At 24.6% G+C, this 50,787-nt stretch carries 39 protein-coding genes, 6 tRNA genes, 1 rRNA gene and 1 other RNA gene (2 of these 47 running past the window's edge); 29 read left to right on the plus strand and 18 right to left on the minus strand.

The features are described 5' to 3' along the window. Both corC and AUT07_RS02350 read left to right on the plus strand, forming a co-directional pair. Nucleotides 1–516, plus strand: the 3' portion of a protein-coding gene (gene corC, locus AUT07_RS02345) for a CNNM family magnesium/cobalt transport protein CorC (RefSeq protein WP_066283671.1). It extends 381 nt beyond the left edge of the window; only the last 516 of its 897 coding nucleotides appear in the window; the start codon falls outside the window, past its left edge; its stop codon occupies nt 514–516. Nucleotides 517–2,193: 1,677 nt separating this feature from the next. Further along, nucleotides 2,194–2,919: an amino acid ABC transporter ATP-binding protein gene (locus AUT07_RS02350; RefSeq protein WP_066283673.1), complete on the plus strand. Its 726-nt coding sequence runs from the start codon at nt 2,194–2,196 to the stop codon at nt 2,917–2,919. 183 nt (nt 2,920–3,102) lie between these two features. On the opposite strand, the gene lipA is transcribed toward AUT07_RS02350, so the two are convergent. From lipA to def, 6 genes are all read right to left on the minus strand, one after another. After that, entirely contained in the window at nt 3,103–4,068 is a 966-nt protein-coding gene (gene lipA / locus AUT07_RS02355) for a lipoyl synthase (protein WP_066283674.1), read from the minus strand. A 53-nt stretch (nt 4,069–4,121) separates the two neighbouring features. Further along, entirely contained in the window at nt 4,122–4,754 is a 633-nt protein-coding gene (lipB, locus tag AUT07_RS02360) for a lipoyl(octanoyl) transferase LipB (RefSeq protein ID WP_066283675.1), read from the minus strand. A 67-nt stretch (nt 4,755–4,821) separates the two neighbouring features. Further along, nucleotides 4,822–5,085: a DUF493 family protein YbeD gene (gene ybeD / locus AUT07_RS02365; protein WP_066283682.1), complete on the minus strand. Its 264-nt coding sequence runs from the start codon at nt 5,083–5,085 to the stop codon at nt 4,822–4,824. A 608-nt stretch (nt 5,086–5,693) separates the two neighbouring features. Next, a complete protein-coding gene (trkA, locus tag AUT07_RS02370) occupies nt 5,694–7,076 on the minus strand; it encodes a Trk system potassium transporter TrkA (RefSeq protein ID WP_066283688.1) in 1,383 nt (460 codons plus the stop codon). Nucleotides 7,077–7,522: 446 nt separating this feature from the next. Next, nucleotides 7,523–8,476 (minus strand): methionyl-tRNA formyltransferase, encoded by a 954-nt coding sequence (gene fmt, locus AUT07_RS02375; RefSeq protein ID WP_066283691.1) that lies wholly within the window; start codon nt 8,474–8,476, stop codon nt 7,523–7,525. A gap of 55 nt (nt 8,477–8,531) precedes the next feature. Then, the gene (def, locus tag AUT07_RS02380) at nt 8,532–9,041 is read right to left on the minus strand and encodes a peptide deformylase (protein ID WP_066283693.1); all 510 of its coding nucleotides are present in this window, start codon (nt 9,039–9,041) and stop codon (nt 8,532–8,534) included. Nucleotides 9,042–9,518: 477 nt separating this feature from the next. On the opposite strand from def, the gene tsaC reads away from it, so the two are divergent. From tsaC to ung, 5 genes are all read left to right on the plus strand, one after another. Beyond that, nucleotides 9,519–10,088 carry an L-threonylcarbamoyladenylate synthase type 1 TsaC gene (gene tsaC / locus AUT07_RS02385; RefSeq protein ID WP_066283697.1) on the plus strand — a complete coding sequence of 190 codons (570 nt, stop codon included), beginning with the start codon at nt 9,519–9,521 and terminating at the stop codon, nt 10,086–10,088. A 5-nt stretch (nt 10,089–10,093) separates the two neighbouring features. Then, a complete protein-coding gene (gene aroE, locus AUT07_RS02390) occupies nt 10,094–10,921 on the plus strand; it encodes a shikimate dehydrogenase (protein WP_066283699.1) in 828 nt (275 codons plus the stop codon). Nucleotides 10,922–11,655: 734 nt separating this feature from the next. Continuing rightward, nucleotides 11,656–11,728, plus strand: a tRNA-Glu gene (locus tag AUT07_RS02395). Between the two features lie 704 nt (nt 11,729–12,432). Continuing rightward, nucleotides 12,433–15,348 (plus strand): 23S ribosomal RNA (locus tag AUT07_RS02400). Between the two features lie 728 nt (nt 15,349–16,076). Next, nucleotides 16,077–16,754: a uracil-DNA glycosylase gene (gene ung, locus AUT07_RS02405; RefSeq protein WP_066283701.1), complete on the plus strand. Its 678-nt coding sequence runs from the start codon at nt 16,077–16,079 to the stop codon at nt 16,752–16,754. Between the two features lie 35 nt (nt 16,755–16,789). On the opposite strand, the gene grpE is transcribed toward ung, so the two are convergent. Beyond that, complete coding sequence (gene grpE, locus AUT07_RS02410) at nt 16,790–17,392, minus strand: nucleotide exchange factor GrpE (protein WP_066284182.1); 603 nt, start codon at nt 17,390–17,392, stop codon at nt 16,790–16,792. Nucleotides 17,393–17,674: 282 nt separating this feature from the next. Here grpE and nadK point away from each other — a divergent pair, with 282 nt between their 5' ends. Together nadK and bamE are read left to right on the plus strand one after the other, a co-directional pair. Next, a complete protein-coding gene (nadK, locus tag AUT07_RS02415) occupies nt 17,675–18,574 on the plus strand; it encodes an NAD(+) kinase (protein ID WP_066283703.1) in 900 nt (299 codons plus the stop codon). Between the two features lie 263 nt (nt 18,575–18,837). Further along, nucleotides 18,838–19,179, plus strand: coding sequence for an outer membrane protein assembly factor BamE (gene bamE / locus AUT07_RS02420; RefSeq protein ID WP_066283706.1), 342 nt, complete (start codon nt 18,838–18,840; stop codon nt 19,177–19,179). A 36-nt stretch (nt 19,180–19,215) separates the two neighbouring features. Here bamE and AUT07_RS02425 read toward each other — a convergent pair whose 3' ends face one another. After that, the gene (locus tag AUT07_RS02425; protein ID WP_066283711.1) at nt 19,216–19,512 is read right to left on the minus strand and encodes an RnfH family protein; all 297 of its coding nucleotides are present in this window, start codon (nt 19,510–19,512) and stop codon (nt 19,216–19,218) included. A gap of 366 nt (nt 19,513–19,878) precedes the next feature. Here AUT07_RS02425 and smpB point away from each other — a divergent pair, with 366 nt between their 5' ends. The 4 genes from smpB (at nt 19,879) to AUT07_RS02445 (ending at nt 22,548) form a co-directional block, all read left to right on the plus strand. Beyond that, nucleotides 19,879–20,364: an SsrA-binding protein SmpB gene (gene smpB, locus AUT07_RS02430; RefSeq protein WP_066283712.1), complete on the plus strand. Its 486-nt coding sequence runs from the start codon at nt 19,879–19,881 to the stop codon at nt 20,362–20,364. Nucleotides 20,365–20,411: 47 nt separating this feature from the next. Further along, nucleotides 20,412–20,787: a transfer-messenger RNA gene (gene ssrA, locus AUT07_RS02435) on the plus strand. A gap of 582 nt (nt 20,788–21,369) precedes the next feature. Next, nucleotides 21,370–22,278 carry an SPFH domain-containing protein gene (locus AUT07_RS02440; protein ID WP_066283716.1) on the plus strand — a complete coding sequence of 303 codons (909 nt, stop codon included), beginning with the start codon at nt 21,370–21,372 and terminating at the stop codon, nt 22,276–22,278. 198 nt (nt 22,279–22,476) lie between these two features. Continuing rightward, nucleotides 22,477–22,548, plus strand: a tRNA-Arg gene (locus AUT07_RS02445). Nucleotides 22,549–22,677: 129 nt separating this feature from the next. On the opposite strand, the gene AUT07_RS02450 is transcribed toward AUT07_RS02445, so the two are convergent. From AUT07_RS02450 to AUT07_RS02490, 9 genes are all read right to left on the minus strand, one after another. Next, nucleotides 22,678–23,730 (minus strand): extracellular solute-binding protein, encoded by a 1,053-nt coding sequence (locus tag AUT07_RS02450; RefSeq protein WP_395496599.1) that lies wholly within the window; start codon nt 23,728–23,730, stop codon nt 22,678–22,680. A gap of 178 nt (nt 23,731–23,908) precedes the next feature. After that, nucleotides 23,909–24,676, minus strand: a complete 768-nt coding sequence (gene potC, locus AUT07_RS02455) for a spermidine/putrescine ABC transporter permease PotC (protein ID WP_066283720.1) — start codon at nt 24,674–24,676, stop codon at nt 23,909–23,911. Nucleotides 24,677–24,684: 8 nt separating this feature from the next. Beyond that, on the minus strand, nt 24,685–25,533 hold the full coding sequence (gene potB / locus AUT07_RS02460; RefSeq protein WP_066283722.1) for a spermidine/putrescine ABC transporter permease PotB: 849 nt from the start codon (nt 25,531–25,533) through the stop codon (nt 24,685–24,687). Beyond that, nucleotides 25,523–26,632, minus strand: a complete 1,110-nt coding sequence (potA, locus tag AUT07_RS02465) for a spermidine/putrescine ABC transporter ATP-binding protein PotA (RefSeq protein WP_066283725.1) — start codon at nt 26,630–26,632, stop codon at nt 25,523–25,525. Before potA ends, potB begins: the two co-directional genes overlap by 11 nt. Before the next feature lie 967 nt (nt 26,633–27,599). Then, on the minus strand, nt 27,600–28,856 hold the full coding sequence (gene glyA / locus AUT07_RS02470; protein WP_066283727.1) for a serine hydroxymethyltransferase: 1,257 nt from the start codon (nt 28,854–28,856) through the stop codon (nt 27,600–27,602). Between the two features lie 317 nt (nt 28,857–29,173). Further along, complete coding sequence (locus AUT07_RS02475; protein WP_066283733.1) at nt 29,174–30,799, minus strand: NAD+ synthase; 1,626 nt, start codon at nt 30,797–30,799, stop codon at nt 29,174–29,176. A gap of 937 nt (nt 30,800–31,736) precedes the next feature. Continuing rightward, entirely contained in the window at nt 31,737–32,255 is a 519-nt protein-coding gene (fabA, locus tag AUT07_RS02480; protein WP_066283735.1) for a bifunctional 3-hydroxydecanoyl-ACP dehydratase/trans-2-decenoyl-ACP isomerase, read from the minus strand. A 979-nt stretch (nt 32,256–33,234) separates the two neighbouring features. Next, nucleotides 33,235–33,555 carry a heat shock protein HspQ gene (gene hspQ, locus AUT07_RS02485; protein ID WP_204200679.1) on the minus strand — a complete coding sequence of 107 codons (321 nt, stop codon included), beginning with the start codon at nt 33,553–33,555 and terminating at the stop codon, nt 33,235–33,237. A 348-nt stretch (nt 33,556–33,903) separates the two neighbouring features. Then, complete coding sequence (locus tag AUT07_RS02490) at nt 33,904–34,233, minus strand: TusE/DsrC/DsvC family sulfur relay protein (RefSeq protein ID WP_066283737.1); 330 nt, start codon at nt 34,231–34,233, stop codon at nt 33,904–33,906. Nucleotides 34,234–34,405: 172 nt separating this feature from the next. Between AUT07_RS02490 and AUT07_RS02495 the strand changes: the two genes are divergently transcribed. Beyond that, nucleotides 34,406–34,491: transfer RNA gene (locus tag AUT07_RS02495), tRNA-Ser, on the plus strand. Nucleotides 34,492–34,960: 469 nt separating this feature from the next. On the opposite strand, the gene AUT07_RS02500 is transcribed toward AUT07_RS02495, so the two are convergent. Further along, a complete protein-coding gene (locus AUT07_RS02500) occupies nt 34,961–35,905 on the minus strand; it encodes a Kdo(2)-lipid IV(A) acyltransferase (protein ID WP_066283739.1) in 945 nt (314 codons plus the stop codon). Nucleotides 35,906–36,493: 588 nt separating this feature from the next. Between AUT07_RS02500 and AUT07_RS02505 the strand changes: the two genes are divergently transcribed. From AUT07_RS02505 to ftsB, 15 genes are all read left to right on the plus strand, one after another. After that, nucleotides 36,494–36,570: transfer RNA gene (locus AUT07_RS02505), tRNA-Asn, on the plus strand. Nucleotides 36,571–36,726: 156 nt separating this feature from the next. After that, the gene (gene pyrC, locus AUT07_RS02510; protein WP_066283740.1) at nt 36,727–37,779 is read left to right on the plus strand and encodes a dihydroorotase; all 1,053 of its coding nucleotides are present in this window, start codon (nt 36,727–36,729) and stop codon (nt 37,777–37,779) included. Between the two features lie 561 nt (nt 37,780–38,340). Continuing rightward, on the plus strand, nt 38,341–38,553 hold the full coding sequence (gene cspE / locus AUT07_RS02515; protein ID WP_066283742.1) for a transcription antiterminator/RNA stability regulator CspE: 213 nt from the start codon (nt 38,341–38,343) through the stop codon (nt 38,551–38,553). Nucleotides 38,554–39,027: 474 nt separating this feature from the next. Next, complete coding sequence (gene rmuC, locus AUT07_RS02520) at nt 39,028–40,368, plus strand: DNA recombination protein RmuC (RefSeq protein ID WP_066283745.1); 1,341 nt, start codon at nt 39,028–39,030, stop codon at nt 40,366–40,368. A gap of 87 nt (nt 40,369–40,455) precedes the next feature. After that, entirely contained in the window at nt 40,456–41,211 is a 756-nt protein-coding gene (gene ubiE, locus AUT07_RS02525; RefSeq protein WP_066283747.1) for a bifunctional demethylmenaquinone methyltransferase/2-methoxy-6-polyprenyl-1,4-benzoquinol methylase UbiE, read from the plus strand. Nucleotide 41,212: 1 nt separating this feature from the next. Next, the gene (locus AUT07_RS02530) at nt 41,213–41,872 is read left to right on the plus strand and encodes a ubiquinone biosynthesis accessory factor UbiJ (protein ID WP_066283749.1); all 660 of its coding nucleotides are present in this window, start codon (nt 41,213–41,215) and stop codon (nt 41,870–41,872) included. Next, complete coding sequence (gene ubiB / locus AUT07_RS02535; RefSeq protein WP_066283751.1) at nt 41,853–43,490, plus strand: ubiquinone biosynthesis regulatory protein kinase UbiB; 1,638 nt, start codon at nt 41,853–41,855, stop codon at nt 43,488–43,490. Before AUT07_RS02530 ends, ubiB begins: the two co-directional genes overlap by 20 nt. A gap of 861 nt (nt 43,491–44,351) precedes the next feature. After that, nucleotides 44,352–45,827: a 4-hydroxy-3-polyprenylbenzoate decarboxylase gene (gene ubiD / locus AUT07_RS02540; protein ID WP_066283753.1), complete on the plus strand. Its 1,476-nt coding sequence runs from the start codon at nt 44,352–44,354 to the stop codon at nt 45,825–45,827. A 10-nt stretch (nt 45,828–45,837) separates the two neighbouring features. After that, the gene (gene fre / locus AUT07_RS02545) at nt 45,838–46,536 is read left to right on the plus strand and encodes an NAD(P)H-flavin reductase (protein WP_066283756.1); all 699 of its coding nucleotides are present in this window, start codon (nt 45,838–45,840) and stop codon (nt 46,534–46,536) included. A gap of 384 nt (nt 46,537–46,920) precedes the next feature. Beyond that, a complete protein-coding gene (gene trkH / locus AUT07_RS02550; RefSeq protein WP_066283760.1) occupies nt 46,921–48,372 on the plus strand; it encodes a Trk system potassium transporter TrkH in 1,452 nt (483 codons plus the stop codon). A 29-nt stretch (nt 48,373–48,401) separates the two neighbouring features. Continuing rightward, nucleotides 48,402–48,893 carry a menaquinone-dependent protoporphyrinogen IX dehydrogenase gene (gene hemG, locus AUT07_RS02555; RefSeq protein ID WP_335338714.1) on the plus strand — a complete coding sequence of 164 codons (492 nt, stop codon included), beginning with the start codon at nt 48,402–48,404 and terminating at the stop codon, nt 48,891–48,893. 439 nt (nt 48,894–49,332) lie between these two features. Further along, a tRNA-Ile gene (locus AUT07_RS02560) sits at nt 49,333–49,406 on the plus strand. Nucleotides 49,407–49,457: 51 nt separating this feature from the next. Then, a tRNA-Ala gene (locus tag AUT07_RS02565) sits at nt 49,458–49,530 on the plus strand. Nucleotides 49,531–49,663: 133 nt separating this feature from the next. Then, the gene (locus tag AUT07_RS02570; RefSeq protein WP_066283762.1) at nt 49,664–50,446 is read left to right on the plus strand and encodes an endonuclease/exonuclease/phosphatase family protein; all 783 of its coding nucleotides are present in this window, start codon (nt 49,664–49,666) and stop codon (nt 50,444–50,446) included. A gap of 116 nt (nt 50,447–50,562) precedes the next feature. Continuing rightward, nucleotides 50,563–50,787, plus strand: the 5' portion of a protein-coding gene (gene ftsB / locus AUT07_RS02575) for a cell division protein FtsB (RefSeq protein WP_066283764.1). 69 nt of this gene lie beyond the right edge of the window; only the first 225 of its 294 coding nucleotides appear in the window; its start codon is at nt 50,563–50,565; the stop codon falls past the right edge of the window.

Consider the following 50,787-nt stretch of genomic DNA (forward strand, 5'->3'; position numbering starts at 1 on the left):
GATGCTGAGCCTTTTAATATTGAAAAAATTTTGCGTCCTGTCGTTGTTGTACCTGAAAGTAAACGTGTTGATTTATTATTAAAAGAATTCCGTTCACAACGCTACCATATGGCAATTGTTATTGATGAATTTGGTAATGTTTCAGGATTAGTTACTATAGAAGATATTTTAGAGTTAATAGTTGGTGAAATTGAGGATGAATATGATGATGAGGAAGATAATTATATTCAACAGCTAAGTAAACATACGTTTTCTATACATGGATTAACTCATATCAATACTTTTAATAAAGTATTCAGTACTTCTTTTAAAGATGAAGAAGTAGATACTATTGGTGGTTTAGTGATGCAGGCATTCGGACATTTGCCTGTTAGAGGAGAAGTTATTGCCATTAATGGATATATTTTTAAAATTACTATTGCTGATAGTCGTAAAATTATTCAAGTTCAAGTAACAGTCTCTAATAAAGCACCAATACCTAATATTTTAGAAGAATATAATAATGAAAGTAATTAAATTTCATAAACATGAATAGTTGCAAATTTGCATTGTATTAATTTTTGAAACTTTTAAGATATTATCTTTTTTATCTTTTAATATGTGAATAATAGCTATTTTTTCTTTATTTATTTTGCATTCTGCAATTGCTTATTTTTAATTATTCAAGTGAAAAGTATTTTTGTTAGATTTTTATTAGGAGATAGGTTTATTTAGTAGTTATATTAATTAGATTTATGTGGGTATTACTAATTTTAATAATATGTCATTAATTGTTAATATTTTTAATAGTTTTGTTGATGGTTTATTTATTCTTTTATCCAGGTCTATTTGCTTATTTATTAAATCGATTATTCTTGAAATTAAACATTAAGTATTTTATTTTTGTAACTCCATCAATATGATAATAGTTATGCGTTAAATTTATAATTATAAGATCCTTGGATGAGATTTTATTGTAATCAAACTTGATGTCCAACTCAGAGATATTGCGCTAATATGGTGTTAATATAATAACATTATTATTAGTAGTAAATTAGTAGTTATTTGGTTTTTGCTTATGTGAAGCATTGAATTATTTCTTTAATTACGTTAATAAATTTATTATAATTGCTAATTATAATAAAAAATTATCAATGGTTTACTATTATTAAAGAAAAAAGTACAATTAATCTCTTAGTTTAAGTAGATACTCCATAAAGTTTAAAATAGTACTCAGAATTTTTAGAACAAATAATTACAACTTATTTTAATTTGTCTATTCCTTATTTTAGTAAGGTAAATCTTATTATTTATCTTGAATTGGCAATTATATCAATTAAATTAGATAATAATAATTGGTTAACTAAATTAGATAAATTATTACGATTTAAAAATAATTATTTCATGTATTATTGATACATAATTAAATTAAAAAAGGGTCATTAAATTTTTTAACGGTATTATTGTATTAGGAGATAATATACACCTTATTACTATTCAGATAATAACCGTTATCAAAAGCACCATTTGGTGCCTTTTAGTAAATTTTTATCACTAGATACTATACTTATACCTATTAATACATTATTTAATTTATTAATGCAAACTTTAGTAATGGTGATTATAAGTAAAACAGTTAACTATTAGAAATAGTTAATATAACTGCTACCGTATTTTATGAAATTCTTTTCGGTATTTAAGTGAGAGATGCTTTTAAAGCAAATACTGATTTTTATTAACTATTTCAAATGATGCACGGTTTGGATATTCTATCAGATCATGGCAACTAACTTTAAATATGGCTAGGATATGAGTTCACTTTTGAGCTTGGTAGGCTATTTTGCTTTCTGCTAAAGAAAAAAATAGTATTACAGCAGTGGTTACAGCAAATGGATAAATTAAGTCAAAATTTTCTTAATTTACTCGTTCGATACTAAATACTGAAGTTACAAAAACATCTGGAATTACTCCTTACGCATATTAGAATAATCTATATTATATAGGTATTAATTATATCTTTTATAGTATTAGCATATTTTGTTAAGTCTAATTAGTATTAATTAATATAATATAATTTTTTGAATATTAATATGTTTAATAATGATAAGATTTTATCTTATTTTATTTATATTGAATAAAAATGAAATAAATATTTTTTACTATTAAATATTTTTGATAAAATTAATATTTTATATTTTAAAAGGTTATTTATTAATGATTTCTTTAAAAAATGTTTCTAAATGGTATGGTAAATTTCAAGTACTAGATAATTGTTCAATGGATGTCAGAAAAGGAGAAGTTGTCGTTATTTGTGGTCCATCAGGTTCTGGTAAATCAACATTAATAAAAACAATCAATGGGTTAGAATCTATTCAAAAAGGATCAATACATATTGATAATATACATGTTAATGATAAAAAAATAAATCTAGCTACTTTAAGATCAAAAGTAGGTATGGTATTTCAACATTTTGAATTATTCCCTCATTTATCAATTATTGAAAACTTAACATTAGCACAAATAAAAGTTTTAAATAGAGATAAAAAAACAGCAAATATTACTGCCTTGAAATTGTTAAAAAGAATTGGATTAATTAAACATGCTTATAAATTTCCAGTGCAATTATCTGGTGGGCAACAACAACGCGTTGCTATTATTAGAGCATTATGTATGAATCCTATTGTGATGCTATTTGATGAACCAACTTCCGCATTAGATCCAGAAATGATTAGTGAAGTACTTGATTTTATGATTCAGCTTGCTGATGAAGGAATGACTATGATAGTAGTCACTCATGAAATGGGATTTGCTAAAAAAGTAGCTAATCGTATGATTTTTATCAATGAAGGAAAAATTATTGAAGATAGCAATAAAGATGATTTTTTTATTAAACCAAAATCAGAAAGAGCTAAAGAATTTATTGATAAAATTATACGTTAATTTTTATTAATTTTTTTATTTTAGATTTAGATAGCATCGATTTTTTATTTAAGTTATTGTTTTTTAATATAAAAAATATTTTCAATTAAATAATAAAGCCATTCTAACTGCTATTATTAGTTAGTTAACTGTAATACAATTTAATAGAATTAGTATTCTAAATCTTATAAAAATAAAAAAATATTATTTAATTTCTATTCCTCTAGATTGTAAATCTGCATGATAAGATGAACGAACTAAAGGACCACAAGCTACGTGTGTAAAACCCATTGATATTGCTATTTCTTTTATTTTGTCAAATTCTTGAGGACTTACATAACGTTGTACTGGTAAATGATGTATGCTAGGCTGAAGATATTGTCCTATTGTTATCATACTAACATTATGTTGACGTAAATGACGCATTACTTCTATTATTTCTTCATTAGTTTCTCCCAATCCAACCATTAATCCTGATTTTGTTGGTATTTGAGGATTAATATTTTTGAATTTTGCTAATAGTTGTAATGACCAATTATAATTAGCCCCAGGACGTACTTTATTATACATACGAGAAACATTTTCAATATTATGATTAAAAATATTAGGAGGTGTAGTTGATAAAATTTTTAATGCCAAATCCATACGTCCACGAAAATCAGGCACTAATATTTCTATTTTTATATTTGGATTTTTTTCCCTAATAGCAACAATACTATTAACAAAATGTTGAGCTCCTCCATCACGTAGATCATCACGATCAACTGAGGTAATGACAACGTAATTTAATCCCATATCTTTGATAGTTTTTGCTAATTTTTCTGGTTCATTTTTATCTGGCGGATTAGGTCTTCCGTGAGCAATATCACAGAATGGACAATGACGAGTACAGATAGCACCTAAAATCATGAATGTAGCAGTACCACGATTAAAACATTCTGTGATATTAGGACAAGATGCTTCTTCACAGACTGTATGTAGTCCATTCTTATGTATTGCTGTTTTTATTTTTTTTATTTGCTGAAAATTAGTAGGAAGTTTTATTTTTATCCAATCAGGTTTTGATAAAACTTTAGTATTATCATTAATTATTGTTTTTATAGGAATTCGTTTTATTTTATTAGTATCATTATATTTAATATTATTAGATATTTGAATTAATTTATTCATAATTATACCATTTCATTAGATTTAAGAGATATTATATATTTTATTTTTAAAAATTATTTTTTTATTTTTAAATTTAATAGATTACAAAAATGTTTTATTAATAAATATGCAACATCTTTTTTTTGGATGCCATGAATGAAATCATTTAATTGAGTCATTTGCATACCTGGCAAACCACAAGGATTAATACGCTGAAATGGTGAAAGATCCATATTAATATTTAATGCTAATCCGTGTAATGAGCAACCTTTATGAATGCGTAATCCTAATGAACATATTTTTTTTTGTTTAACATAAACACCTGGGATCTTATTCTGTGAATAAGATATTATGCCAAATTCAAATAAAGTATTAATTACAGTATTTTCTAGTATATTAATTAGTTCTCTTACATTAATTTTATTACGTTTTAAATCTAATAAAATATACATTAATTGCTGACCTGGACCATGATATGTTATTTGTCCACCTCGATCAGATTGTATTACAGGAATATCTCCTGGATTAATTAGATGTTCTTTTTTTCCATTTTGACCTTGTGTAAAAACAGGATAATGTTCTACTAACCAAAGCTCATCAAGTGTATTTGTGTTACGGATTTTAGTAAACTTATGCATTGCATCATAAATAGATTGGTAAATACATATTCCAAACTGTCGTAATATAATATTATTTTTGACAATCATTATTTACCTCTAAATTTATTATATATAAGTACACTTATTATAGTATTATTTTTAATAATAAATTATTTTATAACACAATACGAACTAATTCTAGCTTAGCAAATTCTTCATATAAAATTTCTATTTGTTGAATATTGATTGCTGTTATAGTAATTGAAACTGAATAAAAATTATTTTTTTTGCTACTTTTAATAGATGATGTATATTCATTAGAAATATATGTTTGAATGATTTGAATAATTTGTTCATGTAATTTAATATTAGCAATTCCAATAATTTTATAAGTAAATAGACAAGGAAATTGTAATAATTCATGTAGTTTTGTTTTCATAATTTATTCTTTAATATTAATTAACATTAATCTGCTAAAGTTTTTATAAAGTTAAATATTGTTTTATAATTTGCTATAATTTATACTAAGAATAGTTTTATTATTAAACCGTAGTTTTTAATATTTAATTCAGTTTTAACGTTATTTTGTTAATCAATGGGTTTATTTTTTTTAATTAACTAAATTAGTTATTAAAGTAATAATGATTAATAAATATTATAAATGATATCCAGATCTAATTTATTTTTTTATTTTTCATTTTTATGAAAAATAATTTATTTTAGAAAAATTATTTTAAATTAATTTTATATTTTATAACAATAAATAATTTTTAATTTATTATTTATAATATCATCATATATATAACATATATAAATATTATTTATAAATTTTATTTCAATGGCAAGTATATTAAAGATATATTTATAGAAAAATTATTAATTATAAATATTTATATAATTAAAAATAAAAAATATAAAGAGCAAAGTTAAGATTTATAATTTTGTATTCTAATTCAGAACTAATATTGTTAAGTTACATGTCAATTTATTAAATATAAAAAATAAAATCGTTAAGTAAGATCATATGTAATTAGTTATGTCATTTTTTTATAAAAAAAATGGACTAGGTTGAAAAATTTTTTCTACCTCAGGAACATATTTTTTATCAGTTATAAACATAATAATGTGATCGTTTTGTTCTATAATATGGTTATTATTTGCGATGATAACTTTATCTTTACGAACAATAGCCCCAATAATTGTACCTGGAGGTAGTTTTATATCTGAAATTTTTTTACCAACAACTTTAGATGTATTTTTATCGCCATGAACAATAGCCTCTATTGCTTCAGCTACCCCATTACGTAAACGTAATGATGAAACATTTATTATATCCGCTTTACGAACATGTCCTAGTAAAGCAGAAATTGTTGCTTGCTGAGGTGATATAGCAATATCAATAACTCCACCTTGTACCAGATCAACATAAGCAGTCCGTTGAATAAGAACCATAACTTTTTTTGCACCCATTTTTTTAGCAAGCATTGCTGACATAATATTGGCTTCATCATCATTAGTTAATGCTATAAAAACATCTGTTTGTTCAATGTGCTCTTCAGCTAATAATTCTTGATCTGAAGCATCACCATAAAATACGATAGTATCGTATAATAATTTTGCTAATTCTATAGCTCTTTCTTGATTACGTTCTATTAATTTTACATTATAATATTTTTCTATTTGTTTTGCTAAACCTGCACCTACATTACCTCCACCTACTATCATGATGCGTTTGTATGGTTTTTCAAGACGTTGTAGTTCACTCATTGTAGCACGAATATGTTCAGTAGCTACAATAAAAAAGATTTCATCACCTGCTTTAATAATAGTTGATCCTTGTGGTTTTATTGGTTTATCTTGTCGAAATATTGCGGCTATTCTTGTATCAATATTAGGTAAGTGTTCGTGTAAATTTGAAAGAGAATTACCTATTAATGAACCACCATAATAAGCTTGTGCTGCTACAATACTTACTTTACCACTTGCAAAATTTACCACCTGAAGAGCACCAGGATATTGAATTAGTTTATAAATATAATCAATTAGAAGTTGTTCTGGTGAAATAAGATAATCGATTGGTATGTGATCATAAGTAAATAGTTTTTCAGTTTCTTTTATGTATTCAGATGCACGTATTCTAGCAATTTTATTTGGTGTGTTAAAAAGGGAATACGCTATTTGGCATGCAATCATATTTGTTTCATCTGAATTTGTTACTGCTACTAACATATCAGCATCATCAGCTCCAGCTTCTCTTAGAATTTTTGGATAAGATCCATGACCTATAACCACTCTTAGATCGAATTTATCTTGTAAATGGCGTAGACGTTCACTATTAATATCTATTATTGTTATGTCATTATTTTCATGTGCTAAATTTTCTGCAAGTGTTCCACCAACTTGTCCTGCTCCTAGTATGATAATTTTCATTATATTTTATCTCATTGCCAGATTGCATATTTATTACAAATATTAGTGGTAGTTTTTACTGAAAAATATAGAAATTATTTTTTCTATATTTTATCTTAATAGTTTTAGTATATTACCTTATTAGTATTTAAAGATTTTTCTAAATAATAACAATATACTCTGTATTATTGTTTTTAATAATCTAATTATCTTTATAAAAAAGATAATTAATGCATAGATTAATATAATATTATTTTAATATATATATCTATTTGTTTTTTTTAAATATTTTTATAAACTAAATCATATTTTTTAATTGATATTATGTAATTTTATTTTTATTAAAAATATCTAATTTTATATTTAAATTTATATTTTTATAATTAATATACCTTACAAATTAGAATAATTTCCTAAATTTATTTAGTTAATATTTTTTGATATATTATTTTATCATATAAGGATAATTAACTTATTTGTTTACCAACAGTAAAATACTTATGGTTATTATTTATGAAATCACAAACTGATAATATTCTCTTATTAGCTTCTTGTATTTTTAATATATTTAAAATACCTTTTCCAGTTGATACTTTAATACCTGTTTTGTCTGAACTTAAAATTATGCCTGGCAATAAGTTAATTTCATGATTAATAACTTCAGCATCCCATATCTTAATAAGCTTTCCATTTTTAATAAAATAACTAATTGGCCAAGGATTAAATGCTCTTATACATCGTTCAATTTGTTTAGCTGAAAGTGCCCAATTGATTAATGCTTCATTTTTAGTTACTTTCTTAGCATAAGTAGCAAAATTATGATTTTGTTTTTTTTGTTTTGCTTTTCCTGAAATTAGTAAATCTAGAGTATATAAAAGTGCATTTGGTCCAAGTTTTAGAAGTTTTTGTTGTAATATTTCGCTAGTATCTTTTATTTCGATAGGACAATTTATTTGATGGAGTATATCTCCAGTATCTATACCTGTATCCATTTTAATAATAGTTATACCTATTTCTTTATCACCAGCTAAAATAGATCTTTGAATTGGTGCTGCACCTCTCCATCTAGGTAATAATGATCCATGAACATTTAAACTACCCATAGGGAATATATTTAATATATTTTCAGGTATAATTAAACCATATGCAACAACAATCATGATATCCGCTTTTTTATTTTTAATCCAATTTTGAATGTCATCTGTTATCATAGTTATTGGTTGTAATATAGGTATATTTGCTTTTTTTGCTAAAATTTTTACAGGATTTGATATTATTTTTTTTCCTCTTCCATAGGGCTTATCAGATTTTGTTAAAACACCAACAATTTGGTATTTATTTTTCACATTAAGTAAAAATTTTAAATGTTGCGCAGCGAAATCAGGAGTTCCAGCAAAAATAATTTTAATATAGTTATGCATATATAAATATCATATATAAATGTTTTTATATAATATATAATAAATTATTATTTTTTTAAAATTTAAATTTTGAGAGATTTAGATTTTTAATTTTATGCTTGATCCGTTGACGTTTTAGCAAAGATAGATAATCAATAAATAATTTACCATTTAAATGATCTATTTCATGTTGGATACATACAGATAATATATTATTTGTTTCTATTTCAAATTGTTTACCATTTATATCCGATGCTTGGATTTTAATCCACTTAGCCCGTGGTATAAATGCTTTTTCATTTGGTATAGATAAACAACCTTCTTCAATTTTTATAACACCATATATTTTTAGAATAATTGGATTGATGAATACCATTTTTTCTGAATAAGTTTCAGATATATCTATAACAATAATTCTTTGATGTATATTAACTTGTGTAGCTGCCAAGCCTATACCTTTTTTTTCATACATAGTTTCAAACATATCATGTACTATACGTTTAATTTTTGTATCAAATATTTTAACAGGTTCTGCAATTTTGCGAAGCCGTTCATCTGGATGATGTAATATATTTAATATTGACATATTTAAAGTTGTATTCGAAATTAAAATTTATCTTAAAGTTTATTTCAAACATTTATTTTTTATTGTACTATTTTAAATTTATTATTTTTATAAAATTATTTTCTAATAATTAGAATACATCATTTACTATTTATATTTGTAAATAATTAAAATTATCATAAGTTATTTTTAACATAAATAGTTTATAGTTGTATAAAAAATAATATTTTTTATTTTAAGTATTTATATACAAACATTATTTGTTCATAATATATTATAATGATTATAAAAATAAAATAATAAATAAAATTAATAATTGATCATAATATTTATTATGTAAAGTTATAAGAATAATTATTATTTATTAACTTGCATAAGTTTTTATTTTTTTAGTAAAAATTAATTTTTGTGTTTTACAGTTTTTTTAATAAACATTAATTTGATAAAAGTAAAAGTTAAATTTATTTAATAAGTTAAAAATATATGAACTATAAAATCATGGCCAATAAAAAAAAATTTTCATTTTATTCAGTTATTACAGCATTACATGAAGGGCAAATTATAGCATATCCAACAGAAGCTGTTTTTGGTTTAGGTTGTGATCCTGATAACAGACAAGCAATTCAGAAATTATTTTCATTAAAACAACGTTCTTGGAAAAAAGGATTAATTTTAATAGCGTGTGATTATAAACAATTAATGCCTTATATTGATATTAATAAATTAACTAGTTTTCAAAAAAGCATAATTTTTTCTAACGAAATGGAATTCATAACTTGGGTAGTACCAGCTAAAAAAAATATACCTGAATGGTTAACAGGAAAATTTAATTCTATTGCCATCCGTATTACCCAGTTTGATTTAGTTAAAAAAATATGTTGTTTATATGGTAAACCATTGATTTCTACTAGTGCTAATATAAATGGATTAGAACCGTGTAAAACAAAAGAAGAAGTTATGACTATTTTTAGTAATCAAGTGTTTATTGTAGATGGTTTTGTTGGAAGATTCAATAATCCATCTAAAATTATAGATATTAAAACAGGTTATTTATATAGAAGGGGTTAATAAAAATGGAAGAATTTGCATTATTTGGAAATCCAGTTATGCATAGTAAATCCCCACTTGTTCATAAAATATTTTCTGAGCAAACATGTATTAAATACAATTACAAAACAATATTAACATCATTAGATGAATTCAAGAAAAAATTAGATCATTTTTTTTATTTTGGTGGAAAGGGGGCAAATATTACTTCGCCATTTAAAGAAATAGCGTATCATAATGTTGATTGTTTAACTAAATATGCTCAATTATGTGGTTCAGTTAATACTATAAAAAAATTAGATAGGTTTAGATTATTAGGTTCTAATACTGATGGAATTGGTTTAATTTTAGATCTTAAACGTTTAGGATTTATTAAACAAGGAATGCATGTATTAATAATTGGAGCTGGAGGGGCAGCCAGAGGGGCTATAGTTCCTATTTTAAACTATAATTGTCGGATAACGATTACAAATAGAACGTTTAGTAAAGCAAATGAATTAGCACAGAAATTTTCTTTATTAGGAAATATTCAAGCATCATATATTAATTATATTAATTCTCCTGAATATGATTTAATTATAAATGCTACATCTTCTTGTATTGTTGATGAAGCTCCTGTTATTTCATTAAATATATTTAATAAAAATGTATTTTGTTATGATATGTTTTATCTTATAAATGAAACACCTTTTTTAAGATTAGCTCAAAATAATGGAGTCTTAAAATATGCAAATGGGATTGGCATGTTAGTAGGTCAAGCTGCTTTTTCTTTTAAATTATGGTTTGGCATATTACCAAATATTATAAATGTATTAAAGCAATTAAATTTATTTTATACTCACTCTGAGTATTAAAAATATTTAAATTAGATTAAAGCATATATATAAATTGATATTTAGTATTTTTAGTATTTACATTATAATATAAAATTTAGTATTCTCATCAAAATAGTATTTTGATGAGAATTAATGTATATTTATTTAGTAAGAACTATTTATTTTAAAATTGATTTATTATAGATAAATTATTACTTATTAAGTATACTTGTGATGTCATTAAGTATACTTTGGATTTCTTAGAAATTATAAAATTGGTTACAATTTACTAGTTTTTATTTATTTTAGAATTAAGTTAAACATCAACATTAGTAATATTTTTTACTTTTATTTATATTAGGAACTAAATTCGTTAGTGCAGTTATTATTCTAACTTTTAAAATATATATTAATAGATAAGTTTATTTAAAATAGGATATATATAATTATAAAATAGGATATATATAATTATTTTATTTTTAATACAGCATTTTAATTATGTATAAAAATGAAATAAATCTTTTTATGTTAATGCTAAGGTAATTTTAATGAAATTTTATTAATGATATATTATAATTTAAATTATTAATAAATATAAAACAAAAATAATTCATATTATTTTAAAAATAAAAGTTAAAGTTAATTTATATAACTTTATGTATCTATAATTAATTAATATAATTATAATTAAAAATTACTTAACTTTAGTTGAATCATTTTATAAAATGACAGTTTACCTAACTATAATTATTGAGTAGTTATAAAAAACTACTGTCCCCTTCGTCTAGAGGACTAGGACATCGCCCTTTCACGGCGGCAACAGGGGTTCAAATCCCCTAGGGGACGTTGTATTTATAGATTTATATATTTTATTAGTATGCATTATTTAATTAAAAGATAAAATTAATTTTACTGAACAAGTTTTAATATATTTTATAACATTTTATATTATGTTATAATAACATTATTGAAATTAAAAAATTACAATTTTTTAATAATGAAAATATAACTCATATAATAAGAAATATTTTAATTAAAATTTAATACCTAGTAGGTTATTACTACATAAAGTAGTAAAGAAAATTTATGTATGTAGTAAAAAATTACTATTTATATGTATATTTCTAAATTAAAATTTTCCAAAAATAAGATTGACATTAGAACGAGATTTATATTAGTATTAATATAAAGTTAAAATCTTATTTCAGGAAATGTGCTATTAAAATATTTAATAGTTAATGTAATGATTGGTAAACTATTATGTTTACGATAATTATGTTGTTTTATAACTAAAATTTAAATATCATTCAGTATATGTATATACTTATAAAGATTAATGATCTTTATAAGATATTGTTCTTTAACAAAATGGAAATAGAATATAATTTTCACGTTTAATTTATTTTAATTTAAATTGCCTATTTTATTAGATTAATAATCTTTAAATTATCTATTATTTTTTTATAGTTAATATTATTTCAATATGATTTAATAATCAATTCTAAAATTTTAACAATTATTTAAATATATAAAACATTTTTGGGTTGTTAGGTTAAGCAAAATAAGCGTATACGGTGGATGCCTAGGCAGTCATAGGCGATGAAGGACGTGCTAATCTGCGAAAAGCGTCGGTAAGTTGATATGAAGCTTTAAAAGCCGGCGATATCCGAATAGGGAAACCTAATGCAATAAAATGCATTATCGTTTAATAAATACATAGTTAAACGAAGCAAACCAGGGGAACTGAAACATCTAAGTACCCTGAGGAAAAGAAATCAAATAGAGATTCCCTTAGTAGTGGTGAGCGAAAAGGGATCAGCCCAGAGTCAGCATCAATATTAACTTTAGGAGAAGGGTCTGAAAAGTCCCACAATAAAGGGTGATAGTCCCGTATCTAAAAAAGCTATTATTGTGAACTCGAAGAGTAGGACGGGACACGTGTTATCCTGTTTGAATATAGGGGGACCATCCTCTAAGGCTAAATACTAATGACTGACCGATAGTGAATCAGTACCGTGAGGGAAAGGTGAAAAGAACCCCGGCTAGGGGAGTGAAATAGATCCTGAAACCGTATACGTACAAGCAGTAGGAGCATCTTTATTTAGAGATGTGACTGCGTACCTTTTGTATAATGGGTCAGCGACTTATATTCTGTAGCAAGGTTAACTTTTTTAGGGAGCCGTAGGGAAACCGAGTCTTAACTGGGCGTTAAGTTGCAGAGTGTAGACCCGAAACCCGGTGATCTAGCCATGAACAGGTTGAAGGTTGGGTAACACTAATTGGAGGACCGAACCGACTAATGTTGAAAAATTAGCGGATGATTTGTGGCTAGGGGTGAAAGGCCAATCAAACCGGGAGATAGCTGGTTCTCCTCGAAAGCTATTTAGGTAGCGCCTCGTGAATCATCTTTTGGGGTAGAGCACTGTTTCGGTTAGGGGGTCATCCAGACTTGCCAAACCGATGCAAACTACGAATACTAAAGAATGTTATTACGGGAGACACACTACGGGTGCTAACGTCCGTAGTGAAAAGGGAAACAACCCAGACCACCAGCTAAGGTCCCTAAATCATGGTTAAGTGGGAAACGAAGTAGGATGGCTTAGACAGCCAGGATGTTGGCTTAGAAGCAGCCATCATTTAAAGAAAGCGTAATAGCTCACTGGTCGAGCTGGCCTGCGCGGAAAATGTAACGGGGCTAAACCATGTACCGAAGCTGTGGCAGTAAAATATTATTTTTTGCTGGGTAGAGGAGCGTTCTGTAAGCCGTCGAAGGTATATTGAAAAATATATTGGAGGTATCAGAAGTGCGAATGCTGACATAAGTAACGATAAAGCGGGTGAAAAACCCGCTCGCCGAAAAACTAAGGGTTCCTGTCCAACGTTAATCGGGGCAGGGTAAGTCGATTCCTAAGGTGAGGCTGAAAAGCGTAATCGATGGGAAACGGGTTAATATTCCCGTACTAATAATTAACTGCGAAGTGGGGACGAAGAAGGCTAGGCTATCCGGGTGCCGGATGTCCCGGTTTAAGCGTGTAGGTTGGTAATGCAGGCAAATCCACATTACTATTATACTAAGGCGTTATGACGAATCATTAAGGTGATGAAGTAGTTGATGCCAAGCTTCCAAGAAAAGCCTCTAAGCTATAGGTAATTATTAATCGTACCCGAAACCGACACAGGTAGTTAGGTAGAGAATACTAAGGCGCTTGAGAGAACTCGGGTGAAGGAACTAGGCAAAATAGTGCCGTAACTTCGGGAGAAGGCACGCTGATTTAAGTAATGAAATTATACTTTCAAAGCTAAAGTCAGTCGCAGAGACCAGCTGGCTGCAACTGTTTATTAAAAACACAGCACTGTGCAAACACGAAAGTGGACGTATACGGTGTGACGCCTGCCCGGTGCTGGAAGGTTAATTGATAGGGTAAGCCATTTTAGGCAAAGCCCTTGATCGAAGCCCCAGTAAACGGCGGCCGTAACTATAACGGTCCTAAGGTAGCGAAATTCCTTGTCGGGTAAGTTCCGACCTGCACGAATGGCGTAATGATGGCCAGGCTGTCTCCACCCGAGACTCAGTGAAATTGAATTCGCTGTGAAGATGCAGTGTACCCGCGACAAGACGGAAAGACCCCGTGAACCTTTACTATAGCTTGACACTGAAGATTGAACATTAATGTGTAGGATAGGTGGGAGGCTATGAGATTTAGACGCTAGTCTAAATGGAGCCAATGTTGAAATACCACCCTTTAATGTTTGGTATTCTAACTTAAACCCGTAATCCGGGTTAAGGACAGTTTCTGGTGGGTAGTTTGACTGGGGCGGTCTCCTCCTAAAGAGTAACGGAGGAGCACAAAGGTTGGCTAATCACGGTCGGATATCGTGAGTTTAGTGCAAAGGCATAAGCCAGCTTAACTGCGAGCGTGACGGCGCGAGCAGATACGAAAGTAGGTCTTAGTGATCCGGTGGTTCTGAATGGAAGGGCCATCGCTCAACGGATAAAAGGTACTCCGGGGATAACAGGCTAATACCGCCCAAGAGTTCATATCGACGGCGGTGTTTGGCACCTCGATGTCGGCTCATCACATCCTGGGGTTGTAGTAGGTCCCAAGGGTATGGCTGTTCGCCATTTAAAGTGGTACGCGAGCTGGGTTTAGAACGTCGTGAGACAGTTCGGTCCCTATCTGTCGTGGGCGTAGGAAGATTGAGAGGAGCTGCTCCTAGTACGAGAGGACCGGAGTGGACGCACCTCTGGTATGCAGATTGTCATGCCAATGGCATTGTCTGGTAGCTAAGTGCGGAAAAGATAACCGCTGAAAGCATCTAAGCGGGAAGCTTGCCTCAAGATGAGTCTTCCCTGACAAAAAATGTCCTATAAGGGGTGTTCAAGACTAGAACGTAGATAGGCTGGGTGTGTAAGCATAGTAATATGTTGAGCTAACCAGTACTAATGACCCGAGAGGCTTAACTTAACAACACCAAAAATGTTTTATTTAAAGCTTGTACATAATAAGCTACTTATTAAAGTATTTTTTAAATATATTTAGTAAAGTACATCATCTAGATAATCTTTTAGATAATAGATAACCAAGTACACTGGTTATCTATTTGATAATTAATAATGATAAAACAGTGCGTATTGTTTTGTTCTTATTGCTTCTATAAAAATTACTTTTATTATTTTAAGATGATTTGAATCTTTAAGATTCTTTTATATTTACTTTTATGTTAATTATTATATTTACTTTAAAAATTAAGTATTTTGATATTTAGGACTTAATAAGTAAGAGATATTTAAGTAATTTAATTCATTTTATAATTGTATTTATTTATGTAAATTCATTACATAAAGCTATTACTATTTGTCAAATATTATTTAGATAAATATATATTATTTTATTTCTTTAATTTTATTACTTTAATATAAAAATATTATTAGTTAGAATAACTAGAATTCATTTTAAAAAGAAATGTAATTATAATTATTATATGTATATGTTAATTTGAGTATTATTAATTTTTTTTAAAAGTTCTGTCACTTATCATGATTAAAAATATAAATGATAAATATCAAAATATTTAGATTAATTATATTAAGATTAATTAATTTTGTATTTTTAAGATATAGAAATAAGTTAGACACTCTAAAATATATAAAAGAATTAACTAGAAAATGTTTAAAGTAATGTTAAAATGATTCATGAAAATATTAACTACAAAATGGCATGAAGTCATAGGATCAGAAAAAAACCAAGATTATTTTCTTAATATTTTATCTTATATAGCTAAAGAACGTAGGCAAGGAAAAGTAATTTTCCCTGCACAAAAAGATATATTTAATGCATTTCGATATACAAAATTTAATGAAATAAAGGTAGTAATTTTAGGACAAGATCCATATCATGGATATAGACAAGCACATGGGTTGTCTTTCTCTGTATTACCTAATGTAGCAATACCCCCCTCACTAATAAACATATATAAAGAATTAGCACAAGATATTTTAGACTTTCGATATCCCAATCATGGATGTCTAGTCAGTTGGGCGCAACAAGGCGTTTTATTATTAAATACTTGTCTGACTGTTGAGTTTGGTAAAGCACACTCTCATGCTCATTTAGGTTGGGAAATATTTACTGATAAAGTTATTAAAAAAATTAATAAATATCGTACTGGCATAGTATTTTTATTGTGGGGGGCTCACGCACAAAAAAAAGGTCAATTTATAGATAAAAGAAAACACTTTATTCTTAAAGCCTCCCATCCATCACCATTTTCTGTCCATAAAGGTTTTTTTGGTTGTCGTCATTTTTCTGAAGCAAATAAAATATTAGTAAAACAAAAAATAAGCCCAATTAATTGGACACCAATTATTTAATTATAAATTTATGATAACAAATAGTTAGTAATAGATTAACTTAATTTATTTTTAGATACAATCACCATTGCTGGACGTAATAAACGACCATTTAAAGTATAACCTTTTTGCATAATATCAATAACTTGATTAGCTTCATATTCTTCAGAATCAATCATTTTCATTGCTTGATGCAATTCTGGATTAAAAGGAATATTTTTTTCATTTATTACTTTTATGCCGTATTTATTAATAGTATCTAAAAATGATTTTAATGTTAATTCTAATCCCTGAAGCATCGGTATAGATTCAGTTTTTTCTTTATCAATAAGTTCTATTGCTCTCTCTAAATTATCAATTACAGGTAGTAATTCATTAGCAAATCTTTCTAAAGCAAACTTGTATGTTTTTTCGATATCTTGATCAGTACGACGACGAATATTTTCTATTTCTGCTTTTGCACGCAATAATGCTTCTCTTTCTTGTTTTTGTGATTCTAGTAATTGTTTCTCTAATGCCATAATACGTTGTTCAAGTAATATTCCTTCAGTACTTATTAGTTCATTTTTAATTTCATTTTCTTCATTTGTTTCTACATTTTTCTCATTTATTTCCATATTTTTCTCATTTATTTCCATATTTTTCTCATTTATTTCCATATTTTTCTCATTTATTTCCATATTTTTCTCATTTATTTCTATATTTTTCTCATTTTTTTCTATAAATTCCTCTTCTTCTTTTTTTTGATATTTTTTAAATTCTTTTTCTTTAGAGGCTTGGTTATCATGCATCTCATGTTCTTGACTACTCATAGTATCTCCATATCTTAGAATCTATCTAGATTTTAGAATCTATTCTATCTAACTAAATTAATATTTTATTATATGGGGATAAAAATTTTTTATTCAATAGAATTATCGAATTTATGATAGGGATAAACAATGTTATTCAAAAAAAAAGCAAGTAAAAAATTATTTAAATATATTGGTATTGTTGGTCATCCAAGACGTCAAAAGGCATTAGAAACACATAAAGAAATTTATAATTGGTTAAGGAAACAGAAATATCAAGTTATTTTAGAAAAACAAATAGCTGAACATTTAAATTTAAAAAATATTCGTAAAGGTGAACTAAAAGAAATCGGTAAAATAGCTGATTTAGTGATTGTTATTGGTGGTGATGGTAATATGTTAAGTGCTGCTCGTATTTTATCAAGTTATGAAAACAAAGTTATTGGAATTAATCGTGGTAATCTTGGATTTTTAACTGATCTTGGACCAGATAATGCGTTACAACAACTCACAAAAGTATTATCTGGTCAGTTTTATGAGGAACAAAGATTTTTGTTAGAAATTAGAATAAATACCAAAAAAAATAATTCTAAATTAAATATTGCAATTAATGAAGTTATTTTACATACTGGTAAAGTAGCCCGCATGATTGAGTTTGAGGTATATATTGATAACCGTTTTGCTTTTTTTCAACGTTCAGATGGATTAATTATCACTACCCCCACTGGTTCTACTGCTTATTCACTTTCTGCAGGTGGTCCTATATTAACTCCTAATCTTGAAGCTATTACTTTAGTTCCTATGTTTCCTCATACTCTTTCATCTAGACCTTTAGTTATTAGTAGTAATAGTAGTATTAAATTAAAATTTAAACAAAAAAATATTAATTATGAAATTAGTTGTGATAGTCAAATTATTTTACCTATTAAGCATGATGATGAAATTTTGATTAAAAAAAGCACTAAAAAACTCAATTTAGTCCATCCAAAAGATTATAACTATTTTAATATATTAAGTTCAAAATTAGGTTGGTCACAGAAAAGTTTTTGATATTTTTATATCTTACTAAAATATTTATATAATAAATATCTGATCAATAGAATTATTTTAATTATAATTTAGTTAGTAATCATAAATAAGTATTTTTTATACGAAATTGTATATTTTTGATAAGTTATTAATAACGTATTTTTATTTATTTTATATAAATATAGATAATTTTATACTTATTAAAAGATAGAATTTTAAAATTAAAAATTAATATTGTAATATTAATGACTTAATTTTTTGAAAAACAAAATAAAGGAATTTAGATGTTATCTAAATATTGTAAATTATTATTTTTGATTGTTGTTTTTATTCAGGTTATAACCAGTTGTTCTATATTTGAACGAATTGTTTATATTCCTAATATTAGTCAAGGCAATTATCTTTCTTTTAATGATATTGCAAAAATTCAAAAAGGTATGACTAAACAACAAGTAATTTATATACTAGGTACACCAGTTTTTAAAGAACTATTTGGACAACACATTTGGTATTACATTTTTCGTCAACATATTGGATCTAAAAAAGTGAAACAACAAACGTTAATATTATTTTTTAATCAAAATGATATACTAATATCTATTAAAAATAATAATAATTTAAGATAAACAAAAAAGAATTACTTGATATATAATTCAGCAAAATTAATAATAATTTTGCTGAAAATTTAGGTTATATTTTTTTTCTCGTTTACGGCGTATTTCTTTTGGATCAGCAAGTAAAGGTCGATAAATTTCAATTCGATCTCCATTAGATAAAACTTTAGATAGTTTAGTTATTTTGCTAAAAATACCAACTTTATTTTTATTTAAATCAATATCATTTCTAATAGATAAAATACCTGATTGTAATATAGCTTCTTTAACAGTAGTTTTTTGTTTTATTACTATATTTAATAAAATTTGCTTATTTGGTAATGCATAAACAATTTGAATATTCATACTTAAACTAAAATACTTCTACAAAACCTTAGTAAATACTAATTTATTAGAAAATCTTTCAAAGTTATGTAAATTTTACTTTATTAAAACAATTAATACTTAAAATTAAATAGCTAAAATTTAATCATTTAATTTTTTAAAATTTAAAATAATTATTATATTATTATATAACATTTATTTTTTCATTGTTATCATAAAAAATTTATTTAAAATAATTTAAAAGTTACTTTATTATAAACAAAGATAATTAAAATAGAAAATAATTCAATAATATAAGTGATTTAAATCATATAATTAAAGATTATAGAAGTATATACTATTATTGCATTTATTTTTAATAAATAATATAACTAAAAATCGTGAAACATGAAAAAGAAAAAAGTAGTAAATCAAAATAATTTAAATATAATTAGTATTAATAAAAGAATATATCATGAATATTATATTAATGAAGAAATTGAAGCTGGTTTAGTTTTATTAGGTTGGGAAGTTAAGTCATTGCGTGCTAGGAAAGTTAATATTAGCAATAGTTATATATTGATTAATCATGGTACAGCTTATCTCTTAGGTGCAATAATTACTCCATTATATACTTCTAATTTTTATGATTTATATGACCCCATGCGCACTAGAAAACTATTATTAAATCAATATGAACTTAATTCATTATTTGGCAAAGTAAATCGTATAGGACATACAATTGTAGCATTATCACTTTATTGGAAAAGTAGTTGGTGTAAAATCAAAATTGGTATTGTTAAAGGTAAAAAAAAATATGATAAGCGTTATGAAATTAAACATAGAGAATGGAGATTAAATAAAGAAAAAATTATGAGAAGTACAAAATTTTAATAATTTAATTGCTAGGTTTATTTATTTTTTGATATAATATACTTCATGGGGCTGAAATTTAATGGATTCGACGAAATTTGCAAAACCCAAGGTGCATGCCAAGGTACGGTTGGCCTTGTTAAAAAACCGTAAAAAAATAGTCGCAAACGACAATAACTACGCTCTAGCAGCTTAATAACCTGGTTTCAGAGCCCTCATTAATCTATATTGCGCTCTTTAGATATGATAAAAATGAGGTCATAAAAATAAAGAGATCACGTTTGGCACCTTAGTCTGAGGTTAAAACGTTGAATTTTAATAGACTAGTTTATTAGTAGTATGTCTATCTACAGCTAATTTATGAAATATAAAGATTAGACTAAGCATGTAGTACTAAGGATGTAGAAATTTCGGACGCGGGTTCGACTCCCGCCAGCTCCATTAATTAATAATTAATGATTTTGATTCCATCATGGATCATAAAATGTGAGTTGATAGACATTTAAAAATGTATTTTTTATGTTTTTTGACGTAAAATATTTATTTATTTTGAATAATATTAAATGTTATGAATAAGTATCTTTTTTTAGTCTTTAATGTAAAATAATTATTAATTGTATTATTTATTTAATAATATTAATTATATAAATGACTATTATGATAGTAGTAAAATCATTTCTTATAAAATCAAGATAAAATCTTATCTTTATTTTATTGTATTGATAATATGTTATGCATTTATTTTATAATAATAGAATTTTAAAAAATATTTAATTCTAGATATTTTAATAATAATTTTAGTTAATTTGAATAAGATATAATTGTAATTATTATAAGAAGAAAACATTATATTTTGATATCGTGATATAAAATATGTGCAAAATTATAAATTTTGTATTTAACGAAAAAGTATAAATTCAAAAAATATATAACATTTAAATGTGATTTCAATTAACTAATTAATGTAATAATGTTATTATTATAACTAATTATAAAGTTAAATTTATCTATAGATAGGATATAATTATGTTAACTATTATTCCAATAATTATAATTATTACTTTAATTATTATATTTTCTTCTGTTAAAATTGTACCTCAAGGTTATCAGTGGACAGTAGAACGATTTGGCCGCTATACGAATACTCTGATGCCAGGATTAAATATTGTAATACCGTTTATGGATCGTATTGGTAGAAAAATTAATATGATGGAACAAGTATTAGATATCCCATCTCAAGAAATTATTTCTAGAGATAATGCTAATGTTACAATTGATGCTGTTTGTTTTATTCAAGTTATAGATCCAGTAAAAGCTGCTTATGAAGTCAGTAATATGGAATTAGCTATAGTTAACTTAACAATGACTAATTTTCGTACAGTATTAGGTTCTATGGAGTTAGATGAAATATTATCACAACGAGATAATATTAATAGTCAATTACTACATATTGTTGATGAAGCTACTAATCCTTGGGGTGTAAAAATTACTAGAATAGAAATTCGTGATGTGCGCCCACCTACTGAATTGATTTCTGCTATGAATGCACAAATGAAAGCTGAACGTACTAAACGTGCAGATATTTTAGAGGCAGAAGGTATACGCCAAGCTGCTATTTTGCGAGCAGAGGGTGAAAAACAATCTCAAATATTAAAAGCTGAGGGAGAACGCCAATCTGCATTTTTACAAGCAGAAGCACGTGAACGATCAGCAGAAGCTGAAGCACAAGCTACAAAAATAGTATCTAATGCAATCGTAACGGGTGATATTCAAGCTATTAATTATTTTATAGCTCAAAAATATACTGATGCGTTACAGCAAATTGGTTCAGCTACCAATAGCAAAGTCATTATGATGCCATTAGAAGCTGGAAATTTAATGGGATCCATTAGTGGTATTATAGAACTAATAAGTAATAGCAAAAAAATAAAATAGCAATAAAGTATAAGAATATTTCTTATTTACAGTTATTCGTATAGTAACAAAATAAATTAGTGACAAATAAATACTTTTACTATTTAATTATAATTTAAGAAATTATTATAAGAATTTTTAATTTATATTAGTTATAAAATAAATATAATTAAGGATATTTAAAATATAATATAAATATAATATATATAAATAGTAATTGTCCTCTTAGTTAAATGGATATAACAAGCCTCTCCTAAGGGCTAATTGTAGGTTCAATTCCTTCAGAGGACACAATTTAAAGTTATTATTATATAATTAAAGTTATTATTAGTAATATTAAGTTATTCTTTTATATTGCTTTTAATTTTAAATAGCAAAAATATTAAAGTAAAAAAGATTATTTATGATAATAAATGCAATTTAACTATTTGTTTTCAATTGTTGAAAATAATTTTCGTATAATATATTAACATTTCCTACATCATTTTGCCATTCTCCATGTTTTAGAATTACTTCACTAGGATATAATGAAGTATCTGTTGCTATATTTACTGGTAATAATTTTTTTGCTGCTAAATTCGGTGTAGGATAACCATTTTGTTGCGATATACGAGCAGCAATATCAGGCCTTAGTAAAAAATTAATTAATTGAATAGCACCATCAACATTTTTTGCATTAGAAGGAATAACAAAACTATCCATCCAAAAAATAGCACCTTCTTTAGGCCAAACAAATTTTATTGGAACTCCTAATTTCCGTATTATATAGGCTGAACCATTCCATAACATACCACAATTAACATCCTTTTGTATAAAAGGATAAGCTGGATTATCAGAATTAAATGCGATAACATTTGGCATTAATTTTTTTAATTCTTCATAAGCTATTGCAATTAAATTAGGATCTGTTGTATTGCCTGAATAACCTAATTTAAGCAAAGCAATTTGAAATACTTCTCTTGAATCATCAGTTAATAGCACTCTATTTTTGTACTCTGGTTTCCATAGATCTGCCCATGAAGCAATAGATTTTAAATCATTATTTACATCACTATTAATACCAATACCTGTTGCCCCCCATACATGAGGAATTGAATAATCATTTTTAGGATCAAACGATTTATGTAAGAAATTTGGATCAAGATTTTTAAATTGAGTTAATTTGCTTTTATCAATTTTTTGTAACATACCTTCTCTGCTCATTTTTGCTACAAAGTAAGTAGAAGGTACTACCAAATCATAACTATCTTTAGTATAAGTTTTTAGTTTGATATACATGCTTTCATTAGATTCATAAGTAGAGTACATTACTTTTATACCAGTTTCTTGAGTAAATTGATTAAGTATTTCTACTGAAACGTATTCTGACCAATTATAGAAATATACCATCTTATTATCATAAGATATAGTGATAGCTACATTAATATTTGAATATAATATTCCTATTATAAAATAGAAATAAATTTTTTTTATATAATTCATTTGTCAAAAAAAATTATGGATTGAAATTTAAATATTTTATATCTTTAAATACATTTAATATACTAAAAAGTATAAGTATTCTTTAATAATTAATAGAAAAATGTTTATAAATTTAATAAATCATTAATACAATAAGTATTATTATATTTAAAATAAGTATTAATATCTTTTAATTATTTTTTTTAAAAATCCATAAGATTAGTAATCCAAGTATTAATGAAATAAATAATAAGATTGTTGTTAATGCGTTAATTTCTGGTGACATTCCTATCTTTATCATTGAATAAATTTTTAATGGTAATATCTCATAAGTTGGTCCAGTTACAAAATAAGATATCACTACATCATCAATTGAAATAGCTATACTTAATAACCAACTTGATATTATAGGTGATAATGTTAATGGTAATATAATTTGCCATAAAATCATTAATTCACTAGCACCTAGATCTTGTGCTGCTTCTAATATTGTTATATCTAAATCTTTTAGCTTAGCATAAATTGTAATAACTACAAAAGGTAAACAAAATGTAATATGAGATAATAATAAAGACCAAAAACCTAATGAAATTCCTAATAACATAAAATTTAATAATAATGAAATTGCAATTACTATATCTGGTGATATCATAACAATAAATAACATACTATTAATAAATATTTTGCCTTTAAAATTATAACGAAATAATGCTAATGCTGATAATAAACCCATAAAAGTAGTAAATGTAGCTGAAATAATTGCTATGGTTAATGAATTGCCTGTAGCTTTCAATAAGCTATCATCATTCAATAATATTGAATACCATTCTGTTGTCCATTGCGAATGATTACTAAAATTTGATGTACTAAATGAATGGACAATTAATATAATAATTGGAATGTATATACAAACATAAATGCCAATAAGAAAGCTATTGCGTAAAAAAAGTATAATCATATTATGAATTATGCCTTATAATCATCTAATTGATAATATGATAGTAAAAAAGCTATCCCACTTATTAAAATAGTTAATGTGATACTAATTGCTGAACCAAAAGGCCAATCTCGTAAATAAAGAAATTGATTTTTTATGATATTACCAATTAACAGATTTTTTGCCCCTCCCATTAAATCTGCTATATAAAATAAACCCATTGCTGATATTGATACTAATATACATCCTGCTATGACGCCTTGTTTTGTTAAAGGAACTGTAATACGTAAAAATATTTGAAATTTATTAGCTCCTAGATCTTTAGCAGCTTCAAAGTAATATTTATCTAATTTTTGAATACTTGAATAAATAGGAATAACCATAAATGGTAATAAAATATACACTAAACCTATAATAACTGCTTTTTGTGTGTATAAAATTTGAATTGGTTTATCTATTAACTTGATATATAATAAAAAGTTATTCAAAAACCCTCGAGCACTCAAAAAAAATCTCAATCCATAAATACGAATCAAAGAATTAGTACAAAATGGTAAAATTAATAAAAACAGCATTAATGATTGTAATTTTATTGATATTTGTGTAAGTAGAAGTGCTAATGGATAGCTAATTATTAAACAAAATAAAGTAGTAATAATTGCAATATTTATGGAATTTAAAATAACATTTGCATATAATGAATTAAATAATCGTTTATAATTATTTAAAGTAAAAATTATTTTAATTAAATTTTTATCATCATGAGTTAAAAAACTTGTAATAATAATTATTAAATTAGGTAAAAATACAAATAATAATAGCCAAGAGAACAACCAAATAATAATAATATTTTGAAATTTTTTGCTATTAATTCTCATTAATAAATACTACCTCAGAATGTTCTATCCACGTTACACAAATTTTTTGTGCTAATTGATAATTATGAGTTTTCTTATTTTTATTAAAAAATTCACTGACTATAACTTTTTTACCATTATTTATTTCTATTTCAGTATCAATCATTATACCCTTATAGTTTCTATCTCTTATACATCCAATTATTCCTAAAGATTTTTGTTTATTATCAATTTTCTTAATTCGTAGATCCTCTGGTCTAAGTAAAATCTTTAATAGTTGTCCTTTTGATATTAACTGTTCAGTGTAAAGATTACACTCATATCCATCAATATTAGCTCTAATACGCTTTTCATCAATACGATGTAAACAAATCGCATCAAAAATATTTATTTCACCTATAAACTGTGCAACAAATAAATTTTTTGGATTTTCATATATATCTTTTGGTGAAGAATCCTGTTCAATACGCCCATCTCTTATAATTACAATACGATCAGACATAGATAATGCTTCTTCTTGATTGTGAGTTACATAAATGAAAGTAATACCTAATTTACGTTGTAAAAATTTTAATTCACTGTGCATTTTTTTGCGCAATTGATAGTCTAAAGATGATAAAGATTCATCTAATAAAAGAACTTTAGGTTTATTGATAACTGCACGTGCAATTGCTACTCTTTGTCGTTGTCCACCTGATAACTGATGAGGATATTGTTTGATAAAATTTTCTAATTGCACCATTTGCAACGTCTCTTCTACTTTAATTTTTATTTCTTGAGCCGTTTTTTTTTGCATACGTAATCCAAATGCGATATTATCAAATACTGACATATGAGGAAATAAGGCATAATTTTGAAATACAGTATTAATATGGCGTTTTTGTGCTGGAACATCAGTAATATCTTGACCTTCAAGAAAAATTTTTCCATCATCAACATAATCTAATCCAGAAATTAATCTTAAAATAGTTGTTTTACCACATCCTGATGGACCTAATATGGTAAGAAATTGTTTATTATTAATATTTAAATTAAACTGTGAGATAATATTTTTACCATTGAATCCTTTAGTTATGGATTTTAATTCAATTAATGACGTAATAGAGATTTTTTTAATCATATTAAAACTATATACTTTATTATTTAGTTATACAAAATTATAATAAAATTTATATATGTAATAAATAAATTATAAAAGCTAAAATTAATTTTATTTTTAAATTAATAAAAATAAAATGATAAACTTAATAATAGAAAATGCAAATAAATATTCTTAAGAAAGATGATATCAATCTTGTATATTTAATATAATAAAAAGTTAAAAATTAATATTTAAATACTTTTTAGTAAAGTATTTATAATATTTTATTATATTATAAAATTATAATTTTTTTACTATATTTTAAATAATTAATCATGTATTTTATTATTTTGATGTATTTTTTAATTATTAGTAATTGATTATTGATATTATTTTATTAATCAAATAAATAATATTTCATATTTCTTATTTTTAAAGTTAATTAAAAATTATTTTATATAATAAATAATTAATAAAATTTTTAGATTTGTATATAAATTATTATTTATTAATAATATTATTAATAAATTAATTTAATATATTGGAATTATAAAAATAATTATTATGACTAAATATTATAATAATATATAAATATTATTATAATATTATTTATAATATTTTGAATTAATAAAATCATAATATTAATTATTTAGTATATTTAAAATTTAACTAATAAAACTATGAATATTACATTAATAATGTATAAAATAAAATATTTTAGTTTTTATAAAATAATTTAATTAATTATTTATAAAGTTAATATTAATTTTAATATTTATTAATACTAATACTACTAGTAGTTAGATTTACAATTATTAATATAATAATGTTCATAACAATAAAAATATCAAAGTTATCCTCTAATAGGATAATAGATAATGATAATAAAGTCTTTTAATGTAAAATAGAATTCTAATTTTAACTTATAATACTGGAATATTGATTGTTATCAATAAACCTTTTTATTCAATAAATCAAAAAAAGTAAGACATATAGATATATAATCTTATGTTTTATAAACAGGAAATTTTTTGCAAATAGCTAAAACTTTTTGTTTTACATCATTAATCATTTTTTTATCATCAATGTTATCCAAAATATCACATATCCAATTCGCTATTTCTATTGATTCTTTTTCTTTAAAACCACGTCTAGTAATTGCTGGAGAACCAATACGAATACCAGAAGTAATTAATGATCCTTTAGGGTCATTTGGTATATTATTTTTATTTACAATAATGTTTGCATGTTCAAGTACAGAATCAGCTTCTTTTCCTGTAATACCCTGCTCTGTTAAATCTAATAAAAATAAATGATTTTCAGTACTTCCAGATATAATTTGGTATTTTCTTTCAAGAAATACTTGAACCATTATTGAAGCATTTTTAATAACTTGTTGTTGATATATTTTAAATTCAGGCTCCATAGCTTCTTTAAATGCAACAGCTTTAGCAGCAATAATATGCATTAATGGACCACCCTGTACTCCAGGGAAAACTGCTGAATTTAATTTTTCATAAAATTCTTTTTTACCACCTTTAGCTAAAATTAAACCACCTCTAGGGCCAGCTAAAGTTTTATGTGTTGTAGTAGTTACAACTTGTGCATGTGGTAATGGATTAGGATAAATACCAGCAGCAACCAAGCCAGCAACATGTGCCATGTCAACAAATAAATAAGCGCCTATATTATCCGCAATTTGTCGCATTTTAGCCCAATTTACTTTACCAGAGTAAGCTGAAAAACCACCAATAATTATTTTAGGTTTATATTTTTGTGCTTTAGTATTGATTTCTTCATAATTTATTGTCCCATTTTTATCTGTTTTATAAGAAATTATATTATAAATTTTTCCAGAAAAATTGACTGATGAACCATGAGTTAAATGTCCTCCATGTGTTAAATTCATACTTAATATTGTATCTCCTGGTTCTAATAATGCCATATAAACAGCAGTATTAGCTTGTGAACCTGAGTGTGGTTGTACATTAGCAAAATCTGCATTAAATAAACGTTTTGCGCGATCAATAGCTATTTGTTCAATAGCATCAACATATTTACAACCACCATAATAACGATTACCTGGATAACCTTCTGCGTATTTATTGGTTAACTGAGAACCTTGAGCTTGCAGAACTCTTGGACTAGTATAATTTTCTGAAGCGATTAATTCAATATGTGTTTCTTGACGTAAAATTTCATTTTTTATTGCTTGCCAAATTGCTTTATCATAATCTTCAATTTTCATGTTTAAATTTAACATATTATTCTCCTAAATAAAGCATATAGTAAATTACTATTTATATTAAACCAATTATTCAAGTGGAAATTTTTTATTTATTAAAATATTTTTATTTTAAAAATATAATGTTAACTTTATTGATTAATCATAAGTAGTATTTGTTGAAGAATTTTAATATAAAATATAACGTATATTATATTAATAATCAGCATATCTGTTAATTTATAATAACTATTTATATAAATAACATTAAGTATTATTTAATTTGTAGAATCATAAAAATAACTTATTTAAATATAATTTATTATTATTACTATTATTTTAATTAATTATTGTTATTAATAACAATAATTATGATTAAAAGCAGAAGTAATTGGATAACGCCTATCTTTATTAAAATTTCTAATTGTGATTTTAGGTCCTACTGGTGCTTGACGTCTTTTGTATTCATTAATATTAACAAGATTAATAATTCTACGCACTAGCATTTCATCAAACCCAGATTTAACTAATTGATTAATTGATTTATCTTTTTCAACATAACCTTCAAGAATTGCATCTAATACAGGATAAGGTGGTAAATTATCTAAATCTATTTTTCCTGGTGTTAATTCAGATGTGGGTTGTCTATTAATTACACGAGAAGGAATAATTGATGATATTTTATTACGATATCTTGCTAATTGAAATACTAACATTTTTGGTATATCTTTAAGCACCGCAAACCCACCAGCCATATCACCATAAATTGTTGTATAGCCAATAGCTAATTCACTTTTATTACTAGTAGTTAATACTAATCGACCACTTTTATTAGATATTGCCATTAAAATTATAGCCCTACATCGTGCTTGTAAATTTTCTTCTGTATTGTCTGGAGTCTTGTTTGTAAATAATTCTGACAGTTCAGATATAAAAGTATAATATATCCTTTCTATAGAGATAACTGTAAATTCAATATCTAATAATTTTGCTTCTTCTCTAGCATCATGAATGCTTATTTGGGTAGTATATTTAAAAGGCATCATTATTGCTTGAACTTTATCTTTTCCTATAGCATCTGTTGCAATAGCTAAAGTTAAAGCTGAGTCAATTCCACCAGATAATCCTATAATAACGCCAGGAAATCTATTTTTTTTTATATAATCTCTAGTAGACATTACTAATGCTTCGTATACTTGAGCTATTGGTGATAAATTTTTAGTTAATTTAGTCATTGGTATCGGTTCAGAATCATTAAATTTACATTGAATCACTTGTTCAGAAAATTGTGTTAAATTATGTGTTATTTCTCCATGACTATTTAATACTTTTGATCCGCCATCAAATATTAGTTCATCTTGTCCACCAACCTGGTTTAAATAAATAATTGGTAAATTTATTCTTTGAATATGAGATTTTAATAATTTTGTGCGTAAGTAAGGTTTTTTATGATTATAAGGAGATGCATTAATGGTAATGATGATATCTGCATTTTTTGATTTAATTATGTCAACTAGTTCATTAGACCAAATATCTTCACAAATTAAAAACCCTAATTTATAATTTTTAAATGATAAAACACAGGTTTCATGACCTGGATAAAAATATCGTTTTTCATCAAAAACACCATAATTAGGCAATTTTTGTTTAAAATAACGTGCTATTATTTTTTTTTGCCAAAAAAATGACAAAGAATTGTAGTATTTTTTATTTTTTTTCCATATATGACCAACAACAATGGCTATATTTTGACTAGCTACTTTAAGACGATTAAGTTGTTTATTACAATTTTGATTAAAATCGCGCCTAAAAATTAAATCTTCTGGTGGATATCCAGTTAAAGATAATTCTGAAAATAAAATAAGATCTGCTCCTTGCAATTTTTGATTTTTAATCTCTCGTAACATACGTTCACAGTTACCTTCAATATCACCTACTAGCCAATTTAATTGTGCTAATGCAATATTTATTTTACGATTCATAAAATTTACTCTTTAAATATAATTATTATTTTTAAAATTATTAGTTATGTATAGTTTTTTAAAATTAACAGTATTTAAAATGCTATATTATTATTGTTTTAAAGATAACTTTGTTAGTACATGGCTTTTTATTAATTTATAATTATTTATGAAATATTAAACTTTAAATTTAATCTAATATTTAGAAAATATTATGAATGTGATTTTTTATATAATATTAAAATAATTTAAAATCACATATAACTAGTATAGTTTTATCATTAATTTTATTAAATATTAATATTATTTGTTAAAACAATTTATAAAATATTTTTATATGGTTATATTTATTAGTTTAGAAGATATTTTTAATAAGAATTGTTATTAATTTATTAGAATTGTATCTAATTTTATTAGAATTGTATTTTATTATAGTTGTGTAGTAAAATTTTCATGTTAAAATATCACATTATATGTGTAGTTTTAAGATTTAAATTTTAGAAAAATTATTACTTCTATTGCAAAAATAGAAATAACTAAGTTAATTTTTTATAATTTTACAACTTATATTTATAAAATGTTAAGTGATTTTGTGATAATTTAAAAAATTATATTTAAGATATTTTTATAAAAGTATAATTTGGATTATCAAAAATTTTACAGTAAAATATATTAAATTTAAGTATATAGTATAAGTATACATTTTATAAAAATCGAGTAAGAATTCTAAGATATCTTTAGTAATTCTATTATAATATCAATATATGTGATAATAAATCATTATTTACTTATTTTATTATTTCAGTATTTTGTTTAATTCGTTATAGTTATTTTATTAAAATAATAACATTATAGAACAGTATAATAGATATTTTTATTCAATTTAATTATATGGTAATAAAATACCCAATTAAAATTTAAATATTAAAATAATTAGGATATTTTTAACAAAATTTTACTAAAAATTACAAGTATCTTGAAATAAACCCACTTTTAAATCTTTTGCTGTATAAATACATTTATAGTCAACTAATACTTCACCATCAGCTACCCCCATAATCAATTTTCTATTAATTATTCTTTTCAAATGAATGTGATATATTACCTTTTTTGCTGTTGGTAAAATTTGTCCAGTAAATTTTACTTCTCCTACCCCTAAAGCCCTACCCTTGCCCTTACCACCTATCCATCCTAGATGAAATCCAACTAGTTGCCACATAGCATCAAGCCCTAAACATCCAGGCATAACTGGATCATTTGTAAAATGACAACTAAAAAACCATAAATTAGGGTTTATATCAAATTCTGCTTCTATAAAACCTTTATCGAACTTTCCTCCAGTTTCAGTCATTTGTATGATACGATCCATCATTAACATATTACCTGAAGGTAATAATGGTCCATTTTCACCGAAAAGCTCTCCTCTACTAGAAGCATCTAAATCTTCTTTGCTATAAAAGCTGTGTCTATTAATCATAATAATAAATAACCTTATTATAAAAATAATAAAGAATAGGTTACAGTTATAAACTGAACAAGTATAATCACTTAATTTTTATTAAAATTAATTGTTTTTTATAAATTTCATAATTTTAATTATTATTTATTAATTAGTTTTTACATTAAAGTTGATAAATATAATTATTTTTATTTTAATTTTATTATGTTAATGTTTATTTATCTTAAATAAGATAATATTATATCTGATGAAAATAATCATTTATTAACTTATTAATTATTGTTATTAGGTATAATTTTTTAGTTTAATACTATTTATATATAGAATTAATATTAGTTAATACTAATTAATTATTAATGAAATTAAATTTTATTAATAATTTTATTATAAAATAAAATTATGTTAACATTTTTAACTTATAAAAATTATGACTTTATAAAATTTTAATTTTTATTTTAATAAGTAAAAATTATTTTAATTACAGAATATATATTGCACTGAAATATTTTTCATAAATTTATTTTTGTTTTTTATTTATATTAGTGAATTTGATGTTGTAACATTATAGAAAAATACAATATTATTATGTTAATATTCTTCTTATTGAGTGTGCTGTATTTGTAATAATTAATTTAATTGCTTAATTATAAAACTTTTAATAAATATTTTTACGTAACATATTTTATATTATATTTAATAGCTAAAAGTTATTTTAAAATAGATATTATTTTTTATAAGTTTATTTTATTTAAATAATAATTAAATTTTTATTTGTATTTAAATTCTTGATTCAGTTAATGATTTCCATTGTAACATATTTTATTATATAATAGTTATTTTATATGATAGTTATTTCTAGGTGCTAGTATTATACTAATTAATTAGTTTTTCAGTAAAATATACTATATGATACCATCATATTTAACATATAATAAGGTGGCATTATGTTAATTTTTAAAAATTTGATAATTTATATATTTAAGTTACGCAATTGTGGTTAGTTGCGCAATTGTGGTGTTTTAAGTTGATTTTTAATTGATTCCGATAACTCATCTAAAGATGAGTGTTCTGGATGTTCATTGGACATTTCATAAGTAATTTGTGCTTCAGCTAAATAAGTATGAATTGGTTCACCGTTATCATCTTCCATGACAACATGATACCAAGGTGATGAACGTAAATTTGCATTAGATGCTATATCATCATCATTTGGTTTATCCAGTGAGTATTCAGGATCAATATCGACTATTACGCCAAGATAGCCTAAAAGTTTATGTCTTATTTGTTGTCCAATACTAAATTTACTACTAGTCATCATTGATAGTTCCTATCTACTGTTGTCATGATTTATGGGTAGATAACATAAATTCCAAGAAGATTATTCTTGGATGAATTTTAAAAATTTTCTTATTTTGACAAATTAAAATATTATATATTAAAGATATTATTTAATACACTTAGTTATATTATTTCTTTAAAATTATTATAATTATTGAAAAATTTTAATTTTCTTGGTAATAGTTATTGTGTGTTTTTAAAATAAAATATAATTATAATTATACATAGCTTTATTAATTGATTAATATTTATGCAACACTAATGGTGTATTTAAATATACAAAAAATTAATTATAAATATTTTATTTAAAATTTAAATAATTTAAATACTAAATACAATTTATTGATTTAGGTAACCCGGCAAGTTTAGTAGCTTGTCGTGCTAGCCCCTTAGGAAAAAGAAAATAAAGATAATGAGTATTACCTATATTTTTACCATACTTTTTTGTAATTTCTTTTATCAAAAGACGAATAGGGGGTGATGTATTAAATTCCAGATAAAATTCACGAATAAAGCGAATAATTTTCCAATGTTCTTCTGTTAGAATTATATTCTCTTCCTTAGCTAAAATATACACCAAGTCTTCACACCACTCTTTATTATTTTTAAGATAACCATCAGCATCAGTTTTTATTTCACGCCCTTTAAATATAACCATATTAAAACCTATATTACATATAATGTGAATAATTAATTTTATTAATAATTTAGCATTTTAGCAAAAAACATATGTTAATTAAATATTTATTTTAAAATAGGTATAAATGTAAAAAAATTGTATTAATACTTTACAATACTTTTAACTCTGTTTATAGTTTTTAATTATATATGAAGAGGTGGCCGAGTGGTTTAAGGCAGCGGTCTTGAAAACCGCCGATGAGTAAATCGTCCGAGAGTTCGAATCTCTCCCTCTTCGTTTAATTTATTTGTATATATTTTTTAAAAATATTTTTAAGATATTCTTATAATTGTAAATATTTAATAATATGTATATATATTTAATATTTTTATAAAAATATTAAATTATTCTTGATGTAGTTTTTTATTTTATACATGTAATGTTATTAATTAATATACAGTATTAAAATTTATATATTTTTAATTAATCAAATATCAGAGTAAAAAGTACTAATTAATATTTTTCTTATACTTTATAGTTAGCATTTTTCTTAATAGTATTTATCTAGTATTTTAGAAATTTTATTTAATTATTGCATCTAATAATTTTCGCAATAAAAGTATGTCTTTTATTTAGATTTTTTTAAAATTTAAATAATAGTTTTTATAATGTAGTCAAATAAAAACTATGTCTTTTCAATTATTTTGTTGAAAATATGATTTAATATTACTTTTAATTAATATTAATAATAATTAATAATAAAATATTAATCATGTATTTTATTAAGGTTGCCATATAGTGATGGCATCCCATCTGGTCTTGTTTTGAATCTACGATGTAACCACATATACTGATCAGGAGCTTGCATAATTTCTTGTTCAATTAATTTATTCATAAAAGTCGCTGTAGATATTTTGTCTTGTTGTGGAAAATGTATTATTGCTGGCTTAATAAGCAATTCATAACCTTTAGCATCATCTAGTCGTCTTGGAGTAAAAGGTATTATTGCCGGATTAGCTAATTTAGCTAGAATATGCGTACCTATAGTACTTGCTGCATATTTAACAGCAAAAAAAGGTGCAAATACGCTTTTTTGATATCCGTAATCGTGATCTGGTGCATACCATAAAATTTCTCCTTTTTTTAGATTTCGTATCATACCTTTTATATTTTTTCTATCAAGCATAAATTTATTAGAATTTAATCTCCCGCGTGTTTGTAAGTAATCCATTACTGGATTGTTATTTGGTCTATAAACACCAATACCAGGATTTAGTATACCAAAGATACGTGCGCCTAATTCTAGTGTTAAAAAGTGAATTCCTATTACTATTATACCCTGTCCTGTTAATTGAATTTTTTCAATATTATCTTTTCCTTTAATTGTAAACCATCGTTGAACTCGTTTATTGGACCAGAACCAAGCCATACCAGTTTCAAATAAACCCATACCAACTGATTCAAAATTTTTATTTATTAATTTTTGCAATTGCTGTGAATTCATATCAGGGAAACAAAGTTTTAAGTTATATTTAGCAATTTTTAATCGTTTTTTTAAAAAATATTTTGATAATCTACCAAGACGAATTCCTAACCAATGAATAACAGGATAAGGCAATAAAACTATTAAATAAAGAATAGTTATCCCAAGCCATGTTATCCAATATTGTGGATGTAAATATGAAAGTTTAAAGTTAGATATTTTTATCATTAATATTTTTGCTTAAGTAGCATTTAATAGAGTTTTTATTTTTAGTTAAATTAATTTGATGTTATCATTACTCGATAATTACTTTTAATTACATGTTATAAATTTTTGTTATGTTTTTGATAAATATTATTTATATATAAATAATATTTAATTTTTAACATCAATATTTTGTTTATTGGATTTATTATAAAAATTATTTTTTTAAAAGTTTTTAATTAATTTATAGATAATTAAGAATACAAAAATATATACAATATTAAATTGCATTTTTTGCATAATTATTTTTAAAATATATTTTATTTATTTCATCATGACATTTATTTGCTATAAGTTAGTTATCTGAATATATATATTGTAAGAAATAGTACTAAACTGTTAATAAGAATTAGATTATTATAATTAATATAATTAAATATAAATTAATATTATAAGATATACAAATTATGTATTTAGTATAAATTATATAAGTAAAAAATAATTATTGTAATAATTTAAAATAAAAATTTTTAAATTATTGTTTTAACGTATTGACATTAATTAATAATTTTATTAAAATTTAAATTTGCTTTAATTATTTTTATACATAAATCCTCCATAGTTCAGTTTGGTAGAACGGCGGACTGTTAATCCGTATGTCACTGGTTCGAGCCCAGTTGGAGGAGCCAAATTATAAGAGTAATATATTTATGATTATAATTTTTTATTAAATTTACCTCTCTGAATTCTTATTTATTTTATTTATATGAATAATAGTTAGTTTTTATTACTTTCAAATTTTTTTAAGAAATAGGGAAAGAAGAGTGCATTTTATAAATTAAATCATGAAAACCAAAATTATAACAACTATTAAAATTAGAAGACCAGATGATTTGCATGTTCATTTTAGAGATAATGATATATTAAAACTTGTTGTACCTTATACTAGTCGTTTTTTTGGTCGTGCTATAGTTATGCCAAATATAGAGCCCCCAGTTATTAATATTAATCAAGCAATATCCTATCAAAAAAAAATTTGTAACGCAGTTCCAGTAGAGCATAAGTTTATGCCATTAATGACATGTTATTTAACAGATAATACCAATCCTAAAGTAGTTGAAGAAGGATTTAATTGTGGAGTATTTATTGCTTGTAAACTTTATTTAGCTAATGGAACAACTAATTCTAAATATGGAGTATCCAAAATATCAAATATTTATACAGTTTTTGAAAAAATGGAAAAATTAGGTATTCCATTGTTAGTTCATGGTGAAGTTACTAATAGTAAGATTGATATTTTTGATCGCGAAGCATATTTTATAGATCTAGTTATGAATCCCATTAGAAAAAAATTTCCTAATTTGAAAATTGTATTTGAACACATTAGTACTAAAGAAGCAGTACAATATATACTGTCTTGTAAAGAAAATTTAGTGGCTACTATTACGCCACATCATTTATTATTTAATAGGAATAATATGTTATCTGGTAGTATCAAGCCCCATTTATATTGTTCACCTATTTTAAAGAGTGATATTCATCAGAAAGCATTACGTGAAGCAATAACAATGGATTGTCAATTATTTTTTCTTGGCACTGATACTGCACCTCATGTACAAAATAATAAGGAATCTTCACGTGGTTGTGCTGGTATTTTTAACGCACCTACTGCTTTAGCAGCTTATGCTACTGTTTTTGATGAAATGAATGCTATAGAAAATTTCGAAGCATTTTGTTCATTAAATGGCGCTAAATTTTATGGCTTACCTATTAATGAAGGATTTATAGAACTTAAACGTAAAAAAGTGTTTATTAATGAGAAAATATCTCATAATAAGATAAATTTGATTCCATTCTTAGCAAATGAATTCGTTGATTGGGAAGTAAATGTTGTTTAATATTTTTAATAATTTTATTTATATATTATTATATTTATAATTTTTTATTACATAATTTTTTATTTTTAGCTATATTAAATAATACTTATTAGTTTCTTGTTTATCTGTTTTTGTCTTTAGATTTTATCAATAAAATTATATAATATTTTTTGATGTATTAAATTAAATTTAATAAAAATTTATAGAAGATAAATAGTTATCAACTATATTGTTAAAGTATTTTTTATAATATATTTATAATTATTTTATAAGTATGTTAAATTCTTTTAATTAATTAAATATGATTTTTTTTTAAAAAAATAAAAAATATTTTAAATATAGTGTTTTTTTGAAAAACAAAAGCATAAATATATTGATATTATTTGTTACTCGTGCGTTAATGGTAAGAAGCTTAACAGATCTATTTTATTTAAAATATTTCAGTTTACTGAGTTATAATTAGTTATGAGTATAACTTTTTACTTTTTATTACTAAATATTTTCATAAATTAAATAGTGATTGTTTGCTTTTGTAAATCTGCTGAAAGCGGTAATGTTAATTTGTTATATAGGAAAAGGCACATGTCTGACAAAATGAAGGGTCAAGTGAAGTGGTTTAATGAATCTAAAGGCTTTGGTTTCATCACTCCTTCTGATGGTAGCAAAGATGTATTCGTTCACTTCTCTGCCATTCAGGGAAATGGATTTAAAACCCTGGCTGAGGGGCAAAATGTAGAATTTATCATTGAAGATGGTTCGAAAGGTCCAGCTGCTGCAAATGTAACTGCTCTTTAAGATTAGTTAAAAAAAATGGATTTTAGAAGCCTATCGCGTGAGCGGGAGGCTTCTTTATTTTTTAAATAAAAATTTTCATTTGATATGATTACTTGCGTGATATAAAAACAATATTATTTTGATCATTTATAGCAATATCTAAATACACTAAATTTTTTAGAATTTTATAAATATTTATTAATATAATTAATTTTAGTAAAAATAATTATATTAATATAGCACTGATAATATATATCAAGAGGAATAATTATATTATTCATCATATTAAAATTATTTAAATGATATTTATTTTATTTTTTATAAGATTTAATATATATATTTTACAAATATATATAGATATATAAATATAATTAAATATTTTATTTAGATATATTGATAATGAACATGTAAATATAAATTAATAATATCTCCATATCTATACAAATATAACGTAAAGTTATATTATAGCAGTAAATTATTTCAAGGGAAAGATAAGTGGATATTCAGTTATTATGTATCATGATTATGATTGGATTTCTTATTGGTATACTATTTGGTAGTAGTATAGTTTGGTTATTTATTGCAAAAAAAATAAATATAAAAAACCATGAATTACATAATCTTCATCGTATTCAAGCTATTTATGAAGAAAAGATATCCCATCTTGAATATTGGAAATATAAGTGTGAGCAACGTGATCAAGAATTAAGATTGCAAAGAGATATTAATCACAATCAAGAAATTGAATTACGTGAAGTTATAACTAGATTTGAAGAAACACGGTTAGCTTTTGAAGAAAAGCAAAATTTATTATTAAATAGTGAACAGAGGTTAAATATTCAATTTGAGAACTTAGCAAATCGTATTTTTGTACAAAATGAAAAACGTACTTCTGAGAATAATCGACAATGTTTAATAACATTATTAACGCCTTTTCGTGAACAATTAGATAAATTTCACCGTCAGATATATGAGAGTTTTAATCAAGAATCTCGTGAACGTCATATCTTGGCACATGAAATTCATCAACTTCAACAATTAAATTCAGAAATAGTAAAAGAAACAATAGGGTTAACAAAAGCACTAAAAGGAGATAATAAAATTCAGGGAAATTGGGGAGAAACAATTCTTGCTCGTATATTAGAAAATTCTGGATTAAGAAAAGGATATGAATTTGAAATTCAAGTTAGTATTGAAACGTCAAATAGTCGTTATCAACCTGATGTAATTATCCGTCTACCACAAGGTAGAGATGTTATTATAGATTCTAAAATGTCATTAACTGCCTATGAACATTATTTTAACAGTGAAGATGAAGAACAACGAATAATAGCATTACGTAGTCATATTAATTCTGTTCGTAATCATATAAAAAAACTTGGATGTAAAGATTATCATAAATTAAATGGATTAAAATCTTTGGATTATGTATTAATGTTTATTCCTTTAGAACCTGCTTATTTGATAACTTTACGTGAAGCTCCTGAACTTATTGATGAAGGGTTACGAAATAATGTTTTACTTGTTTGCCCATCGACCTTATTAGTAGTAATCAGAACTATTAATAATTTATGGAGTTATGAAAAACAAAACCAAAATGCTAAAATAATTGCTGATCGTGCTTCTAAAATGTATGACAAAATGAGATTATTTGTAGAGGATATACAAATTTTAGGTCAAAGTTTAAATAAAGCTCAGGTAAATTATCAATCAGCAATAAAAAAATTATCTGAAGGAAAAGGCAATTTAATTAGTCAAGCAGAAAATTTAAAAGAATTAGGTATAGAAGTAAAACGTCCTATTGATACTGAAGTTAGCAAAAAAATAGATAAATAATAATTATAAATATCAGTATGTTATAAGTAAAAATATGTGATAAAAGTGATTTATTTTAATGACTATTTTATGATAAATGGAGTAAATATGGCAGATCCAACAAAGGATATAACTAATTTCGGTTTTCGTAAAGTAATTAAAGATAATAAAATGCATTTGGTATCTGATATTTTTCATACGGTAGCTGAAAAATATGATCTTATGAATGATCTAATGTCGTTAGGTATTCATAGAATATGGAAATGTTTTGCTATAAAATCTAGTGGTGCTCGTCGAGGTCAATATATTTTAGATGTAGCTGGTGGTACTGGAGATTTAACTGCTAAATTTGCTAAAATAGTTGGTGAAAAAGGTGAAGTTGTTCTAGTTGATGTTAATGATTCTATGTTAAATATAGGTCGTGCAAAGCTTAGAGATAAAGGTGTTCTTGGTAATGTTTATTATGTGCAAGCTAATGCTGAAGAATTACCTTTTTTTGATAATTATTTTGATTGTATTAGTATTTCTTTTGGATTACGCAATATTACTGATAAAGAAAAAGCACTTAAATCAATGTTAAGAGTGTTAAAATTTGGTGGTCGTTTATTAGTGTTAGAGTTTTCAAAGCCTATATTTCCATTATTAACTAAATTTTATGATGCTTATTCTTTTTATGTTTTACCCCGTCTTGGAAAAATTATAGTTAATGATTCTGATAGCTATAGTTATTTAGCTGAATCTATCCGTATGCATCCAGATCAAGATTCATTAAAAATGATGATGCAGTTAGTTGGTTTTGAACAAGTGTCTTATACTAATATGTCTGGAGGAATTGTCGCTTTGCATCGAGGATTTAAATTTTAAAATGCTTACATTTTTCATAAAAAACCATTTTAAAGTATCTATGTTACAAGTTGTAATGCCTTTATTATTACAGTTTTTTTTGAATAAAATTTTTTATCAAGAATCTGCATTAAAATCAGCAAGAGTTAGGTTAATTAATAAAATATTAGCTATTAATTTAAAGGAATTACAACAACCATTAATAATTATATTTTCTAAAAAAAATATTAATATATTAACTAATTGTTTTATAAAGGTAGATTGTATCATAAAAACTACTTTAACGACATTAATAAAGATTAAAGATATTAATCAGTTATCAGTGCTAATAAATTCTGGTGAGATTGTTTTAATAGGTGATATGCAAGTGATATATTATTTATCTATATTAATTAATTTTGCTCAGTGGGATCCAGTTTATTATCTTTCTTTTTATGTTGATGATATCCTTGCTGAAGGAATAAGTCGCTATATTAAGTATAGTATAAATAGGATAAATAAATTATTAAGTAAAATAAAATATCATTTTAAAGATGTATTGATAGAAGAATGGCGTTTATTTCCTAATAAGTTAGAGTTTTTAAGTTTTACCAATAAATTAAATAATATGATAAATGATATTGTAAAGTTAGAACAGAATTTAGTGGAATTAGAGGATAAATATGAGGACTCGAGAAATTAAACGTCTTTATTTTATCATCAGAGTATTTTTAAATTATGGTCTAGATGAAATTATTCCAAAAATTAAATTCACTTTGCCTATTCGAATTATTTGTCATTGTTTATTTTGGTTATCAAATAAACATAAGGATAAAACAGTTGGTACGCGATTACGTTTAGCTTTACAAGATTTAGGTCCAGTTTGGATTAAATTTGGTCAAATGTTATCTACTCGTCGTGATTTGTTTCCTGCTATCATTTCTAATGAATTAATATTATTACAAGATAAGGTGATTAATTTTGATGGTCGATTAGCACGACAAAATATTGAAAAATCATTAGGTAGTTCTCTTGAAACCTGGTTTGATGATTTTGATGAAAATCCATTAGCATCAGCATCTATTGCTCAAGTTCATACTGCAAAATTGAAAGAAAATAATAAAAATATTGTTATCAAAGTTATTAGACCAGATATAATACCTGTTATTAAAGCTGATATTAGTCTAATGTATGAATTAGCTAATTGGATCCCATTTTTTCGTGATGGACAAAGATTACGGCCTAAAGAAATTATAAGAGATTATGAAAAAACTTTACTTGATGAATTAAATTTATTGCGTGAAGCAGCTAATACAATGCAATTAAGACGTAATTTTAAAAATAGTTCTCTTCTGTATATTCCAGAAGTATATACAGAATACTGTAGGGAAGATGTAATGGTTATGGAAAGGATTTATGGTATCCCTATTTCTGATATCAATTCATTAAAAAAACAAGGCATTAATATGAAATTATTAGCTGAACGTGGTGTAAAAGTTTTTTTTACTCAGGTGTTTCGGGATAGTTTTTTTCATGCCGATATGCATCCTGGTAATATTTTTATTAGTAGAGAAAATTCTAAAAATCCACAATACATAGGTATTGATTGTGGAATAGTTGGTTCACTAAATAAAGAAGATAAGCGTTATTTAGCAGAAAATTTTATTGCTTTTTTTAATCGTAATTACCGTAAAGTAGCTGAATTACATATTGATTCTGGTTGGGTACCACCTGATACTAATTTAAAAGATTTTGAATTTGCCATTAGAACGGTTTGTGAGCCAATTTTTAAGAAACCACTAGTAGAAATTTCTTTTGGTAATGTACTATTTAACTTATTTAATATTGGACGTAGTTTTAATATGGAAATACAATCACAATTAGTTTTACTTCAAAAAACGTTATTATATATAGAAGGTTTAGGAAGACATCTTTATCCTCAATTAAATTTATGGAAAACAGCCAAACCATTTCTTGAAGATTGGTTACATAAGCAAATAGGTTTGCTGGCTATTTTGAATGCTTTTAAAGAAAAGGGACCCTATTTGATAGAAAAAATACCGGAAATTCCAGATTTGATTTATGGAACATTAAAGCAGTATAAGTCTTTACATGAGAGTATCAATAAATTTAATTTTTTACTACAAACTAAGCAAGTTAAACAAAATAAAAGTAATTATTTGTTAATAGTTGGAGTAATTTGTTTATTGTGTGGTACTTTATTAAAAATTTTTAACTCAAAAAATATTGCTATAATGTTTATTATTTTTGGTATAATTTCATGGATTATAGGATGGTATCGAATAGATAAAACTAATTAAAAAATTTAATAATTAGAATTTAATATAAAATTTATATTTTAAGATAATAATTTAATATTATATTATTAATTATATTAATAATTATTTAGTTTTATTTTTATTAATATTAGTTAAAGTAAACTATAATAGCTAAAAACTAATATATTCAATATTATTAATGAATATTTAATTGATTAATATATAAAAACTTTTTATTATAAAAATTCAATAAATATTAATAAAATAAAATTAAGAAAAGTATAATTATAAATATTATATTATAATATAAACTTGATTTTCTTTTAAAGATCAATATATGTTAATAACATCTTTATCTTATTAACATAATTAAGAAATAATAGTATAAGTATAAAATATTAGAAAGATTTTTAATAAAAAACAAAAATACTATAAACAAAATAAAAATTAATAGAATTAAAATTCTATTTTTTTATTATACAGAATTTATAAAGATAAAAGATAAATAGTAATTTAATGTCAACTTTATAATGATAATTATATATTATTTAATGTGTAATTTAAAGGTTTTTATATTACAATTATAATGTATTTATATTAATTATTTTTTATTAAAAAATAAGTGTTATAAATTAATATAATTGTTAAAATTATTATTAATAATAATTTTCGTCATTGATATATTTAATATATGTATGTATATTTTTAATAATTTTTACAAAAGTATTTTTTTAATATGTTTAAGTAAATTTATGACTTAATTCAAATTTATTAACTATAACTATTTAGTTTTAATTAATATTAAAATAATTAATTTTAAAATAATTTAAATATTTTTTAATAACTTTTTATAAAAAGGAAGGCATTAAGAAATTATTTAAAATTAAAATCAAAAAGTATATAATGAAATACCCAGATCTTAGATATTTTATATCATTTTTAGAACAAAAAAATCAGCTTAAGCGTATTAAATATGAAGTTGATTCGTATTTAGAAATGACAGAAATAGCCAATAGAACTCTACGTTTAGGAGGACCTGCACTATTATTTGAGAAACCTAAAGGGTATTCTATGCCAGTTTTGTGTAATTTATTTGGTACTACTGAACGTATTACAATGGCAATTAGACAAAAAAATATCCAATCATTACATAAAATTGGAATATTATTAGCTTTTCTTAAAGATCCATATCTACCTAAAGGGTTCTCTGAGTTTATTAAAAAACTACCATATTTAAAACAAATTTTGAATATGCCCACAAAAATATTAAAATCTTCTATAGCACAAGAACAAATTTTAAAAGGTGATGATGTCGATCTATTTCGTTTTCCTATTATGCATTGTTGGCCAGAAGATGTAGCACCATTGATTACTTGGGGATTAACTATTACACAAGGACCATCTAATAAGACACAAAATATAGGAGTTTATCGACAACAACTTTTAACAAAAAATAAATTGATTATGCGTTGGTTACCACAACGAGGTGGAGCTGTAGATTTTAAAGAATGGTGTAAAAAATATCCAAATAAAAATTTTCCAGTAGCAGTAGTTTTGGGAGCTGATCCAGCTACAATTTTAGCTGCAGTGACACCAATTCCTGATACACTTTCTGAATATGCATTTGCTGGATTATTACGAGGCTATCGTTCAGAGGTTGTAAAATGTATTTCTAATGAACTTGAAGTACCTGCATGGTCAGAAATTATTTTAGAAGGCTATATTGATCCTAAAGAGGTGGCATCTGAAGGACCTTTTGGAGATCATACTGGTTATTATAATGTATTGGATAAATTTCCAGTTTTTACTGTTACCCATATAACTCAGCGTATTGATGCTATTTATCATTCTACTTATACAGGACGTCCTCCTGATGAGCCGTCTATTTTAGGTATGGCATTAAATGAAATGTTAATTCCTATATTACAAAAACAGTTTCCAGAAATTATTGATTTTTATTTACCTCCTGAGGGTTGCTCTTATCGTCTTGCTATTGTAACAATTAAAAAAGAATATATTGGGCATGCGAAACGCATTATGATGGGTATTTGGTCTTATTTACAACAATTTATATATACAAAATTTATTATTATTTGTGATAACGATATTAATGCTCGTGATTGGAATGACGTTATTTGGGCAATAACTACCAGAATGGATCCTGTAAGAGATACTATTTTGATAGAAAATACCCCTATTGATTATTTAGATTTTGCATCTCCAATTTCAGGTTTAGGTTCAAAAATGGGATTTGATGCAACTAATAAATGGCCTGGTGAAACAGAAAGAGAGTGGGGGCAACCGATAGTAATGTCAGAAAAAATAAAAAAACGAATAGATGAAATATGGAATAAGTTAAATATAATAAAATCATCATGAGAATATATGCATGACGATATTAAATTGTAAAATAGCTTCTATTGAAACTATTATTGATACAGTTTATCGTGTTCGCTTATTAGCTGAAAATAAATTTTATTTTCGTGCAGGTCAATATTTAAAAATTATTATAAATGAATTAGATAAACGTCCTTTTTCTTTAGCTACAATTCCATCAAAAGATAGATCAATTGAACTTCATATTGGTTCATCAGAATTTAATTTTTATACTATGGAGACAATAAAATATATATTGTCACATAATAATATTAATATTGATCTTCCTTATGGAAGAGCTTGGTTTAGAGAAAATAGTAAAAAACCTATAATACTTATTGCTGGTGGTACAGGATTTTCTTATACTAGAGCTATTTTATATGCAGCACTAAAAGAAAATCCAGCAAGGGATATAACATTTTATTGGGGCGGTAAAAATTTAGAACAATTATATGATTTAACTAAATTACAAATTCTTTCAAAAAAATTTCCAAATATAAAAATTATTCCTGTTATTGAAAAACCTGAAGTAGATTGGTTAGGTAAAACTGGTACAGTTTTAAGTGTTATTTTAAATGACTTTTGTTCGCTTTCAAAATATGAGATATATATTGCTGGACGTTTTGAAATGGCTAAAATTGCTAGAGAACGGTTATGTGAAAAAGGTATTAGTCCTGAATTTCTTTATGGAGATGCATTTGAATTTATTTAAAAAAAAATGATATAATTAATAATTAATGTATAACCTTTATTTTTAAATAGAAAAATAATGCATAGTGTTTTAGTATTATTATTTTTTATTTTAAATATAATCATATGATACATATATCTTTGTATAACTAAGAATTATCCTATTTACCACTATTAGCTAGTAATTAATATATATCTATGTAGAAATTTTGTAATCAATTTAATATTAATGTTATTTAGAACATAACATATATTGTGAAATTATATTGGTACGATATTGGAATTCTATCATACTATTAATATATGATAAATATATATTTATATAAAATATTTATTGAATTTATATATAACTCTACATTAAATCCATCAATACTAATATTATAATTAAATTTTCAAGGAAGTACTTATGCATTTTAGAGTAATTACTAGAATTGTTGGATTACTTGTTATTTTATTTTCTGTCACTATGATTATCCCAGGTTTAGTATCATTAATTTATCAAGATGGAGCAGAACTTTCTTTTGGTCAGACTTTTTTTATTTCATTATTTATAGGATTATTATTATGGATACCGAATAAAAATAATCGCGATGATTTAAAACCAAAAGAAGGTTTTTTGATTGTTGCTTTGTTTTGGACAGTATTAGGTAGTGTTGGAGCATTACCTTTTATTTTTTCTGAGTTTCTTCATCTTTCAGTTACTGATGCTTTTTTTGAATCTTTTTCCGGTTTAACGACAACTGGAGCAACAACATTGGTGGGATTAGATAATTTACCAAAAGCAATACTATTTTATAGGCAAATGTTACAGTGGTTAGGTGGAATGGGTATAATTGTTTTAGCTGTTGCTTTATTACCTTTGTTAAGTATAGGTGGAATACAACTTTATAGAGCAGAAATACCTGGACCATTGAAAGATAATAAAATACGTCCGAGAATTGCTGAAACTGCAAAGACACTTTGGTTAATTTATGTACTGCTTACAATAATATGTGCTATATCATTGTGGTTTGCTGGTATGGATTCTTTTGATGCTATTTCTCATAGTTTTTCTACGGTCTCTATTGGAGGATTTTCTACTCATGATAAAAGTATTGGTTACTTTGATAATCCAATCATTAATATTATTATTTCTATCTTTTTATTAATTTCTGGATGTAATTTTGGTCTTCATTTTTCTGTTTTGTCTGGTCGTAGTTTTATAATTTATTGGCGTGATCCAGAATTTAAAGTATTCATTGTGTTTCAATTAGTATTAATTAACATTTGTATGTTAGTACTTTTATATTATTCAGTTTATGAATCAGTATTACAAACTTTTTATCAATCATTTTTTCAGGTAATTTCTTTCGTAACAACAGCTGGGTTTAGTACAGATGGTTTTGCAAATTGGCCACTTTTTTTACCAATATTATTACTTTTTGCTGCTTTTATAGGTGGATGTTCAGGTTCTACTGGAGGTGGATTAAAAGTTATTAGGGTTGTATTATTATTTCTTCAAGGATCTCGAGAATTAAAACGACTAGTGCATCCAAATGCTGTTTATACAATAAAATTAGGTTCCAGAGCATTACCTGAACGTATTATTGAATCAGTTTGGGGATTTTTTTCTGCTTATGCATTAGTTTTTATTATAAGCTTGTTATTATTAATTGCTACTGGGGTAGATGAATTTTCCGCTTTTTCATCTATTGCAGCTACATTAAATAATTTAGGACCTGGATTAGGTTCTGTTACTGAAAATTTTACAAATATGAATATAATTGGAAAATGGATTTTGATAGTAACAATGTTATTTGGTAGATTGGAAGTTTTTACTTTGCTTGTTATTTTTACACCTACTTTTTGGCGTGAATAATAATTTATATAATTTTATAAGGTAAAATTGTGAATTATTTATTGCTTTATTCTAGTAAATATGGTCAAACTAAAAAAATAATATTTCAAATAAGTAAATATTTATGTAATGAGGGTAATATTTGTGATATAATGAGCATTAATATAAATAAAAAAATTAACATATCTTATTATAAAAAAGTATTAATTGGTGCCTCAGTACTTTATGGTCATTTAAATCCTATTGTATTAAAATTTACACAAAATTATTATAAAGAATTAAATGCTGTGGCTAGTGGTTTTTTTTGTGTAAATTTAGCCGCTAGGAAAATCAATAAAAATACACCTAAAAAAAATATTTATGCCCGTAAATTTTTATCTAAAACAAAATGGAAACCTAATATCAGTGATGTATTTGCTGGAGCATTGTACTATAGTAAATATAACTTTTTTGATCGTACTGTAATACGATTTATTATGCAATTAACTGGAGGAGAGACCAATGTGAAAAAAAAATTGAATATACTGATTGGCAAAAAGTGAAAGATTTTGCTTGTAAATTTAATAAACTTTAAAAAAATTGGACATTTGTTTAATTACAATAGAAAAGACATTAATTTATAGACTATATTAATAAAATATTTTATTTGTATATCAAAAATTGAATTAAATAGATCAAAGTGAATGATTAACAATCGTATTTATTTTACAATACTAAATAAAATAATAAATTTTATTAAAAAATTTTATTAACATTGAAATAGCACAAAATATATTTTTATCGTTAATAAATAACTAGTATAGTTCAATGTATTAGTTTAAAATAGAAAATAGAAAATTAGTTAAATTTTTATATATTTATTTTATTATACAATAAATATATAAAAATAATATAATAAAAAAATTATTTATACGATAAGTGATATTTATTTTTGGTATTTTATATTAATTTTAATTAAAAATTGATAATTAATATTATACTAGGCTTGTAGCTCAGGTGGTTAGAGCGCACCCCTGATAAGGGTGAGGTCGGTGGTTCAAGTCCACTCAGGCCTAATAATAATTAATTTTTATAAAATTTAAAAAATTAAGTTTATAATATATAATGGGGCTATAGCTCAATTGGTAGAGCATCTGCTTTGCAAGCAGGAGGTCAGCGGTTCGATTCCGCTTAGCTCCATGTATTCATGTGATAGTAGTAATAGTAGTAAAATTTTTTTTAAAATCATAATAAGCAATAGCAATATGTATTTTGAATAATAAATATTGTTTTATAAAAAATAAAAATTATTTTTTCATCATAAGGGTTAAAATTGGTAAAAAAAAATTATTTTTTACGTAAATTTATTGACCATGCAATAAAGACAAATGGATTTATATCCAGATCTGATAATAATTTACCTATTATAATGCCTCAATCTTTAGAAAGTGAAGGATTAAGAATTATTTCGTGGAATATTTATAAACAACAACGACAAAATTGGTTTTCAGTATTAAATAAGTTAGTTATAGATAAGCATTTAATATTATTACAGGAAGCCCAACCATCACCACAACTTATTAAGTTTATAATATCCCAAAATTTAATTGTTGATCAAGCACCTGCAATTGTTTTACCTCAATATACTTCTGGTGTAATGACATTATCAAGATCACATTCAATTTATTGTTGTTCATTACGTGAACAAGAACCTTTAATTCGTTTACCTAAATCAACATTAATTACTGTTTATTCATTATATAATAGACGAAATTTAATGATTATTAATATTCATGCAATTAATTTTAGTTTTGGTTTGAATATTTATAGTAGACAATTACATAATATAGAAAAATATATTAAAAGACATGAAGGACCAATAATATTTGCTGGAGATTTTAATACTTGGAATCGACAACGTACAAATATATTAAAACATTTTACTTTTAGTTTAGGCATGAAAGAAGTAAATTTCGATATAGATGTCCGTACTATAATTTTTGGATATCCAATTGATCATGTTTTTTATAGAAATCTTATTCTTTTAGATGCGGAAGTTATTAAAACAAAATCATCTGATCATAATCCTATTTCTGTTAAATTTAGCGTTAAATAAATTTACACTAAATATTTATGTATAACATTTTGTGTAAATTTATATTAAATATTTATAAATCTATAAATATTTAAATTAATTATGATTATAATTATAAAAATTCATGAGGTATTTTTATGCGAAATTTAAGTTTATTATTGTTAGTAGTATTTTTTTTATTACAGCATTCATTATGGTTTGGTAAAAATGGGATTTTTGATTATTTAAAAATAAAAAATGAATTAACAGTACTAGAGATATTAAATTTAACATTTAAATTAAGAAATGAACGTTTATTTAATGAAATTAATGATTTAATTGTAGGATGGGAATCAATTGAAGAAAGAGCGCGTACTGAACTT

Origin of the sequence: Candidatus Arsenophonus lipoptenae, from assembly GCF_001534665.1 — a bacterium.
In the GTDB taxonomy this organism is placed as follows: domain Bacteria; phylum Pseudomonadota; class Gammaproteobacteria; order Enterobacterales; family Enterobacteriaceae; genus Arsenophonus; species Arsenophonus lipoptenae.

What these genes read in the sequence shown, in the direction of transcription:
- AUT07_RS02350 (WP_066283673.1), top strand. Translation starts at nt 2,194, where the DNA reads ATGATTTCTTTAAAAAATGTTTCTAAATGGTATGGTAAATTTCAAGTA.
- lipA (WP_066283674.1), bottom strand. Translation starts at nt 4,068, where the DNA reads ATGAATAAATTAATTCAAATATCTAATAATATTAAATATAATGATACT.
- lipB (WP_066283675.1), bottom strand. Translation starts at nt 4,754, where the DNA reads ATGATTGTCAAAAATAATATTATATTACGACAGTTTGGAATATGTATT.
- ybeD (WP_066283682.1), bottom strand. Translation starts at nt 5,085, where the DNA reads ATGAAAACAAAACTACATGAATTATTACAATTTCCTTGTCTATTTACT.
- trkA (WP_066283688.1), bottom strand. Translation starts at nt 7,076, where the DNA reads ATGAAAATTATCATACTAGGAGCAGGACAAGTTGGTGGAACACTTGCA.
- fmt (WP_066283691.1), bottom strand. Translation starts at nt 8,476, where the DNA reads ATGCATAACTATATTAAAATTATTTTTGCTGGAACTCCTGATTTCGCT.
- def (WP_066283693.1), bottom strand. Translation starts at nt 9,041, where the DNA reads ATGTCAATATTAAATATATTACATCATCCAGATGAACGGCTTCGCAAA.
- tsaC (WP_066283697.1), top strand. Translation starts at nt 9,519, where the DNA reads ATGGCCAATAAAAAAAAATTTTCATTTTATTCAGTTATTACAGCATTA.
- aroE (WP_066283699.1), top strand. Translation starts at nt 10,094, where the DNA reads ATGGAAGAATTTGCATTATTTGGAAATCCAGTTATGCATAGTAAATCC.
- ung (WP_066283701.1), top strand. Translation starts at nt 16,077, where the DNA reads ATGAAAATATTAACTACAAAATGGCATGAAGTCATAGGATCAGAAAAA.
- grpE (WP_066284182.1), bottom strand. Translation starts at nt 17,392, where the DNA reads ATGGAAATAAATGAGAAAAATATGGAAATAAATGAGAAAAATATGGAA.
- nadK (WP_066283703.1), top strand. Translation starts at nt 17,675, where the DNA reads ATGTTATTCAAAAAAAAAGCAAGTAAAAAATTATTTAAATATATTGGT.
- bamE (WP_066283706.1), top strand. Translation starts at nt 18,838, where the DNA reads ATGTTATCTAAATATTGTAAATTATTATTTTTGATTGTTGTTTTTATT.
- AUT07_RS02425 (WP_066283711.1), bottom strand. Translation starts at nt 19,512, where the DNA reads ATGAATATTCAAATTGTTTATGCATTACCAAATAAGCAAATTTTATTA.
- smpB (WP_066283712.1), top strand. Translation starts at nt 19,879, where the DNA reads ATGAAAAAGAAAAAAGTAGTAAATCAAAATAATTTAAATATAATTAGT.
- AUT07_RS02440 (WP_066283716.1), top strand. Translation starts at nt 21,370, where the DNA reads ATGTTAACTATTATTCCAATAATTATAATTATTACTTTAATTATTATA.
- potC (WP_066283720.1), bottom strand. Translation starts at nt 24,676, where the DNA reads ATGATTATACTTTTTTTACGCAATAGCTTTCTTATTGGCATTTATGTT.
- potB (WP_066283722.1), bottom strand. Translation starts at nt 25,533, where the DNA reads ATGAGAATTAATAGCAAAAAATTTCAAAATATTATTATTATTTGGTTG.
- potA (WP_066283725.1), bottom strand. Translation starts at nt 26,632, where the DNA reads ATGATTAAAAAAATCTCTATTACGTCATTAATTGAATTAAAATCCATA.
- glyA (WP_066283727.1), bottom strand. Translation starts at nt 28,856, where the DNA reads ATGTTAAATTTAAACATGAAAATTGAAGATTATGATAAAGCAATTTGG.
- AUT07_RS02475 (WP_066283733.1), bottom strand. Translation starts at nt 30,799, where the DNA reads ATGAATCGTAAAATAAATATTGCATTAGCACAATTAAATTGGCTAGTA.
- fabA (WP_066283735.1), bottom strand. Translation starts at nt 32,255, where the DNA reads ATGATTAATAGACACAGCTTTTATAGCAAAGAAGATTTAGATGCTTCT.
- hspQ (WP_204200679.1), bottom strand. Translation starts at nt 33,555, where the DNA reads ATGATGACTAGTAGTAAATTTAGTATTGGACAACAAATAAGACATAAA.
- AUT07_RS02490 (WP_066283737.1), bottom strand. Translation starts at nt 34,233, where the DNA reads ATGGTTATATTTAAAGGGCGTGAAATAAAAACTGATGCTGATGGTTAT.
- AUT07_RS02500 (WP_066283739.1), bottom strand. Translation starts at nt 35,905, where the DNA reads ATGATAAAAATATCTAACTTTAAACTTTCATATTTACATCCACAATAT.
- pyrC (WP_066283740.1), top strand. Translation starts at nt 36,727, where the DNA reads ATGAAAACCAAAATTATAACAACTATTAAAATTAGAAGACCAGATGAT.
- cspE (WP_066283742.1), top strand. Translation starts at nt 38,341, where the DNA reads ATGTCTGACAAAATGAAGGGTCAAGTGAAGTGGTTTAATGAATCTAAA.
- ubiE (WP_066283747.1), top strand. Translation starts at nt 40,456, where the DNA reads ATGGCAGATCCAACAAAGGATATAACTAATTTCGGTTTTCGTAAAGTA.
- AUT07_RS02530 (WP_066283749.1), top strand. Translation starts at nt 41,213, where the DNA reads ATGCTTACATTTTTCATAAAAAACCATTTTAAAGTATCTATGTTACAA.
- ubiB (WP_066283751.1), top strand. Translation starts at nt 41,853, where the DNA reads ATGAGGACTCGAGAAATTAAACGTCTTTATTTTATCATCAGAGTATTT.
- ubiD (WP_066283753.1), top strand. Translation starts at nt 44,352, where the DNA reads ATGAAATACCCAGATCTTAGATATTTTATATCATTTTTAGAACAAAAA.
- fre (WP_066283756.1), top strand. Translation starts at nt 45,838, where the DNA reads ATGACGATATTAAATTGTAAAATAGCTTCTATTGAAACTATTATTGAT.
- trkH (WP_066283760.1), top strand. Translation starts at nt 46,921, where the DNA reads ATGCATTTTAGAGTAATTACTAGAATTGTTGGATTACTTGTTATTTTA.